At 42.6% G+C, this 57,671-nt stretch carries 53 protein-coding genes, 2 rRNA genes and 1 riboswitch (1 of these 56 running past the window's edge); of the genes, 27 read left to right on the forward strand and 28 right to left on the reverse strand.

What is annotated here, in order from left to right; translation table 11 throughout:
* Both BHC43_RS02600 and rrf read left to right on the forward strand, forming a co-directional pair.
* Nucleotides 1–361 (forward strand): 23S ribosomal RNA (locus tag BHC43_RS02600); the annotation flags it as partial.
* A 110-nt stretch (nt 362–471) separates the two neighbouring features.
* Nucleotides 472–584: ribosomal RNA gene (gene rrf, locus BHC43_RS02605) — 5S ribosomal RNA — on the forward strand.
* A 50-nt stretch (nt 585–634) separates the two neighbouring features.
* On the opposite strand, the gene BHC43_RS02610 is transcribed toward rrf, so the two are convergent.
* Complete coding sequence (locus BHC43_RS02610) at nt 635–916, reverse strand: hypothetical protein (protein ID WP_445081784.1); 282 nt, start codon at nt 914–916, stop codon at nt 635–637.
* Between the two features lie 6 nt (nt 917–922).
* Here BHC43_RS02610 and BHC43_RS10650 point away from each other — a divergent pair, with 6 nt between their 5' ends.
* Both BHC43_RS10650 and BHC43_RS02615 read left to right on the forward strand, forming a co-directional pair.
* Nucleotides 923–1,066, forward strand: a complete 144-nt coding sequence (locus BHC43_RS10650) for a hypothetical protein (protein WP_180297411.1) — start codon at nt 923–925, stop codon at nt 1,064–1,066.
* Between the two features lie 144 nt (nt 1,067–1,210).
* Nucleotides 1,211–2,410 carry an MFS transporter gene (locus BHC43_RS02615; RefSeq protein WP_100156441.1) on the forward strand — a complete coding sequence of 400 codons (1,200 nt, stop codon included), beginning with the start codon at nt 1,211–1,213 and terminating at the stop codon, nt 2,408–2,410.
* 54 nt (nt 2,411–2,464) lie between these two features.
* On the opposite strand, the gene BHC43_RS02620 is transcribed toward BHC43_RS02615, so the two are convergent.
* From BHC43_RS02620 to BHC43_RS10600, 4 genes are all read right to left on the reverse strand, one after another.
* Nucleotides 2,465–3,496: an AI-2E family transporter gene (locus BHC43_RS02620; protein WP_100140875.1), complete on the reverse strand. Its 1,032-nt coding sequence runs from the start codon at nt 3,494–3,496 to the stop codon at nt 2,465–2,467.
* Between the two features lie 171 nt (nt 3,497–3,667).
* Entirely contained in the window at nt 3,668–4,270 is a 603-nt protein-coding gene (locus BHC43_RS02625) for a DJ-1/PfpI family protein (protein WP_100156442.1), read from the reverse strand.
* A 349-nt stretch (nt 4,271–4,619) separates the two neighbouring features.
* On the reverse strand, nt 4,620–4,811 hold the full coding sequence (locus tag BHC43_RS02630) for a hypothetical protein (RefSeq protein ID WP_100156443.1): 192 nt from the start codon (nt 4,809–4,811) through the stop codon (nt 4,620–4,622).
* A gap of 16 nt (nt 4,812–4,827) precedes the next feature.
* Nucleotides 4,828–5,046 carry a hypothetical protein gene (locus BHC43_RS10600; protein WP_144078733.1) on the reverse strand — a complete coding sequence of 73 codons (219 nt, stop codon included), beginning with the start codon at nt 5,044–5,046 and terminating at the stop codon, nt 4,828–4,830.
* Between the two features lie 470 nt (nt 5,047–5,516).
* On the opposite strand from BHC43_RS10600, the gene BHC43_RS02640 reads away from it, so the two are divergent.
* A complete protein-coding gene (locus BHC43_RS02640; RefSeq protein ID WP_100156444.1) occupies nt 5,517–6,032 on the forward strand; it encodes a ClbS/DfsB family four-helix bundle protein in 516 nt (171 codons plus the stop codon).
* A 279-nt stretch (nt 6,033–6,311) separates the two neighbouring features.
* On the opposite strand, the gene BHC43_RS02645 is transcribed toward BHC43_RS02640, so the two are convergent.
* Nucleotides 6,312–7,049, reverse strand: a complete 738-nt coding sequence (locus BHC43_RS02645; RefSeq protein ID WP_100156445.1) for a carbonic anhydrase — start codon at nt 7,047–7,049, stop codon at nt 6,312–6,314.
* A gap of 138 nt (nt 7,050–7,187) precedes the next feature.
* Between BHC43_RS02645 and BHC43_RS02650 the strand changes: the two genes are divergently transcribed.
* Complete coding sequence (locus tag BHC43_RS02650; protein ID WP_100156446.1) at nt 7,188–8,333, forward strand: methionine aminotransferase; 1,146 nt, start codon at nt 7,188–7,190, stop codon at nt 8,331–8,333.
* 58 nt (nt 8,334–8,391) lie between these two features.
* On the opposite strand, the gene BHC43_RS02655 is transcribed toward BHC43_RS02650, so the two are convergent.
* From BHC43_RS02655 to BHC43_RS02665, 3 genes are read right to left on the reverse strand one after another with little or no spacing between them, the layout of a single operon-like run.
* On the reverse strand, nt 8,392–9,030 hold the full coding sequence (locus tag BHC43_RS02655) for a LysE family transporter (RefSeq protein WP_100156447.1): 639 nt from the start codon (nt 9,028–9,030) through the stop codon (nt 8,392–8,394).
* Nucleotides 9,031–9,053: 23 nt separating this feature from the next.
* Nucleotides 9,054–9,956 (reverse strand): tyrosine-type recombinase/integrase, encoded by a 903-nt coding sequence (locus BHC43_RS02660; RefSeq protein WP_100156448.1) that lies wholly within the window; start codon nt 9,954–9,956, stop codon nt 9,054–9,056.
* Complete coding sequence (locus BHC43_RS02665; protein WP_100156449.1) at nt 9,957–10,388, reverse strand: acyl-CoA thioesterase; 432 nt, start codon at nt 10,386–10,388, stop codon at nt 9,957–9,959. It lies immediately after the preceding gene.
* 176 nt (nt 10,389–10,564) lie between these two features.
* Here BHC43_RS02665 and BHC43_RS02670 point away from each other — a divergent pair, with 176 nt between their 5' ends.
* Nucleotides 10,565–11,020, forward strand: coding sequence for a universal stress protein (locus BHC43_RS02670; protein ID WP_100140865.1), 456 nt, complete (start codon nt 10,565–10,567; stop codon nt 11,018–11,020).
* 84 nt (nt 11,021–11,104) lie between these two features.
* Here BHC43_RS02670 and BHC43_RS02675 read toward each other — a convergent pair whose 3' ends face one another.
* Nucleotides 11,105–11,734 (reverse strand): TetR family transcriptional regulator, encoded by a 630-nt coding sequence (locus tag BHC43_RS02675; protein WP_100156450.1) that lies wholly within the window; start codon nt 11,732–11,734, stop codon nt 11,105–11,107.
* 310 nt (nt 11,735–12,044) lie between these two features.
* On the opposite strand from BHC43_RS02675, the gene BHC43_RS02680 reads away from it, so the two are divergent.
* The 17 genes from BHC43_RS02680 (at nt 12,045) to BHC43_RS02760 (ending at nt 34,018) form a co-directional block, all read left to right on the forward strand.
* Nucleotides 12,045–13,274 (forward strand): efflux RND transporter periplasmic adaptor subunit, encoded by a 1,230-nt coding sequence (locus tag BHC43_RS02680; RefSeq protein ID WP_100156451.1) that lies wholly within the window; start codon nt 12,045–12,047, stop codon nt 13,272–13,274.
* A 12-nt stretch (nt 13,275–13,286) separates the two neighbouring features.
* Entirely contained in the window at nt 13,287–16,499 is a 3,213-nt protein-coding gene (locus tag BHC43_RS02685; RefSeq protein WP_100140862.1) for an efflux RND transporter permease subunit, read from the forward strand.
* Entirely contained in the window at nt 16,496–17,998 is a 1,503-nt protein-coding gene (locus BHC43_RS02690; protein WP_100156452.1) for an efflux transporter outer membrane subunit, read from the forward strand. The genes BHC43_RS02685 and BHC43_RS02690 overlap by 4 nt, the downstream gene beginning before the upstream one ends.
* 258 nt (nt 17,999–18,256) lie before the next feature.
* A complete protein-coding gene (gene rpmB, locus BHC43_RS02695; protein WP_002216391.1) occupies nt 18,257–18,490 on the forward strand; it encodes a 50S ribosomal protein L28 in 234 nt (77 codons plus the stop codon).
* A gap of 26 nt (nt 18,491–18,516) precedes the next feature.
* Nucleotides 18,517–18,672, forward strand: coding sequence for a 50S ribosomal protein L33 (gene rpmG, locus BHC43_RS02700; protein ID WP_025329834.1), 156 nt, complete (start codon nt 18,517–18,519; stop codon nt 18,670–18,672).
* Nucleotides 18,673–18,776: 104 nt separating this feature from the next.
* Nucleotides 18,777–19,013, forward strand: a complete 237-nt coding sequence (locus tag BHC43_RS02705; protein WP_100156453.1) for a SlyX family protein — start codon at nt 18,777–18,779, stop codon at nt 19,011–19,013.
* A 554-nt stretch (nt 19,014–19,567) separates the two neighbouring features.
* Nucleotides 19,568–19,656: riboswitch (TPP riboswitch) on the forward strand.
* Between the two features lie 54 nt (nt 19,657–19,710).
* The gene (gene tenA, locus BHC43_RS02710) at nt 19,711–20,373 is read left to right on the forward strand and encodes a thiaminase II (protein WP_100156454.1); all 663 of its coding nucleotides are present in this window, start codon (nt 19,711–19,713) and stop codon (nt 20,371–20,373) included.
* A gap of 243 nt (nt 20,374–20,616) precedes the next feature.
* Complete coding sequence (gene drt3a / locus BHC43_RS02715; protein ID WP_100156455.1) at nt 20,617–21,885, forward strand: antiviral reverse transcriptase Drt3a; 1,269 nt, start codon at nt 20,617–20,619, stop codon at nt 21,883–21,885.
* Nucleotides 21,886–21,891: 6 nt separating this feature from the next.
* Nucleotides 21,892–23,889: an antiviral reverse transcriptase Drt3b gene (gene drt3b / locus BHC43_RS02720; protein WP_100156456.1), complete on the forward strand. Its 1,998-nt coding sequence runs from the start codon at nt 21,892–21,894 to the stop codon at nt 23,887–23,889.
* 1,401 nt (nt 23,890–25,290) lie between these two features.
* Complete coding sequence (locus BHC43_RS02725) at nt 25,291–27,519, forward strand: TonB-dependent hemoglobin/transferrin/lactoferrin family receptor (RefSeq protein ID WP_100156457.1); 2,229 nt, start codon at nt 25,291–25,293, stop codon at nt 27,517–27,519.
* A 38-nt stretch (nt 27,520–27,557) separates the two neighbouring features.
* Nucleotides 27,558–28,598: a ChuX/HutX family heme-like substrate-binding protein gene (locus tag BHC43_RS02730; RefSeq protein ID WP_100156458.1), complete on the forward strand. Its 1,041-nt coding sequence runs from the start codon at nt 27,558–27,560 to the stop codon at nt 28,596–28,598.
* A gap of 104 nt (nt 28,599–28,702) precedes the next feature.
* Complete coding sequence (locus tag BHC43_RS02735) at nt 28,703–29,491, forward strand: heme/hemin ABC transporter substrate-binding protein (RefSeq protein WP_100151400.1); 789 nt, start codon at nt 28,703–28,705, stop codon at nt 29,489–29,491.
* A gap of 137 nt (nt 29,492–29,628) precedes the next feature.
* Entirely contained in the window at nt 29,629–30,495 is an 867-nt protein-coding gene (locus tag BHC43_RS02740; RefSeq protein WP_373880589.1) for a FecCD family ABC transporter permease, read from the forward strand.
* Nucleotides 30,496–30,504: 9 nt separating this feature from the next.
* The gene (locus BHC43_RS02745; protein ID WP_100156459.1) at nt 30,505–31,275 is read left to right on the forward strand and encodes an ABC transporter ATP-binding protein; all 771 of its coding nucleotides are present in this window, start codon (nt 30,505–30,507) and stop codon (nt 31,273–31,275) included.
* 458 nt (nt 31,276–31,733) lie between these two features.
* A complete protein-coding gene (locus BHC43_RS02750) occupies nt 31,734–32,534 on the forward strand; it encodes an amino acid ABC transporter substrate-binding protein (protein WP_218966446.1) in 801 nt (266 codons plus the stop codon).
* A gap of 79 nt (nt 32,535–32,613) precedes the next feature.
* Nucleotides 32,614–33,258 carry an amino acid ABC transporter permease gene (locus BHC43_RS02755; RefSeq protein WP_100140851.1) on the forward strand — a complete coding sequence of 215 codons (645 nt, stop codon included), beginning with the start codon at nt 32,614–32,616 and terminating at the stop codon, nt 33,256–33,258.
* A 4-nt stretch (nt 33,259–33,262) separates the two neighbouring features.
* A complete protein-coding gene (locus BHC43_RS02760) occupies nt 33,263–34,018 on the forward strand; it encodes an amino acid ABC transporter ATP-binding protein (RefSeq protein ID WP_100140883.1) in 756 nt (251 codons plus the stop codon).
* A 107-nt stretch (nt 34,019–34,125) separates the two neighbouring features.
* On the opposite strand, the gene BHC43_RS02765 is transcribed toward BHC43_RS02760, so the two are convergent.
* The 3 genes from BHC43_RS02765 to ppc all read right to left on the reverse strand — a co-directional run bounded on the left by BHC43_RS02765 (nt 34,126) and on the right by ppc (nt 38,789).
* The gene (locus tag BHC43_RS02765; protein WP_100156460.1) at nt 34,126–35,040 is read right to left on the reverse strand and encodes a hypothetical protein; all 915 of its coding nucleotides are present in this window, start codon (nt 35,038–35,040) and stop codon (nt 34,126–34,128) included.
* A 228-nt stretch (nt 35,041–35,268) separates the two neighbouring features.
* Nucleotides 35,269–35,817 carry a nucleotide exchange factor GrpE gene (gene grpE / locus BHC43_RS02770; protein ID WP_100140849.1) on the reverse strand — a complete coding sequence of 183 codons (549 nt, stop codon included), beginning with the start codon at nt 35,815–35,817 and terminating at the stop codon, nt 35,269–35,271.
* A 269-nt stretch (nt 35,818–36,086) separates the two neighbouring features.
* Nucleotides 36,087–38,789, reverse strand: coding sequence for a phosphoenolpyruvate carboxylase (gene ppc, locus BHC43_RS02775; protein ID WP_100156461.1), 2,703 nt, complete (start codon nt 38,787–38,789; stop codon nt 36,087–36,089).
* A 346-nt stretch (nt 38,790–39,135) separates the two neighbouring features.
* Between ppc and cysT the strand changes: the two genes are divergently transcribed.
* Genes cysT through BHC43_RS02790 form a run of 3 tightly spaced genes read left to right on the forward strand, consistent with a single transcriptional unit; the run spans nt 39,136 to nt 41,958 of the window.
* A complete protein-coding gene (cysT, locus tag BHC43_RS02780) occupies nt 39,136–39,972 on the forward strand; it encodes a sulfate ABC transporter permease subunit CysT (protein ID WP_100156462.1) in 837 nt (278 codons plus the stop codon).
* Nucleotides 39,972–40,844, forward strand: coding sequence for a sulfate ABC transporter permease subunit CysW (gene cysW, locus BHC43_RS02785; protein WP_100156463.1), 873 nt, complete (start codon nt 39,972–39,974; stop codon nt 40,842–40,844). The genes cysT and cysW overlap by 1 nt, the downstream gene beginning before the upstream one ends.
* A 31-nt stretch (nt 40,845–40,875) precedes the next feature.
* Entirely contained in the window at nt 40,876–41,958 is a 1,083-nt protein-coding gene (locus BHC43_RS02790) for a sulfate/molybdate ABC transporter ATP-binding protein (protein WP_100156464.1), read from the forward strand.
* Nucleotides 41,959–42,429: 471 nt separating this feature from the next.
* Here the strand turns inward: BHC43_RS02790 and murA are convergent, their stop codons facing one another.
* The 15 genes from murA to BHC43_RS02865 form a co-directional block, all read right to left on the reverse strand.
* Complete coding sequence (murA, locus tag BHC43_RS02795; protein ID WP_100151393.1) at nt 42,430–43,686, reverse strand: UDP-N-acetylglucosamine 1-carboxyvinyltransferase; 1,257 nt, start codon at nt 43,684–43,686, stop codon at nt 42,430–42,432.
* Nucleotides 43,687–43,728: 42 nt separating this feature from the next.
* Nucleotides 43,729–43,977 carry a BolA family protein gene (locus BHC43_RS02800; protein ID WP_100140843.1) on the reverse strand — a complete coding sequence of 83 codons (249 nt, stop codon included), beginning with the start codon at nt 43,975–43,977 and terminating at the stop codon, nt 43,729–43,731.
* A 56-nt stretch (nt 43,978–44,033) separates the two neighbouring features.
* The gene (locus BHC43_RS02805; protein WP_100156484.1) at nt 44,034–44,789 is read right to left on the reverse strand and encodes an ABC transporter permease; all 756 of its coding nucleotides are present in this window, start codon (nt 44,787–44,789) and stop codon (nt 44,034–44,036) included.
* A gap of 2 nt (nt 44,790–44,791) precedes the next feature.
* Entirely contained in the window at nt 44,792–45,709 is a 918-nt protein-coding gene (locus BHC43_RS02810; RefSeq protein WP_100156465.1) for an ABC transporter ATP-binding protein, read from the reverse strand.
* Between the two features lie 49 nt (nt 45,710–45,758).
* On the reverse strand, nt 45,759–45,956 hold the full coding sequence (yacG, locus tag BHC43_RS02815) for a DNA gyrase inhibitor YacG (protein ID WP_100140841.1): 198 nt from the start codon (nt 45,954–45,956) through the stop codon (nt 45,759–45,761).
* A complete protein-coding gene (gene zapD / locus BHC43_RS02820) occupies nt 45,956–46,708 on the reverse strand; it encodes a cell division protein ZapD (protein WP_100140881.1) in 753 nt (250 codons plus the stop codon). The genes yacG and zapD overlap by 1 nt, the downstream gene beginning before the upstream one ends.
* Nucleotides 46,709–46,713: 5 nt before the next feature.
* Nucleotides 46,714–47,328, reverse strand: coding sequence for a dephospho-CoA kinase (gene coaE / locus BHC43_RS02825; protein WP_100156466.1), 615 nt, complete (start codon nt 47,326–47,328; stop codon nt 46,714–46,716).
* A complete protein-coding gene (locus BHC43_RS02830) occupies nt 47,325–48,176 on the reverse strand; it encodes a prepilin peptidase (protein ID WP_100156467.1) in 852 nt (283 codons plus the stop codon). Before BHC43_RS02830 ends, coaE begins: the two co-directional genes overlap by 4 nt.
* A gap of 6 nt (nt 48,177–48,182) precedes the next feature.
* On the reverse strand, nt 48,183–49,415 hold the full coding sequence (locus BHC43_RS02835) for a type II secretion system F family protein (RefSeq protein ID WP_100156468.1): 1,233 nt from the start codon (nt 49,413–49,415) through the stop codon (nt 48,183–48,185).
* A 46-nt stretch (nt 49,416–49,461) separates the two neighbouring features.
* The gene (gene pilB, locus BHC43_RS02840) at nt 49,462–51,141 is read right to left on the reverse strand and encodes a type IV-A pilus assembly ATPase PilB (RefSeq protein WP_100151388.1); all 1,680 of its coding nucleotides are present in this window, start codon (nt 51,139–51,141) and stop codon (nt 49,462–49,464) included.
* 199 nt (nt 51,142–51,340) lie between these two features.
* Nucleotides 51,341–53,038 (reverse strand): single-stranded-DNA-specific exonuclease RecJ, encoded by a 1,698-nt coding sequence (recJ, locus tag BHC43_RS02845; RefSeq protein WP_100156469.1) that lies wholly within the window; start codon nt 53,036–53,038, stop codon nt 51,341–51,343.
* Entirely contained in the window at nt 53,035–54,009 is a 975-nt protein-coding gene (locus BHC43_RS02850; protein ID WP_100156470.1) for a hypothetical protein, read from the reverse strand. Before BHC43_RS02850 ends, recJ begins: the two co-directional genes overlap by 4 nt.
* Nucleotides 54,010–54,057: 48 nt before the next feature.
* Nucleotides 54,058–55,824 carry a M61 family metallopeptidase gene (locus BHC43_RS02855; protein WP_100156471.1) on the reverse strand — a complete coding sequence of 589 codons (1,767 nt, stop codon included), beginning with the start codon at nt 55,822–55,824 and terminating at the stop codon, nt 54,058–54,060.
* A gap of 221 nt (nt 55,825–56,045) precedes the next feature.
* Nucleotides 56,046–57,074, reverse strand: a complete 1,029-nt coding sequence (gap, locus tag BHC43_RS02860; RefSeq protein WP_100151384.1) for a type I glyceraldehyde-3-phosphate dehydrogenase — start codon at nt 57,072–57,074, stop codon at nt 56,046–56,048.
* 138 nt (nt 57,075–57,212) lie between these two features.
* Nucleotides 57,213–57,671: the 3' portion of a hypothetical protein gene (locus BHC43_RS02865; RefSeq protein ID WP_100156472.1), read on the reverse strand. Its footprint extends 120 nt past the window's final position; 459 of the gene's 579 nt are visible here — the last part of the coding sequence; its start codon lies off the right edge, out of view; its stop codon occupies nt 57,213–57,215.

Raw genomic sequence — 57,671 nt, forward strand, 5'->3', positions numbered from 1 at the left:
GGTATGGCTGTTCGCCATTTAAAGTGGTACGTGAGCTGGGTTTAAAACGTCGTGAGACAGTTTGGTCCCTATCTGCAGTGGGCGTTGGAAGTTTGACGGGGGCTGCTCCTAGTACGAGAGGACCGGAGTGGACGAACCTCTGGTGTACCGGTTGTGACGCCAGTCGCATCGCCGGGTAGCTAAGTTCGGAAGAGATAAACGCTGAAAGCATCTAAGCGTGAAACTCGCCTGAAGATGAGACTTCCCTAGGGATTTAATCCCTCTGAAGAGACGTTCGAGACCAGGACGTTGATAGGTCGGGTGTGGAAGAGTGGTAACACTTGGAGCTAACCGATACTAATTGCTCGTGAGGCTTGACTCTATCATTTGAAGGACTTCGCACACAGAAGGTGTGCAAGGTAAATGATAAAGCTTACTGATGAGAATACAAGCATCACCAAGATTAAGGCTTTCTGATTTGACAGTTTAAAGTCTGGCGGCCATAGCGGGTTGGTCCCACGCCTTCCCATCCCGAACAGGACCGTGAAACGACCTAGCGCCGATGATAGTATGGATGCCCATGTGAAAGTAGGACACCGCCAGACACCCATTAAGAAGAACCCAGTAGACTATCTACTGGGTTCTTTGCTTTGTGCTAAATGGAAACGCAACTGGTTAAGACAAACCAGCGAACCCCTGCTGCCGTAGCGCTTCGTACAACACAATGGCCGCTGCGTTGGATAGATTCAATGAGCGGATATGGGAAGTCTGAGGGATACGCAGGCAGTGATCTGCTCTGGCCTGTGCGAACTCCTGCGGCAGGCCGGTCGTTTCCCGGCCAAAAGCGAACGGGTGTGTTATTACTGAATACAAAATTTGTTACGGTAAATGAGGGTAATTCTGTGCCGCTGATTAAAAAACAAATTTGCTCAGTCATGAAAATTTGGCTTGTTTATTGGATTGTTGTGAATCGGAACAGTTAAATTCTACTGATATGTTGCGGACGCTGGGTAAGCTGCTTGCTGAACGTGATGGTCTGGGCAGTATGGCTATGGTCGATGCGGTAGAATTGGTATTTTTTGCATGAAATCTGAATATGCTAATCGGTGGTTTGAGTTACTGTCTGGAGTGAATCGGACAGGAAACGAAGAAGATTAGTGATTATCTGCAAACTTCTGTTTGTAGATAAATTAGTTGTTATTATTTTAATAATCGTCGTGAATTGAATGTTATGAATCATCAGGATATGCAGTTATCTTCTAATCAGTTGTTTCTTTCAGTCATTTTGATGGTGGCCGGTGCGCATTTGTGTAATGACTTGATTCAGTCAATGCTCACGGCCACTTATCCTTTATTGGAAGAAAAGTACCGTTTAACTTTTGCACAGGTGGGCTGTATTAGTCTGGTTTATCAGTTTACGGCTTCGATTTTGCAGCCAATGATTGGTTTTTATACGGATAAACATCCGAAACCTTACTTGCTCCCTTTGGGAATGGTTTCGACGACATTTGGTTTGTGTCTGCTGGGTTTGGCAAATCAATTTTATTTGTTGCTGGTAGCAGCCGCTTTTCTAGGTGTTGGTTCGTCTACTTTCCATCCGGAAGCTTCGCGTGTGGCGCGTAATGCTTCGGCTGGCCGCTATGGTCTGGCTCAATCGGCGTTTCAGGTAGGGGGTAATCTGGGTTCGTCGCTAGGGCCGTTGCTAGTGAGTTTTGTGGTGTTGAAATATAACCGTCAAGCTAATATTTTGTGGTTTGTATGTATTGGTGTTTTGGCTATTGCTTTGCTCAGTCGGATAAGTGCATGGAGTGCTCATCATTTGGCGGCTAGCAAACACAAGAAGGCAGTAAATAGAGTTTTACCATATGACCGTAATAAAACAGTTTTAGCATTATTTATTCTGGCTGTGCTGATTTTTTCCAAGTATTTTTATATGGCCAGTATGAGTAATTATTATAGTTTTTATTTAATAGAAAAATTTGCTTTGCCAAAGCAAACGGCGGTGCTGTTTCTGTTTTTGTTTTTAGCCTGTGTGGCGATTGGTACGTTTGCCGGCGGACCGATTGGTGATCGTGTCGGACGCAAGTATGTTATCTGGTTTTCTATTCTTGGGGCTGCGCCATTTACGCTTGCTTTGCCGTATGCCAATCTTTGGGGTACGGCGGTGCTGAGTTGTTTGATTGGTCTGATTATTTCTTCAGCTTTTGCGGCTATTGTTGTGTATGCACAGGAGTTGATACCGGGACGGGTAGGTTTGATTGCTGGACTGTTTTTTGGTCTGATGTTCGGTATGAGTGGTATTGCGGCTGCGGTGTTGGGTTATGTGGCCGATAAAACCAGTTTGCAGCTTATTTTTAAGTTCTGCTCTTTTTTGCCGTTGCTGGGTATGCTGACGGTTTTGTTACCGGATGTGGAGCACTATAAACGCTGAAATGATTAAAGGCCATGGTTGATGGCCTTTATTGTTGTCTGCTGATGAGCTGAGTCAGATGATTTTTAGCTGCTTGAGAGACAGTTTTAGAAAGGCGTAAAAAATGGGGGCAAATACAAGCCCAATTACACCAAACAAAGTTTCAGAAAATACCATGGCAATCAATAATTCGCAGATGCCTGCATGTATTTTGCTGCCGACAATTTTGGCGTTGAGTACATATTCGACTTTGTGAATGATAATTAAATAGATGAGTACAATTACTGCTATCCAGAAGGAAACTGTGAAGCCAACCAGACACATAATGGTATTGACAATTAAATTACCGATGATGGGTATGAGGCCGAGTACGAAAGTGGCAAGTATTAGGCTTTTACTGAAGGGCAGGTGTATGCCGAAGATGGGTAGAACAATTAATAGGAAGATGGCTGTCATGATGGCATTGAATAATGCAATGACTACCTGAGAGAAAGCAACGTATTGGAAAACCAGCACCAGACGGTCGAGGCCATCTTTGAGTGCCTGCATGTAGATGGTGGGAGAGGTTGAGGTTTCGTTGATACTGCGCTTGTTCTGCTGATAGCCGGCGATTAAACCGATTATCATGCCAATTATAATGATAAGTAGGGAGTGAAAAAGTTGCTTAATGACTGATTGCAAGTAAAGTACATGCTCTTTAATGAAGTTAAGAGCATTGGCGCGTAATTCTACGAGGTCATCTGGAAGGTAATTACTTAATTCTTTTGGCAAGGCACTGGCGATGCTGTTAAAGAGATTCTGTATGTGAGTAAGAGTCTGCTGGGGGTCTTTGGCTACGCTGATTACCCAGCTGATAAGATAGCTGAAACCGCCTATGAGTAAGATCATGATGAGCAGTGACAGCAAAAGTACTGAAAAAATTTTGGCTTTGCTACCCCAGCGCTGCATTCTGGTGGCCAGATAATCTTCTAATTTCTGGGTAAGAGTATAGGTAAGGAGGCCGGAAATTACGCCAGACATCAGGTGTATTTGCATAAATATGATAAAAAATATTGAATACAATACGACGAAAAACAGGCCAATTTTTTGTTGTTCGTTTAACAGCATGGTTGATTTTTAATCCGATTCTGATAGGGCTTATGGGGTGACTTTGTGCTGAATATCATACCGTTTGCTGGTGTTATTCTGTGTAAACGGGATGAGCTAACTTTGCGCACAAATTCGCAGCATCTTTTATGAGCTTGATTGTGTAATGTTTTAGCTATTATTAGGCTGTTTCTAATTTAGTTGATTGTTCGAACAAAATGTATCTTGTTGGCTGTCCTGCTGCCAGTGGTATTCGATTCTGGTGGCAATTTTTTCAGCGGTATTTTTATCCGTTCTGTTTTGCACAAATGCTAATGCCATGTCCATTCCGGCACTGATACCTGAAGAGGTGTAGTATTTGCCATCTGTAATCCAGCGGGCTTTTTCTATCCATTTGGTTTTTGCTGATGAGGTTTTTACCCAGTCAAAGACGCGTTTGTTGGATGTTGCCTTGCGTCCATCTAGTAATTCGGTTTTGGCCAGCAGGGCGCTGCCGGTGCAAACGGTGAGCACATACTTGCTTTTTTGTGCTAGTGATTTTAGTTGCTGGATAAAATCAGTTTGCTGTATCAGGCTACGTGTGCCGGGCCCACCGGGTATAAAAAGGGTATCTATATTTTGGGGAATGGATGCAAAGTTTTCAGTTGAGATACTGATGTTATCCTGATTGCAGATAAGACCACCGTTTTGTGAATAATACTGTATGCGCCAGTCCGGTACTTTGCCAAATATTTCTACTGGCCCGAATACATCTAGTGTTTCAAAGTCTGGGTAAAGCAGGATGGTAATTTGCATCTGATTTTCCTTTGTCATCTGTGGTAGAGATATATTAAGTTGCTGGGCATAATAAGCAATTTGTTGTACTAACAGAATAGCAGAGTTCTCTGAGTTTTCAGAAAAATTTTTAATCAGATAAAAAGTAAAAAAATTTCTTAATCAGGATAAAAATATTTTTGCAAAAAAATAAGCATAGAATGGACAGCCAATATTTGCTGTTAAGCGCACATACTGGGAAGTAGTTAGAGCTAACGTTGCAAAATATAAAGCCTTCCAGCTTTCATTGCCCATATTGCTGGAGGCAAAATTGGAAGCGTTTTCGGGACGGGTATCATGCTGGTGGGTTTTGAGTAATTAAAGCACTTACTTAGGTTAATGAGTGGGCTATGGGATGTGTATTCATAGGTGAGATTGGCGCTTTTGTCGTTTTGATGCGGTACAACAGTTTGCGTTTCCATGCGCCATCTAGTCCAAATTTTTTGATTTCAGCCTCACTGGAGTAGGGCATTTCGTCGCGCATGGCGGCAAATGGTTCCCAGACGCTGTGATTGCTGTTCATTATTGACCAACTTATTTTATGGTCGCGATTCGGACGGATGTTGCTGACTTGGGTTGTTGATGCCAACTAAATCTTTGTTAGGTTTACTGGCGATGACGGTAATGGTGGGCAGGGCGTAGCTGTTAAGGTTGTTGTGTTCACTTTGATCCTCGGCCAGAACCGGCTGCATAATAAATAAGCTGGCGTAAACAGTACAGACTGTAGAGAGAAAACGGGTATGACAGGCGGGTTGCATGAGAGCCTGACTAGTAAAGGTTAAGATAAATTAAAATGATAATCATCTTTATTGGTATTTTAATTTAATTTGTTATGGGTGTATATTTATTTTAATTTTAAACTCAAATTATGGTTTTAATACTGGGTTTTGTGCTGAATATGAAGATTTTTGTTAATTGAAAAATATTTTGTAATGGAGTTGTAATATGGAAGATATTCGTTTAGAGATAGATCAGATTGATCACACTGTTATTAAGCTATTGGGCTCGCTTTGAATATGTTAATGCTGCTAGTGAGTTTAAAAAAGTGCTAGTGCTGTTCAAGCCATGGCCCGTTTTGACACTATGCTTGAGCAAAGGAAGCTTTGGGCCAATGAGTTATGACTAAATGGCGATATTATTAAAGAGTTATATGCAAATTTAGTTCGTTATTTTATTGATGAAGAATTAAAGCAATTTAAAAATAAAGAAAATAAGGATAGTTTGCCCTATGGCTTATACCAGTAAACAACAGTTATTGAATGAAATAAACAAAACCGCTAAATTGTTTATTGAAGAATTTGATACGTTAACAGAATCTCAAAAAGATGAGTTAATTCATGGTGTAGATCGTACTCCTGCGCAAATGATTGCTTATCAGTTAGGATGGCTGGATCTTGTTAAGTCCTGGGATGATGATGAACTTGCAGGAAAAATCCCAACATTACCTGCAGAAGGCTACAAATGGAATCAGTTAGGTACATTATATCAACACTTTTATAAGATTTATCAGGATTATTCATTACAAGAATTGATTACATTATTTAACGAGAAACTTGTTATCTGGAATAATTGGATTGAATCTTTGGATGATGATACGTTATTTATTAAAGACAAACGTAATTGGACTAAACCTTTCCCTGAATCTTGGACGGTAGCGCGCTTTATTCATATCAATTCTGTGGCACCGTTTAAATCATTTCGAACCAAAATCAGAAAGTGGAAAAATTTAAGTGAACTAGTTTAAACGTAACTTAAAATTAATATCAATGTAATCAATTAGGAATGATATGGCTTTTTCAGAAACAGAGCCACAACTATTGTTACAACTAAAATTTGTGGGTAGCGAAATTATTGACAGACTTGAACAAATGGAACTTGATTCTTTTGATAAATGACGCCATGCCACTTTAGATGAAATTCTAAGCAATGGATTCGTTATGTTTGTGCGCGTTTGATTGTGGCGTACTGAAAAAATTTACAGTCAGGCTATTTGTGGCCTGACTGCTTGCATAAGAGGATGGGCTTAGTTGTTTTCTATTATGCGGTTGTTTAGCGGTTGCACGGGGCGGTTGTTATTTTTAGGTAGGTATTGTGCGATTTCTGCAATTTCTGCTTTGGATAACGTAATCGGTTGGCGGAATAATATCCATGTTACGGGTTCGCTGCATGGTGGAGTGGTCAAAGAGCCGGTATAGCGGTAATAGCTATGATTGTGCGGGTAGAGGTGTTCGGGATTAAATATGATATCGGTGTTTTCGCTACCATTTTTAGCCAGTTTTTTGAATACAGACAATTTTTCAAAATAGGAGTTTTGCTGACCTTCTTGTACAAATACTGCTATAACTAAATTGCTGTGGTCTGCGGCCTGATGTACAAAATGCAGTTCAAGAGGATATCGTATGCCGTTGATGGTGTGTTCGGCTGGTTCGTGGGCATGGAATTGAACCAGTGTGTAAGTTTTATTGTTGTAGGTCAGGTTGCTGTTTGAGTCGAAATTAAACTGAAGGGAATGGCCGTTGTCGACTATCTGTTTGATATCGGCATGACGATAGTCGAATTTCAGAGGTGGAAGTTTATGGTTGGTTTTGCTATCAAAGATGTCTATCGGGGATTGGGTTTTACCTGTGGAGCAGGTTTGCGCGTCAGACATTTTTCCCCAGTTTTCCGGTGCATAGTCACCTTGATAACCCCAGTGAGTCTGAGCCATGGCAGAGCCAGCGAGTCCAAGGGTGAGACATAATCCTAAAATGCTTTTTTTCATGATTTAGTTTCCATTTGTTAATTATGCGAATAGTTTAGTCTTGTTTATTGGTGATGTGAACACTTGTGTTGGTTAATAAAAACTAATTGTTAAATTTGGTTGGATGGTTATATGATGATTTTTTCTTAGGTGGAAATTATGCTGAATCTGCAATCTAAGCTGCCCAATGTAGGAACAACGATTTTCAGTGTTATGTCGGCTTTGGCCGCAAAGTATGATGCGCTAAATTTGTCTCAGGGTTTTCCTGACTATACGGTAGATAAGCAATTAATCGAACTAATAGAGCATTATCTGTGTGCGGGAAATAATCAATATGCGCCTATGGCTGGTGTAATGGGTTTGCGACTGCGTATCCAGGAAAAGTTTCAGCGGGTGCATGGGCTGAGTGTGGATGCGGAACAGGAAATCACGGTTACGGCAGGCGGAACGCAGGCGATTTTTACCACTATTGCAGCGTTGATTCGTCCGGATGATGAAGTAATCATTTTTGAGCCAGCTTATGATTGCTATGCACCTGCGGTTTCATTGTTTGGGGGTAAAGTGGTTCCGGTACAGCTGACTGCACCAAATTTTTCAATAGACTGGGATTTCGTTCGATCGTTGGTTACGGCGCGTACACGGTTGATTATTGTGAATAATCCAAACAATCCGGCCTGTCGGGTATTCAATAAAGCTGATGTGACGGCTTTGGCTGAAATAGTGCATAGTAATGATATTTTTGTGTTAAGTGATGAAGTATATGAACATCTGGTGTTTGATGATGCTCGACCACAAACATTGCTGACACAGCCGCTGTTACGGGAGAGAACTTTTGTTGTGGGTTCGTTTGGCAAATTGTTGCATGCTACAGGCTGGAAAGTGGGCTACTGTGTGGCTGCGCCAGCCTTGATGGCTGAGTTTCGTAAGGTGCATCAGTTTAATGTATTTAGTGTGCATACTCCTACGCAATATGCAATTGCTGATTATCTGGCCGATGCGTCCCACTACGAGAATCTGGCACACTTTTTTCAGCAAAAGCGCGATTTTCTGCTGGCGGGTTTAAGCAATTCACGTTTTAAAGTCTATGTGCCGCAGGGTACGTATTTTATGCTTTTGGATTATAGTGCTATTAGTACTATATCTGAAACTGAGTTTGTGCGTGAGCTAGTGGCTAAATATAAAGTGGCGACAATACCTTTGGCTGCGTTTTATCATGATGGTTTTAGCCAGCAATGTATACGGGTATGTTTTGCTAAGCGGCAGGAAACGTTGGAGCAGGCAGTAGAGCTGCTGTGTGCGGTGTGAGAAGAATAGCTTGAGATGGGGAAAAGACAGATTTTTGAATCTGTCTTGTTGCTTAGTATTAGTGGTGGAGCCAGCTGCTAAAGACCTGTAAGTATAGCCAGCCGCCAAAGCCAATAAACGCAAAGCCGCCGATACGGTCGATAATTAGGCACCAGTTCAAGTAGTTGCGTTTGACCATGGGTAAAGAAAACAGCCACAACATCAGGCACAAGGTAAGAAGTACTTGTACCAGCAAAATAATCATAATTTCATATTTTAAAGTTGGCTTATGAACATCTGCCATGGCCATAGACATAACGCTGCCAAGATAAAGAACGATTTTGGGATTGGATAGGTTGGTAATCAGGCCTTTCCAAAAAAAATGTTTTTCTTGTAGGGGTTGAACAGTTACGTTATTTTTAGGAATAACGGTTTGTAACATTTGCCAGCCGCAATAAATGAGGTAGGAGCCGCCGGCCAGCATAAGAGTGTTTTGCAGCCATGGTAGCTGGTGCAGTATGGCACTATAGCCTTCAATGGTCAGAGTCAGCCAGAAAGCCACTCCGGTGGTGATGCCCAGCGCAACGCAGAATGCTGCCCGTCGTGAGTGGTTTAGAGCGGTTTTGCTGATTATCAGCATATCCGGCCCAGGTGACAGTTGGCCGAGCAGGTTAAGTAACACGATGCTGACAATCATGGATTGTGTTTGACTAAGCATAATACAGATTCAGATAAAAACGGCTATTTGTTACGGCGTTTGGCACGTGGATGTGTATTGTCGTAAATCTGTGCCAAATGGTTGAAATCGAGTTTGGTATATTGCTGGGTTGTGCTGATGGATTTGTGTCCGAGCAGCTCTTGTACCGCGCGGATATCGTGGGCGCTTTGTAATACATGGCTGGCAAAACTGTGCCGCAGCATATGCGGGGACAAATGGCGGTCGCTACCGTGAGTAATGGACCAGATATTCAGACGATTCTGAATTTGACGTGCGCTCAGGCGGGTGCCACGCCGGCTAGTAAATACTGCATTTTCGCCAGAAACCGCGTAGCGGTGCGGTAGATAATTCTGTAAAGCTTCGATACTTTTTTGTCCTAAAGGGACCTGACGTTGCTTATTGCCTTTACCTCGCACATGTACCCAATTTTCTTCCAGCATTAGATGGTGTAAGTCTAGTTGCACCAATTCGCTCAGACGTAATCCGCTGCCATACAATAATTCGAAAATAGCCTGATCCCGTAGGGACAGCGGGTCGCTGGCACAAGCATGGTCAAAAGCCTGATTGAGTTTTTCGGCCGGTACTGCTTTAGGCAAGCGGGCATCGGCTTTGGGTGCTTTGATGTTGCTGGTAGGGTTGGCGCTGATTTGTCCCTGTTGTTGCAGAAAATTAAAGTAAGTCCGCCATGTACTGAGTTTGCGTGCCAGTGAGGCAGGCTTATCTCCCAGACCACTGAGTTTTTTTAGAGCGCCTACCAGATGCAGACGAGTGATATTCAATGGGCTAAGATTTTCCGGTAAAAGCTGACTCAGCTGAATTAAATCACGTTCGTAGGCAGTGCTGGTTAAGGGAGATAATCCGCGCTGTTGTAAATGCTGGAAAAACTCATTCCATAATGTCCAGTAAGAGGTAGAAGCTTGCTTCATTCAATTACCTTGAGTGATGACGCTGCGGAAAATTTCAGGTGTGCGGCAAATGCGCTGGCGCTCGTAATTAAAGAAAGCCATGCCGGTTTTTACCATGGCAATGGCAGCACCATCACGGGTGCGATGCAATTTGTATATCAGGGTAAAACCTGTATTGCTTAAGTTGGTAATCCCTAAGTCAAAATTCAGTTCATCGCCATAAAATCCCTGTCCCTGAAATTGCAGAGCGGCATCCAGCATAATCAGGCCGGTACCGCCAATATCTATTTCGTTGAATCCGTAATTTGAAAGTAGACGCATACGCGCTTCATGACAAAGGCGTAGTATGGCATCGTTTGAAAGATGGTTGCCGTAATTAATATCGCCTATCTGTACTTTGATGCGCGTGTGAAACAACCATTTTTCTGGCGTTTCAATTTGAATGCGACTCATGGGTTATCCTTTATGAATGCAAGCTAGATGGTAGCAGGTTTTAAAAGAAACGTTGATGGACTGGCGTTTACTTCAGGCAAATTTGTGCTAAGCTTTGCCAGTAGTTTTCTGGTTATATTGATGTTTTTCAGTTTAATTCAAATCAGGTTATGGTTTGTTGAGCAGGGAGAATAACGATGTATCACAAAATTATGGTACCGGTAGATGAAAGTGCGGCTGCGAAACGAGCCTTACAGGAAGCCATCATGCTGGCCAGATTGTGCCAAAATGCTGTTTTACGAGTAGTCAATGTGGTGGATCTAGCACAGTTTAGCTGGGGAGGTGTTGGTGCTTTGCCATCTGAAGAAGTGCGTAAAGCAGTCAATGCCGCCGGTAAGAAAGGACTGGAGCAAGCAGAAAAAATGCTTCAGGAATCCGGTCTGCAATACGAGGTTGAGGTGATTGAGAGTGCAGGTGATAAGGTGGCTGATATGTTGATTCAGGAAGCCACGGAGCATAATGTTGATTTACTAGTGATGGGTACCCATGGATTCAGTGGCTTCATGCACATTCTAATGGGTTCGGTAGCAGAAGGGGTATTGCGGCAATCTGATATTCCGGTGATGCTGTTACGAGTACGGGAAGATGATTAAAACTGACAAGCTATTGTTTCCCATTCTGAAACGAGCTGGTGATAATAATTTTATGTTTTAATCATACTAGCAAAACACTATCCGCTATTGGCGCAGGTTTGGATTATGGTGCAGTGATTCGAGTGCAATATTGATAAAGTTTGGTGCAATGCTGGTGATATCGATATTGTGCGGGTCTGTTAGCCACAGGTTGGTCAATCCGATAAATAGTGCCTGAAAATACAAGGCTGCCTGCCGTATATTAATGTTTTCTGGCAGAATATGTTGTTGGCAACATACCTGAAACACGGCACATAAATTCTGCCACCATAGATTTTGGTATTTTTGCAACAACGCCACAATTGCACGGTTGTCTTCAGTATGCTCACAATTTAAATGCAGGATATAGCAGAATTTTCGATAACGCTCATCACTGGCCATACGTTGGAACATCTGATTCAGTGCCCGCATAAGGTTGTGTAGTGCATCCGGAGAGCTGGTGTCAATATCATGGCGCAGCTGCTCACTCAGTTTACTGAAAACCTGTTGGAATAACGCGTCAAACAAGTCTTCCTTATTTTTAAAATGCCAATAGAGTGCACCACGTGTGACACCGGCCGCGCTAGCGATTTCCTGTAAAGATGCACGGCTGACGCCGCGCCGGTAAAAAATATCCAAAGCAGCGGCCATGAGGTCATCTCTGGTTTGCAAAGCTTCCTCTTTGGTCTTGCGCATAATAAATTTCCGTTTATCTATACATTAAATTAGGCAAATCTGTATTTAATCCAGATTGACACATGTATTTTTGATTAAAATAACTAAGTTATAAATTTATTGCATCTGGTATACATACATTGTTGCATGTATAATGCGCAGCGTAAAGTTATTCCTGATTAAATCGTCTGTTGTCGCATTAGCAGGTTGTCGGATATTTTTATCTGACAGCCCGTAATGGCGTCACCAGCGCTATTTGTGTCATATTTATAGCGCAGCAGAGTAAAAATTCATTTAATTTTTAATTATATATGCACATATTGAGGTGAGTATGGGAACGAATCGAAGAGCAGATAAATGGCGCATCAGTGCAATAGTGCTGGCCAGTGCGCTGGCTTTAGCTGCATGTGGCAAAAAAGACAACGGACCAGCACCACAGGCGCCAATGGTCAGCGTGCTGACGGTACAACCACAGACGGTTACAGTAGACACTGAGTTGACCGGCCGTTTAAAGCCGATTCGCGAATCAGAAGTACGTGCTCGTGTGGCCGGTATTCTGCTGAAACGCTTATTTACAGAAGGCACTTATGTTAAAGAAGGGCAGCCATTGTTCCAGATTGACAATGCACCTTACCTAGCTTCATTACAGTCTGCCCGTGCAAGTTTGGCCACAGCACAAGCCAATGCAGTAAAAGCTGATGCAGACGTGGTTCGCTATCGTCCGCTGGTAGCCGCCAATGCCATCAGTAAACAGGAATTTGATCAGGCCATAGCTCAGCAGCGTCTGGCACATGCACAGATTGAAAGTGCACAGGCTGCGATAAAAACTGCGCAGATAAATGTAGGTTATGCTTATGTACGCGCACCAATTTCTGGCCGTATCGGCAAAGCTTTGGTGACTGAAGGCGCTTTGGTCGGGCAGGGCGATGTAACGCAGCTGGCGCTGATTCAGCAAACACATACTTTATATGTGGATCTGACCCAGACTGCAGCTCAGGCTATGAAAATCCGTCAGGATATTGCTTCTGGCAAAATGAAAACTATCAATGGTGCAGTGGAAGTAGCTATCAAACTGGATGATGGCAGTGAATATCCTCAAAAAGGGCGTCTGCTGTTTACTGATATGACAGTAGACGAAGGCACGGGCGAAGTGAAAGTGCGCGCGGAAATTCCAAATGATAATGATATGTTACTGCCTGGGCAATTTGTACGGGTAGAAATTCCGCAAGCTGAAATTCAGAACGCTATTGTATTGCCACAACAGGCGGTAACTCGTGGCGCCAATGGCGATACAGTTACAGTAGTTAATGCCGATGGTAGTTTAGCTGTTCGTCCGGTAACTGTTGTACAGCAGAAAGGCACAAACTGGGTAATCAGTGGTGGTCTCCGCGCAGGGGATAAAGTTGCGATGGATGGTTTGGCACTGGTGCAGTTAACCGGAGCCAAGAAAGTACAAACTCAGCCATGGAAAGCGACCGCAGCCAGTGCACCAAGTGCGCCATCAGCCACAACCGCTTCCGCACCTAAGGCTTCTGCGGCATCTGCCCCACAAGCCAAGTAAGGATTAAGTAATATGTCACGATTTTTTATTAACCGACCGATTTTTGCATGGGTGGTGGCTTTGTTCATCATCATTGCCGGTATAGTGTGTATTACCAAGCTACCTGTTGCACAGTATCCGACAGTAGCTCCTCCTTCTATTACTCTTACCATTTCCTATCCAGGTGCCGATGCCCAGACTATTGAAGATACGGTGTTGTCACGTATCGAACGTGAGATGAACGGTCTGGAAAATTTGGACTACATGGAAGCTAAATCTTTGTCCAATGGTACCGGTACCTTAACCTTAACCTTCTATCCAGGCACCGATGACGATATTGCGCAGATGAATGTGCAAAACGCTTTGTCGCGTGCTGAGCCGCGTCTACCGGCTATGGTAAAACAAACCGGTGTACAGATTGCCAAATCACGCAGTAACTTCCTGATGGTAACCATGTATACCAGCGATAATCCCAATCTGACACCGGCAGATATGGCGGACTATGTGGCACGTAATATTCAGCCAGAGCTGCAACGTATTGATGGTGTGGGTAACGTAATGGTGTTCGGTTCCGAACGTGCCATCCGTATTTGGCTGGATTCAGACAAACTGCGCAGTGTGAATCTGACACCGGCTGCAGTTAATGCTGCTGTGGCTGCACAGAATCAGCAGATTTCTGCCGGTAGCCTAGGTGCCTTACCCTCTCCAGACAATATTCAGACCACTGCAACTATTGTTGTTCCTGGTCAGCTAAAAACAGTTGAACAGTTTGAAAATATCATTGTTAAAGCCAATACTGATGGCTCACTGGTACGCCTGAAAGACGTTGCCCGCGTAGAGCTGGGTAAACAGGATTACTCAACTGGAGCCCGTTTGAATGGTAAAGACGTAGTCGGTGCTGGTATTCAGCTGACTACCAAAGGTAATGCACTGGCCACTGCCAATGCAGTTAAAGCCAAGCTAGCAGAATTACAGAAATATTTCCCGGCAGGCATGAGCTGGTCTGCACCGTACGATAGTTCTACTTTCGTCAGCATTTCTATTGAAAAAGTAGTTCATACACTGGTAGAAGCCATCGTACTGGTATTCTTGGTAATGCTGCTGTTCCTGCAAAACATTCGCTACACACTGATACCAACAATCGTGGTGCCGATTGCATTGCTGGGTGCATTCACCATTATGTATTTTGCCGGCCTGTCGATTAACGTACTTACCATGTTTGCGATGGTGTTGGTAATTGGTATCGTGGTTGATGATGCCATTGTGGTGGTAGAAAACGTCGAACGTATCATGGCAGACGAACATTTGCCGCCGAAGCCAGCTACCGAAAAAGCTATGGGACAGATTTCAGGAGCCGTGGTGGGTATTACTGTCGTACTCATTACCGTATTTATCCCGATGGCGTTCTTTTCTGGGTCTACCGGTAATATCTATCGGCAGTTCTCTGTGGTGATGTCTGTAGCCATCTTCTTCTCCGCATTTCTTGCTTTGTCGCTGACACCGGCTTTATGTGCCACACTGCTCAAACCGATTACCGAGCATGAAGAAGAGAAAAAAGGTTTCTTTGGTTGGTTTAACCGCAAATTTACCAGCGGTACCAAAAAATATGAATCCAAAGTGGCCTATGTACTGCATCGCAGTGTACGCATGTTTATCATCTATGTGATTATTGCCGGCTGTGCACTGTTTGTCATGCTGCGTCTGCCTACTTCATTCCTACCGGAAGAAGATCAGGGCTATTCCATTGCTCTGGTTCAATTGCCACCGGGCGCTACTCAGCACCGTACGCTGGATACCTTCAAAAAGATGGAGGACTTCACCCTCCGGCAGCCTGAAGTGAAAAACATGGTATCTGTACTTGGTTTCAGTATGACCGGCCAGGGACAGAACGTAGGTTTGAGCTTCCTCGTGTTGAAAGACTGGTCAGAACGCAGTGGGGCACAACACAGTGCCAATGCACTGGCCAACCGCATTACCGGAGCCATGATGGCATCCGTACGTGATGGTTACATCTTCGCACTGGTGCCACCATCCATTCCTGAGCTGGGTACCAGTACTGGCTTTAGCTTCCGTCTGCAGGATCGTGGCGGTAAAGGCCATGAAGCATTGTTGGCTGCGCGTAATCAGCTACTGGGAATGGCGCGTGAAAGCAAAGTATTGACTCAGGTACGGCCAGATGGCATGGAAGATGAACCGCAATTGCAAATTGATATCGACCGTGATGCAGCCAATGCACAAGGCGTATCATTTGGCGATATTGCCACTGTACTAAGCACGGCCCTGGGTTCCAACTACGTAAATGATTTCCCGAATAAAGGTCGTATGCAGCGGGTGATTGTGCAGGCTGATGTTGCTTCACGTATGACTCCAGAAGACCTGAACAAACTAACCGTTAACAATGCGCAAGGTCAGCTCGTACCATTGGCCGGCATTATCAAAACCCGCTGGATTACTGGTCCGGCTCAGACCATCCGTTATAACGGTTACACCGCGATGTCTATTACGGGTAATGCTGCACCTGGGTACAGTACCGGTGACGCTATGGCTGAAATGGAAAAAATTGCCAGCAAACTGCCTGATGGTTTTGGTTATGAGTGGACAGGATTGTCTAAAGAGGAAAAAGATGCAGGTAACCAGTCTACTATCCTCTATATGTTCTCACTACTAGCAGTGTTTTTGTGTCTGGCAGCATTGTATGAAAGTTGGACTATTCCATTATCAGTAATGTTAGTGGTACCACTGGGGCTGCTTGGCGTTGTATTGGGTACATGGCTACGCGGTATGGAAAATGACGTTTATTTTCAAGTGGGGCTAATTACCGTAATTGGTTTGAGTGCCAAAAACGCCATTCTGATTGTGGAATTTGCCAAAGACCTGCAAGAGCAGGGTAAAACACCGCTCGAAGCAGCACTAGCTGCCGCTCATCTGCGTTTCCGTCCAATTCTGATGACCTCTATTGCCTTCATCATGGGTGTAGTACCGTTGTATTTTGCCAATGGCGCTTCTTCTGCCAGTCAGCGTGCAATCGGTACCAGTGTATTGTGGGGCATGTTAGTTGGCACCTGTCTGGCCTTATTCTTTGTGCCTGTGTTCTATTCAACTGTACGTAGTCTGTTCAGCAGAAAAAAGAACGACCAAGATGGCAACACGCCTGACAATAGCAAAAATTTGCCAATTGCAGTAAACAGTGATGGCAGTGCCAGCATACAGTCCGGCAACCAGACAGACAAAGAGGATAAAGCATGAAACACTTAGTAAAACCTACCCTGTTGGCTGTATTAACTGCCGGGGTTATGTCTGCCTGTTCGATGGCGCCTCGCTATCACCAGCCAAAAGTTGAAATGGCAGAAACCTTCCCTGGTGCAGCAGCCAACAATCAGCGGGCTGGTGAAGTAGCGGCTGCCAATCTGGGTTGGCAGGATTACTTTGCTGATGAACGCCTGAAACAGATAATCAGTCTGGCTTTAGCCAATAACCGTGATTTACGCGTTGCTGCTTTGAATGTCGAAGCTGTGCGCGCACAATACGTGATCCAACGGGCAGATCGTTTGCCGGCTCTAAGTGCCACCGGTAATGGTGGCCGATCACGTGTAGCACAGGATTTAAGTGCTATGCGTGATGCAAGTGGTCGCCAAACCAGCTATATCGCTGAATCATACAACGTGGGTTTAGGCGTAACTGCTTTCGAGCTGGATCTGTTTGGGCGAGTGAAAAGCCTTTCTGATGCTGCACTGAATCAATACTTCCAGCAAAAGCAGGTACGCGACTCTACCCAGATAAGTCTAATTGCCAGTGTGGCTAAAGCTTACTTTGATGAACGCATCGCCCAAGCTCAAATGGACTTATCCAGCCGCGTATTAACCTCACGTGAAGAAAGCAAGCGTCTTACTGATTTGCAATTCAAATCCGGCGTGATTTCACAGGTAGACGTAGATGTAGCTGAAGCACAAATCGAAACCGCGCGTGCAGATTATGCAGCTGCTAAGCAGGCACGGGATCAGGCAAACAATGCCTTAACCTTGCTGGTTGGTAAACCTCTTCCAGATGACCTGCCTGCCGCGGCGCCATTAAGCCAGCAGTTTGTGAATGCTGAATTACCAGTTGGTTTGCCATCAACTATCCTGTACCAGCGGCCTGATGTGCGTGCGGCAGAGTTTGCTCTTAAATCAGCCAATGCCAACATAGGCGCAGCTCGAGCAGCCTTTTTTCCTCGTATTAGCCTGATTGGTAGTATTGGTTCCGGTAGTAACGATATCGGCCACCTATTCAACGGTCCGAACCGTACATGGAGCTTTACTCCGCAGATTACACTGCCCATTTTCACCTGGGGACAAAATAAAGGTAATCTGGATTTAGCCACTGCTCGTAAAAACATTGCCGTAGCCCAGTATGAGCAGACTGTACAAGCAGCTTTCCGCGATGTGGCTGATGCATTGGTGGCACGTGATTCGCTGAAAAAACAATATGAAGCGAAACGTCGTGGCGAACAAGCTCAGACCAACCGTTACAAACTAACCCAACTGCGTTATAAGCACGGTATTGCCAGCTCGCTTGAGCAGCTGGATGCTGAGCGTGACAGCTATGCAGCACAGCAGGCATTGCTCAGTACCCAGCAAACCCTACTGGAAAACCGTGCAGATATCTATAAAGCTCTGGGTGGTGGCCTGAACCAACAAACAGCAGAACCTGTTGCCAGTACCACCGTAACCACTACGACCACCACAAGCACAACCATCGTGCATTAATGGTGTCTTAGTCAGGATGGCTGCATTACCTCAGCCATCCTGTAGCTGTACAGGAAATATGCTGAAAATATAACCATTGGCTGCAACTTAAGCATTCAGCCAGCTGTTTTCGAGGCAAGGCTCAAGCTACCAGTCCTTGCTTCAAGCGCAACAATTTCACCTGTACATGCTATACAGAATGATTTAACCCTTGAATAGATTCTGCTTTTCATGGTATAAATCGCGTTTTACAAAATTATTAGAAGTTTGGAGTTAACCATGGCACGTGTATGTAAAGTGACCGGTAAGCGCCCGATGAGTGGCAACAACGTGTCACACGCCAACAACAAAACCAAACGCCGTTTCTTGCCTAACCTGCAATCACGTCGTTTCTGGGTTGAAAGTGAAAACCGTTGGGTGCGCCTGCGCGTTTCTAACGCCGCCTTGCGCACCATCGACAAGGTAGGTATTGATGTAGTATTGGCCGACCTGCGCGCTCGCGGTGAAGCTTAATCATATTGTGATTTAAGGATAGAGCAATGCGCGACAAAATCAAACTGGAATCCTCTGCTGGTACTGGCCATTTTTACACCACTACCAAAAACAAACGCACCATGTCTGGCAAATTTGAAATCAAAAAATTTGATCCAGTAGTGCGTAAACATGTACTGTACAAAGAAACCAAACTGAAATAATTGTTTCATACTGGTTTGAAAAACCTGAGCAGCCTAATTGCTCAGGTTTTTTTCATATTTATTGAACCCAAAGCCTGAACCCATTACCTACGAAAAGCCGTACCATGGACAATATCACCAACAACTTAATGCAATGGCAGCATCGCATCGAAGAACTGGAAATACAAAGTGCCCTACAAGAAGAAACCGTTCAAAGCTTAAGCGATACCATAGCACGACTGCAACAAACTATTGACTTACAACAGGCACAACTACGCCTGCTGTATCAACGTTTACCGGATAAAGCAGACAGCAATAATGAACCGTTTAATCCAGCCAATGAAATTCCGCCGCATTATTAAATTGATTACTAATTAATTTGGTTTGATAATTGTAATGAATAATATTGAATTAAATCATGTGGGTTTAAAAGCGATAAAATAACAATATTTGATGAAAATTAATTGTTGTAGGAATAAGGAGATGCATTGTGTGTGTAGGATTAAATCCTTCAATTAAAATACAGCTAAAACTGTTTCTAGAAAAGTTTAAGAAGCAATATTCTAAGAATATTCCAAAGAATGGAACACTCACCTCCCTAGCCTACAATGATAACTTTACCATATTTAATTTATTTTGTCTTTAATTGTTAGTTAATAAAGCAGTGTTTTATATAATTTTTTAAGCTCAGAGAAGCAGAGTGAATGATACAATCATCAGAAATAAAATATTAAACCACCAAAAATTAAATTTTTAAATTAATCAAAAGTTATATTTACATTGAGAAATTTAATTGATAATACTTTTTTACACTAATAAAAAATGAACTTAGTGAGAAAAAAGTTGCGAAACAAAATATAAATTTTATTTTATACTAAAATACGGTTAGACTAAATCTGCCTTAAACATTTAAAAATTAATTTATCCGGGGTGCCTTTGGCTGAGATTACACCCGTTGAACCTGATTCGGTTAATACCGACGAAGGGAGTTTAAAACAGGCTTTATAGTTGAAAAGGCTGTTTTGATACTCCTTAATATTGATTATTAAAGGAGGGTTTATGCCATCATTTCAATCGCTTATTAATTTCTGTCAGGATGACTGGAAACACTATACACAACATGAGTTTGTGCAGCAGTTAGGTAAAGGAATTTTAGGCAAATCATGTTTTCAGCACTATTTAAAACAGGATTATCTTTTTCTGATTCAGTTTGCTCGTGCTTGGGGACTTGCTGTTTATAAAAGCCACGATATTTTTGAAATAAGACAGGCTTTAGCCAGTCTAAAGGCTATCGTTGAGATTGAACTTGATCTGCATGTTGAGTATTGCAAGAAATGGGGAATCAGTGAAAAAGAACTAAATAGATTGCAGGAAGCGAAAGCCAACATAGCTTATACACGCTATATGCTTGATGCAGGCCAGCAGGGTAATTTATTGGATTTACATATTGCACTGGCACCTTGTATGATTGGCTATGGCAGAATTGCTTGTTGGATTGAGACCCAACCTTGGTATCAGTCTGAAAATAATCCTTATCAATGTTGGTTAGACATGTATACAAGTGATGAATTTCAAGTAGCTGTGCAAAAAGAAATAGAGTGGATTAATCAACATCTTTTTCATGTTGAGCCACAAAGATTTGAGCAGTTAGCGATAATTTTCAGAAATGCAACTCGCTTAGAGGCTGATTTCTGGCAGATGGGACTGGATAAAAACATCTGAAAATGGCAGTATTTGACTTATCGATAAATCTCTATAATAGTAAAATTAATAATATGTAATTGGGTCATCGGAAAAGTCTAATTCAAGTTATTTTGTTTATTTGACAGATTTAACGTTTAATATATTTATGCTTAATGTAAATATTTAATATTATTTTAATTTTTCTTTACATTAAGTTAAGAAAATTTATATGCTAAAATCTATTTAAAAATAGATATATATTATTAATTAAGCGAGAATTGTATGGAGCGTCAAGCTTTCACTGAAAAGTCTTTAAATCAAATTCTGAAACACTATCGTATTAAAAAAAATATACAATTAAATGAGTCTGATGCCAGCACTATAGTCCAATCAGCTTTGCAAATGATTGAGCGTTCAGAATTTGAAGAACTATCAATGTGCTCTTTTAATAAAAAAAATATTCAAGTATTTTGTTTACAGGATGAAAAATTTAAAATAATTGAACGAAAAATTGTTCTTAACCTTAGACAAGTATTTAATATACATACGGATAACAGAAATTCAATTGTGCAAAAATTAAAACTTATACTTTGTGAAACAGTTCCCTATAAAGTATATCGACTAGATGTTAAAAATTTTTTTGAATCTTTTCAGCAAAAGGATATAGAGAACACAATTTTTAATGATATTAATTTAAGTCCGCAAACAAAAAAAATTTTAAGAATTTTATTGGATATTCATAAATTGCAAGACGGTAAAGGATGTCCTCGAGGATTAGCTATTAGTTCAGTAATAACAGAGATATTAATGAAAAATTTTGACATTAATATTAAAAATCAACCGAATTGTTTTTTTTATGCCCGCTACGTTGATGATATTATAATTATTACAACAATATCCGAAGCAGAAAATGAAGAAAAAATTAATCAAGAATTCCTAAAAGAACTAGCAAAATTTCTACCATCTGGTTTGGAGTTTAATAAAAAAAAATTTCAAACAATAACACTTTCAAATGATTCGCAAGGTAATAAAGATGAATCAAAATCATTTGATTTTCTAGGATATAAATTTATAATAGATAATCTGGTTAACAAAAACAAACAATGTAGACCAATTTCAATTGATCTAGCCGATAACAAGTATAAAAAATATAAATTTAAACTATTTAGAACATTTTATGATTTCAAAAAAAATAAAGATTGGACTTTATTGGAAGAAAGAATAAAATTTTTGACATCTAATTTCGAAATTGAAAAATTAGGACGCAGAAAAAAATTTAGCGGAATCTATTATAATTATACGGAGATTACTGAAGATAAATTTTTAAACGGTAATCTGAAAAAATTGGATAACTTATTAAGGGCTTTGCTACTTGAAAAATTTGAAAATGATAGATTCACAAAGTTGATATATCCTATTTTAAATCAAAGTGAAAAGAGGGAAAACAAGAAAAAACTTCTTAAATACTCATTTGTTCAAGGATATAAAAATAAAATTATTATCATACCTAAATTACGTATTACTGCAATAAAAAAATGTTGGGAAAACTGAATTAAAATGTCAAAAAATAAAAACTTTATTAAAAAGACCGATTACGATAGAGTATTACTAACTGAAACACTGCCTTACGAAACCCCTATTATTTTTTCGAACGCGGGTTTATATATGCAAATAAAAAATAAAGACGATGGGTTTAAAAAGGAATTATTAAAAAAATTGATTTTGAATAAAAAAGTGACAAAAACCAAACCTTTTTTTTTCAAAATAAAAAAAAACGAGCTTGAATATAGGCGTTTAGCACTGTTACACCCTTATAGCCAAATTAAGATTAAAGAGTTTTATCAAAAATACGATAGTTTAATTGTTTATTTCTGTAACCAAAGTCCTGCTTCAATAAGAAGTCCTAAATCTGTGGCTGGGAGCTTTTATATAGATAATTCACAGAGAGATAGATTTGAAGAGCACGGGCAGAATATAACCTTAGCTAACCAAGATCTTAGTATTAAACATATGCTTTCTTATTTTGCTTATAACGGTTATATTCGATTATATAAGTTTTTTGTTTCAGAGGATTATCTTTTACTTGAAAAGAAATTTGCTGTGCAAATGACACTCGATGTATCAAAATGTTTTGATAGCATTTATACCCACTCCATTAGTTGGGCTACCAAGAATAAAGAATTTGCCAAAAATAATCTATCAAATTCATCTTTTGGTGATAAATTTGATACTGTATTACGTTCTGGTAATGATAATGAGACAAACGGAATAGTTATTGGTCCGGAAGTAAGCAGAATTTTTGCAGAAATCATTTTCCAGAAAGTTGATAAAACTGTCATTGACACTCTTAATAAAAAAGAATTTTACTTCGACCAAAATTATGCTATCCGGCGATATGTGGATGACGTGTTTATTTTTGCATGTACGGAAGATGAAGTTAAAAAAATATATAATGAATATGTAAATGTATTATGGAATTTCAATTTACATGCAAATACGGCCAAAACCATTATAAGCCATCGGCCTTTTGTGAGTAAAAAAACACGATTAATTTATCAAGCCAATGAGGTTGTTAATAGTTATTTTAATAAAATGGTTACAAAAACAAAGGGTGATAATTTAATTTTAGCCAAAATAAATTCTGTAGCCAAATTTAAAAGAGCTTTCATTGATTCTATAAAAAATCTTTGTGCTCAATATGAAATGAAATATGATGATATAGCTTCATATATTATTTCAGTACAGGCACGATGGGTGAAAGATCTTATCAAATTACAAAAAAATATGAAGGAACTAGACAATAATTCAGGATCTAGTAATAGTCAAAATACAGAACAAATTAATCAAGAAGAAATTGAAATTCGCTGTTATAAAATTTTCAATATTATTATTGAAATTGCGTTTTTTTTATACAGCGTAGCTCCTACAGTAAATTCCTCGTATAAATTAAGTTCAATTATTATTCGCATAAATAATTTTGTAGAAAAAAATATGCCTTCATTTAAAGAGGAAATAGCCAATCAGTTATTCAATCTTACTTGCCAGCTATTTACAGCAAAATCCAAAAAACAAGAACTGGCACAAAATGAAGCAGTTAATTTAGAGCTAATCAATATTATGATAGCCCTATCAGTGTTAGATGACCAATATAAGTTGCCAGAATATTTGATAAAAGAATTATTTTTTCAGACAGACAAAACAAATTATTTTTCTATAATTTCTTTATTATTTTATATCAAAAATGAAGATGAATATAGTGGTTTGAAAGATGAACTAGTTAAAATTATTGAAATAAAATTGGCTGATTTAAATGATTTAGAATCAAGCAGTGAAAAAATTCATTTACTGTTGGATACTATTAGCTGTCCCTATATTACGTCCCAAGTTCGAAAAAGATTAATCATGAAATTACTAAAGAAAATTAAATTTGATACAAAAAAAAATATAGACGAAATCCTAAAAGAAGTTAATAAATGTTATTGGTTTGTAAATTGGAACAAAGAAGTTAGCTTACTCAATTTTCTTGTGAAGAAAGAGATTCAGCAAGTATATTAACTCCAATTTATTGGAAATTATTCATAATAAAACGTAATAGCTTAATTTAATAGCAGTTTTCATCTATAATCAGAACGCTTAGTATATCGAAATACCTAAGCGCGCGGATTGTTAAACAGTATTTTCAGCGGACTTGCTGAATACTCAAACTCTGGGTGTGAATACGGCCAATGCATTGATTTAGACTTCTGATAGATGCTGCATCAGGCCGGCATATCTAAGCATTTCATTGTGGTTAACCAGTTGCTGGCGCTAGCAGCAATTGGCTTAGGGTTGTCGAAAGCTGGTTGATAGTATTGCGGGTGAATTCACAGTTATTGATTATGCTGCTGATTTTCTCAGAACTGAGCATATTGCCCTTTTTGATTGTTCAGACCGCTTTCATGAACAATAGTAAGATAGGCGGCGTTGTCCCTTAATTTGGTAATGCCAAAATCAAGTAGTGTTGCTGAGTTGCTGTTATTTTATTCATTCAATTTTTCTTTGTAAATTGGTTTCATACCCATGTGGGCATGAAAGAGGTAATTAAACCCTAAACATGATAAAAAAGGCTGGAATCATTTCCCATTGTATGGGGCTTGGATTCATCGCGATATTGTCCATAATACAAATAAAAAATACAGGCACACTACAACTAGTATATTTTGCATAGTTAAAAAAATTACTACACCTTGTAAATCGGAAAATGGTAAGGTGGTTTTGGATTGTCAAGAAATTGGATTGTTACCTAATGATGAAAAATCAATCTTTAGTATGTTCTTCAAATTTTATAATCTATCGAGATGTAATGCACTAATTGATTTGTGCGTGCACTGGAAACAGAGTAAACAGTTAAATTTGTGTGTGGATGTAAATAACCTGATTAATCAGAAATGCTGGAATTGAGCTGATATAGCTTATATGGTAGCAAATGAGAAGAGTCAGGCGCATAGTGTTTCAACTCAAAATGGTGGTAGAGTGACGCGTTTAACCTGTAATAACGTGGTTTTTACTAGACTATGGGTCACACATATAATTCTGGTCTGCGCCATGGTTTTTTTAGAATAGTTAATGAATAAAAATAAAAAATGCCGCCAATAAAATAGTAGTGTTTAGATGTTTTAACTAATTCGTTCAATGTAATAAAGATAAGCATAAATCAGCTAGGCATGTTTTGTATCAGTCTGCTCTGAATGAACCGAAAATTAAACGATTTATCTGCTTAAATAATGATAAATAAATAATATTGTAGTTGGCTTTTGGCTATTTGATAATGGTTTTGATCTGTGAGTTGATAGTAGCTTACTTAATATGACTGTAAATTAATAAGAATAATTCCCATTTCCACTTGTATAAAAGAATCATTATTGATTACAATGCGCCATCTTTGCATTAATTTTTGTCAAAAGGGGTTAACTTTATATGTGTCGCTCACCCAAGATAATTGCGCTAGCTGTAACCTGTATCGGCTTCCCTGCAGCTGTTTATGCGGAGGGCGAGGCTCATTTGCCCACGATTAATGTTGAGGCTAAACGGGCTACTCCCAGTGTGTTTAAGGATACGACCGTTAAGGCTGAAACCATTGAAAAACATGGAGCGGTAGATTTAAAAACAGCACTGAAAGACATACCCGGAGTGGAGGTACTAGATACGCAGGGTACGCGGCAAGGAAATGACAGCGTGAATATTCGAGGGCTAAGTGGCAACCGGATCAGTATGACGATTGACGGTATTGATTTGCCTGAAGCGAATGAAATGAAGCATACAGGACAATATGCTATTTTTGGGCGGGGTAATTTTATGGATGTTTCTGCACTCAGTAGTGTGGATATCAGTAAAAATGCCCGCGGATTTGGTTTAGGAGGTGCTGTAGCCATGCATACTCTGACACCGGGCGAAATTTTACAGGGTGAGGATAAGGGCGGCTATATTGATACTCAGTATAACAGCGTCGATAAATCTACGGCAGTGACAGGAGCCGGTGCGCTGAGAAGTGGCAACTGGCGCGGCATGGTGTTGGGCACTTATCGCAAAGGTGATGAGGTGGATAACCGTGGTAATGTCGGTGGCCGTGGCGCATTACGTACCAAATCTGACCCAGTCGATCACAATAGTCGCTATTTCTTGACTAAGCATGAATTTGATATCAATGATAAAAACACCTTGAGTTTTACGGCAGAGTACCTAAACCGCAATCAGTGGACTGATTCTTTATCACAAGCGAATAGCTCCTATACGGATGTACGGGGTGTAGATGATAATAAGAAAACTCGATTTTCACTCGGGCATGAATATCATAGTGACGACGGGCTGATTCATTCAGGTAAAACACAGATTTACTGGCAGCAGACTAAAACCGACTCCACTACGCATCGAGATTATGTTAAAGGCTGTACCAGCATGATTCCTAACCAGAATAATCGCTGTGTATTCGACTTTACCAATAAAGATAAAGTGTGGGGGCTGACAAGCGACTGGTCATCACATTTTGATGGTGCTCAGCTGACGCAGGACTGGCGCTATGGTTTGAATGTGGCTCATCATGAACTGACCAGCGACTGGCAAGGCTATTATGCTCGTTCAAAACCTAATGCAGATAATAAAACCATACGAGCCAGTATTTATGTAGACGGAGATCTGCAATGGGGTAACCTGATTGTTAGCCCAGGTTTATCTGCGTCTTACTATCATATGAAACCCGATTCAAAGGGATTTGTTACCGGTATCAACAATGAAATTGGTGAATTACGAAAAAAACATCAAAGTGCGCTGACACCGCGTCTGGGCATTGCTTACCGCTTTGATCCACTATTGGTACCCTATTTCCAGTATGCTCGTGGCTTTAATGCCCCTTCTTCACAGCAACTGGCTTCTTCATGGAACCCAGGCAGCTATAGCTCATGGGGCAATCCGAATCTAAAGGCCGAAACCGCTAATAATTTTGAGCTGGGGTTGCGCGGTAAAAATGATGTGTTTGAATATGGCATTGCGGGATTTGATAATCACTATAAAAACTTCATTGATTACGTGAATATCTCTGGACAGGTAAAAATCCCAGCTGATGCAGTATGGAGCCGCCCTGGCAGTACGCAGACGCTAGTATTGCAGGCGCAGAACTTTAGTAAAGCGCATATCTATGGTGGTGAGGCTTATGCACGTTGGAAATTTGCTCCAGACTGGAAGGTAAATGGATCATTGGCATATTCGCGTGGGTCTATCCGGCAGGAGGGTGTGGATCAACCACTTAATTCGGTAATGCCGGTTAAGCTGAAGCTGGGTCTGGCCTATGATAAGGAAATCTGGGGTGCTAATGTGGATTTCACTTATGTAGCTAAAAAAGGCAATAGCGATATTCAGGACGTACCTAAAGGAACAAGCTATTACAACCCATCCAGAAATTATGCATTGGTTGATCTGGGCGGCTTCTGGAAACCTACTAAGCACTTGAGTTTCCATGCCGGTATAAACAATGTATTTAATAAGAAATACTGGAACTGGGCAGATATCGCCTACATGATGCCAAATGTCAACAGCCAGTCTGGTACTTCCGGTCAGAGCGATGGTAATGCCAGCAAATTGACCAAAGATAATGCTGATTTCTATTCAGCTCCAGGACGGACGTTTAATGTTGGATTGCGCTACACATTTTAAGTCACTACTACCAATAAAAACTTTGTAAAGGAACGAACATGAGCTTATGGCAACAATATCAGGATAAGAAAGCAACCATCGAGGGAGGAATGTATTTCCCGCGTCAGGCTGCTGCTGATTTGGGTGTAAGTGAAGGTGCTTTAATGGCGGATGCGCCTGATTCGATTTATCTGGGTAACCAGATTCGTGAACTGGTACTGAAGCTGGAAACTTTAGGCGAAGTATTGAGCGTGGTGCGTAACGATGCTGCTGTACATGAAAAAATCGGCGTATATGAGCATGTTACGCTCACGGCGCGTAGCGGGCTGGCTTTGAATGTGGGTGGTCTGGATTTGCGTTTTTTCCTGCACAACTGGCATCATGCCCTAGCCACTACTGTGACTATCGGTGACAAAACCATGCGCTCTATTCAGTTTTATGATGAATATGGCATGAATATCGAAAAGGTATTTATGCGGGATGATACTAGATTGGCCGCATGGCAGGCTTTGATTGATGAATTTAAAACCAGCGGTAAGCCCGAATTTTTACCTGCACCAGAAGTGAATGTTACCGTACCTGAACCGTTATCTCCAGAACGGGAGCAGGCTTTTCAGGAGCGCTGGAATGAACTGAAAGATGTCCATCATTTTGGCGGTTTACTGGAAACATTCAAAATAGACCGGCAACAGTCTTATCGTCATGCGCCAGCCGGATGTACTAAATTGGTCGATCGCAGTGTTTGGGAACAGGTTCTGAATCATGTGCAGGCCAGTAAACAGGAAATTATGATTTTTGTTGGTAACCGTGGACTGGTACAAATTCAGACCGGTAAATTGCATAATGTGGTGCGTTCACATGGGTATCTGAATGTACTGGATGCTAAAGTACCGGAAGAGGGTTTTGATTTACATCTGCGTGATACAGATATTGTGGAAACATGGGTAGTGCGTCGCCCGATTAGTGAAGGTTATGTAACCTGCATTGAAGGTTTCGATAAAAATCGTCAGACAGTGGTACAGATTTTCGGCCGTCGCGAAGAGGGTAATGATGAAATGCAATCTTGGCATCAGCTTATGGATAGTCTGCTAGCTAACTAATAAATTGCTCGGGCAGGCAGGCATTAAATATTGAGTATGAATCAATCCATATACAGAAATAAGTTTACCTGCCCATGTACTGCTTGTAATCAGAAGGGTAAATCATGAAAAAATTACTGTTGGCAGCGGCAATGTGCGCTGCTTTTCCGTTTGCATTTGCTGCCCGTATCGTGACATTGACCCCAGACGTAGCCGATGTTGTGGTTGAATTGGGCGGAGCTAAGGAAATAGTTGGCAGAGAAATGGCCTCAACCAATCCGGCCTTAAAAAATGTACCTAGTATCGGTTTGTTTCATGGGCTGAGCGTGGAGCCAATTGCAGCCAAAAAACCTACACTCGTTCTGGGTTCATGGATGGCACAGCCCGCCAGTATTTATGCCAATTTAAATCGAGTGGGGGTTAAAGCAATCAATGTTGCGCCCAAAGATGATTTAAACGGCTATGCTGCTGGTATTCGGCAGATTGGTCAACTGATTGGAAAAAACAAAGAAGCTAACGCTTTGGCTGACCGCTGGTTGAGTCAGGTAAAGCAGATGCCAAAAACCGGTAAACGCTATCTGATAAGCTACGACGGACGCTTTGTATCCGGACGTAATACCGCAGCAGATGAGCTGATTAAAAGAGCTGGCGGAGTGAATGCAGCAGCGGCGATTGAAGGTATGAAGCCGATGTCGAGAGAGGCTTGGCTAGCAGCAAAACCGGATATTATTTTGATTGCAGACCGTAATCAGAAACTGGTTGGTGGAGTACAGGGATTGACCAAACGGCCGGAAATTGCAGCTTCTCCCGCAGCTAAAAAGCAGAAAATCTTTTTCCTGCCCTCTAATGACCTTTTTCGTTACGGTCTGAATACGCCGCAAGTGATTCCTAAACTTTATCAACTGGCACAATAATTATGATGCAAGTGCAGCAAACGGCCAGCACACCTGACTCAATGATTGTCAGGGATGTGTTCTGGCCTAAATTAGTTTGGTTTATCACTGCTGTGACATTCAGCCTGCTACTGAGCTGGTTTTGCCTCGGGCTAGGCATGGGCGGCTGGCAATGGCCACAGTCTCTGGATGAAACCACCCTTGGTATCCGACTGCCGCGGGTTCTGGTGGCGCTGATTGTAGGTGCCGCATTGTCTGCTTCAGGCGCAGCATTACAGGCCTTATTTGATAATCCGCTGGCAGATCCAAGTCTGATTGGTACTTCAGGCGGTGCCGCACTCGGAGTAATAGCCGTGTTGGCTTTTGGTTGGGGTGCAGTAACGGTACCTTTAGCGGCTTTTATCGGTGCACTTTTGGTCTGCTTGCTGATACTGACGGTACATCGTCTGCTTGGCGGCGGTACGCTGGGTTTGCTGGTAATGGGTTTTGTAATCAGTGCTTTTTGTGGCGCGCTGGTGAGCCTAATTTTGTTTATGTCGGATGATATGGTGCTACGTAGTGCTACTAACTGGCTGGCCGGCAGTTTAGCTGAATCAGGATTTACTTCACCTTGGTATGCGCTGGCAGTGATGGTGCTGGGTTTGGGCTTACTGGTGGTGGTCGGGCGTCGGCTGGATATTTTAATGCTGGGCGAAGAAACTGCTATTAGTATGGGTGTGGCGGTAGGCAGTACCCGTATGTGGACTGTGGTCGGCGCCGCATTATTAACAGGAGCCGCAGTTTCACTGGCTGGTATTATTGGTTTTCTGGGTATGATGGTACCGAATGTGGTGGCTCGCAGCCGAGGTGGCAGTAGGCGTCGGATTATGGTGTTGTCAGCCTGGTTGGGTGCCATATTTTTATTATTGGTAGACAGTGTCGCTCGATGGCTAAGTTATCCGGTGGATTTACCAGTAGGTATTGTGATTGCTTTACTGGGCGGACCGTTTTTCCTGTGGCTGTTTTTACAGCCGTTACGGCGTTAGGAACAAAATATGGAAAATTTGTTTACTGTGCGTAATGTGCAGGTGCAGCCACGCGGCCGCTGCATTTTATCAGTGCCACATCTGGATATACCGGCAAATCGACATATCAGCATTATTGGGCCAAATGGTGCAGGTAAATCTACACTGCTGCGCGCATTGTTAGGTTTGCATGGAGCAGGAGTAACTGTACACGGTGAATCCGTTAGCAGTTATTTAAAACGTGGCCAGATTGCATGGGTAGGTCAGCATGGACAATATAGTTTGCCGCTGACGGTCACAGAATATGTTCAGCTTGGTTGTTATCCACACAGTGGCTGGTTTAAAAAAGCTCAGGCACCGGTTGAAAAATTACATCATTTGCTAGAGGTATTCGATTTGCAGGCACTGGCGCAGCAACGGATTGGCAGCTTATCTGGCGGAGAACAGCAGCGTGCCAATGTGGTACGAGCGTTACTACAAAATGCACCGGTATTATTACTAGATGAACCGTGTAATCATCTGGATATTCGTCATCAGCACCGTCTGATGCATTATCTACGCGAGCATCATGCCGATTTTTCGGTGGTAATGGTATTGCATGATCTGACGATGGCTGCAAATCATTCAGACTATATTGTGCTGATGAATGAAGGCCAGATAGTGGTTTCAGGTACGCCTGAAAAGGTGATGCAGTCCGATATACTCAGTGAGGTGTATCAATGGCCGATCCGCCGCATCGAAGAAGAAGGGAAAATGTTTTTCCGTATGGCACATCATCCGGTGCAATCAGCTGCTGCCTGAGAACACAGAAAATTAAATCATGCTCTGAACTGCTTGATTACATAAAGGTTGCTTTTGGTTTGGAAAAATTTTTTAAATCATATGTTTGAGAAAAGGGATAGATATTGATATGGAAAAATCCATAGAAGGTTATGAACAGCTTCAGCTAGGATGAATACAATCAATATGATTTTGGAATGATTTTCTAAAAAAGCATATTAAATATAAATGCTGTTTGTCTAACTACTTGAATCTTTTGAGTGAAAAAATTTATCTGATTTGGATTAAAAGAGTTTTGAAATAGCTATAATTTGAAAAATTATATATATTATTCATTTGGTTAAATTTTAAGATTGGTGTATTAGCCTAAGGTTGTTTTGCCGTAGAGAATACATTTATCACGTACTGATGAAAGTGTAAAGAAATTCCGGTATAGTGTATGACACAAATATCTATTTATATTGAATCAGGAATATTATATGCACAACGCCATGCGTAAATTTTTACTGGGCTCTGTGGTTGCGGTGGCGCTTGCTGCCTGTGGCGGAGAATCCGCTTCCGGTACAGCTTCTGACTCAACTGAGCGCAATGGTAAAACAGTGGTTATGGGACTGGATGATAGCTTTCCGCCTATGGGTTTTCGTAACGAAAAAAATGAGCTGGTAGGTTTTGACATTGATATGGCACGTGAAGCAGCCAAACGTGCCGGTCTGACTGTCGAGCTGAAACCGATTGACTGGAGTGCCAAAGAATCTGAGCTCAATAGTAAGCGTGTAGATATGTTATGGAATGGGTTGACTATTACTCCACAGCGGCAGCAGCAGTTATTATTGTCTAAGCCATATATGGATAATCATCAGATTATTGTGGTTCGTCCTGATGGTGGTATTAATACCAAAGCTGATCTGGCCGGCAAAGTTGTCGGCGTACAGGATGGCAGCAGTGCGGTTGATGCTGTGGAAGCAGAACCGAATGTGGCCAAATCATTCAAAGAATTGAAAAAGTATGCGGATAATGTGACAGCATTAATGGATGTTTCAGCCAAAAGAGTAGATGCTTTGGTGGTGGATGAAGTGGTTGGCCGTTATTATGTATCCAAAAAGCCTAATGAATACAAAGTGCTGAGTGATAACTTTGGTACAGAGCAATACGCAGTGGCTTTCCGAAAAAATGATCAGGCATTGGAACAGAAAATTCAGAGTGCCTTGGATAGTATGAAAGTCGATGGTACATCTGCTAAAATTGCAACTAAATGGTTCGGTAAAGACATCGTCAAATAAATGTTGTCTTTGCCTTGGAATCAACGCTGCCTGAATACAGTTTGTTCAGGCAGCGTTATTGTTGTTTTAAGGAATACACATGAACTATGTGTTCAATATGTTGCCTGAATTATGGACTGGGGCAAAAATTACCCTGAGTCTGTTTGCTATTACCCTGTTGCTGTCTATTCCATTGGGGCTCGTATTGGCGCTATTGCGCTTATCCGGTGTCAAGGTGCTGGATTACCTTGTTAATTTTTACATCTGGGTGATGCGTGGCACGCCGTTGATGTTGCAAATCTTCTTTATTTATTTTGCTCTGCCGGCTGTCAATATTTTGCTGCCTGCCTACACCACTGCGATTGTTGCATTTGTGCTGAACTATGCAGCCTATTTTGCCGAGATTTTCCGTGCCGGTATTCAGGGTGTAGGTAAAGGGCAGTATGAGGCGGCAAAAACATTGGGTATGAGTTATGGCCAGACCATGCGCCGCATTGTGTTGCCGCAGATGTGGAAAAAAATCTTACCACCATTGAGTAATGAAACCATTACGTTGGTTAAGGATACTTCGCTGGTGTATGTGTTGGCATTACAGGATGTAATGCGGGTTACTTATCAGCTGGTACAGCGTGAATTTAATCTGATGCCGTTTTTTGTAGCGGCTGCATTCTATCTGATTATGACCCTGATTCTGACCTGGGGATTCCAGAAAGCGGAGAAGCGCTATGCACGCTACGATGACTGATTTGATGATAGACGCGCGAGGCATCTATAAAGCCTTTGGAAATGTAGAAGTACTTAAAGGTGTGGATATACAGGTGGCACGTTCAGAAGTGGTGGCTATCATCGGTTCTTCTGGTTCAGGTAAATCTACTCTGCTGAGGTGTCTGAATTATCTGGAAAAAATCGATGCTGGTAGCATTGCTATTGAAAATGATTTTCTGGTACAGAATAATATTCACAACCGTGCTCATTATGCGCCTGAACGTACAATAAAAAATATCTGTGCTCGTATGGGAATGGTGTTTCAGCAGTTTAATCTTTTTCCGCACATGACGGTGTTACAGAATGTGATTGAAGCACCGATTACGGTGAAAAAATTGAAACGTGACGAAATTGTGCCATTGGCACAAGAACTGTTGCGTAAAGTAGGTTTAGAAAACAAACAGGATTGTTATCCGTCACAGTTATCGGGTGGGCAAAAACAGCGTGTGGCCATTGCCCGTGCACTGGCGATGCAGCCACAAATTATGCTGTTTGATGAGCCAACCTCAGCGCTTGATCCTGAATTAACCGGTGAAGTTTTAAAAACCATGCAGCAGCTGGCTGAAGACAAAATGACTATGGTGGTGGTCACCCATGAAATGGGTTTTGCGCGTGAAGTAGCTAACCAAGTGCTGTTTATGGACAAAGGTGTAATTGTAGAGTCTGGTGAAGCCAGCAGTTTTTTCGCTAATCCCCAACATGCAAGGACACAGGCGTTTTTAAGCTCGATGTTGAAATAATTACGCGTTAAATCTGGTGTGTATGAGAGGTGTTAAATTTTTGCGAGTGTATCTAACATCTCTTTAGTTTAAATTATCTGCTTGATTATTTGTTTTCATGCATAAAATCAAAAAGCAGGTTTGATCCATAACTGATGATTTTTTTGATCTATTCGGACACTGTATTTTTGCAGAAAATCTACGCCGAGCAAGCCATCGGATTCGAATTCTGCCGGCATGCCATCCATGATGGCGGCACGAACAGGAATTTTTCGGATGGTTGGGTTGTCCGGGTAGATTTTAACTGTCATGGGATAACCACGTTTATTCAAACGCAGAGTTGTTTTTTCCGTATTGTCAGTGGTTATTTTTTTGCTATTACTGAGTTTTTCCGACCTTGATGTGCCTTTAAGAAAAGACATTGATGCTCCGGTATCAAGAATCAGGTTATATGTCTTTTTCTGGTCGGTAAATTTGATAACCATGCCTTCTTTCGGATGTATTTTATAAGGAAAAACTGTCCATTGGTGGCTTAATCGGTTTGGGTTGTTTCTATCATCAATAATTATTTTTCTGTGAGCTATATCCAGTGTCAGGATGTGATCTTGAAAAAGTGTTAACCCGACTACAGGGATGCTTTCATCTGGCACAGGCGGTTTTTTCTGTTCTGGATTGCTGGAATAATTCCAACCCCAAGGCTTTAATTCCATCGCTTCAATGTTTTGGAATTCGAGTCCGTTAATATTCAGATGTTTGATCAGAAATTGATCTGATTCTTTAATTTTTCCGCTTAAATCCAAGCTTTTGTTTGTAGTTGGTATTTGGATTGTTTCTGGAAGCTGTTTTAAAGTGTTGAGTGGTAAATGCAGTGCCGTCTGAGAGCCTGTATCAAGAATAAATTTTTCTGGTTTGCCGTTGATTTTTAATACAACTTCGGGAATATTAATATCTTTGATGAAAGTAAGCGGTAATTGAATTTCTTGAGCTAGAGCAGTTTTGGTGATGGCTAGAATGACCAGACTTGTAAAACATTTTAAACGCATGTTTTTCCTCTTTCTAAAATAATGAATATATTTAAGAGAATTTGTTTATATTATATTTATAGCTTATTGGGCAGAATCAAATTGTAGCAATAATGAATGAATCTATTTAATTTTTATTAGTGAGAAAAGAATAAAGGGAGATGATAAGAAAAAACTAGATAATATCAGATATTTTTTCAATAAAAACCGTCTGATTAATTTCTGTCAGACGGTTTTTATTCGGGTGATTTATTCTGAGTCGGCGGCTTTGGCTACTGTTACCATAGCTGGACGCAATACGCGGTCAGATAGGGTATATCCTTTTTTCATTACAGAAACTACAGTATTGGGTTCCTGTTCACTTTCAACGCTTTGCAAAGCCTGATGACGATGCGGGTCAAGTTTATCGCCAGCTTTGGGATCGATTTCTTTGACATTGGATTGATCAAAAGCTTTTTGCAGTTCGGTAAGGGTCATTTGTACACCCATTTTAAGAGCATCAAAGTTGCCGCTTTGATCTTGCAGAGCCATTTCCAGATAGTCTTTAACAGGCAGCATTGCAGTGGCAAATTTCTGACCGGCAAATTTATGGGCACTTTCCAATTCTTCCTGATGGCGCCGGCGCAGATTCTGCTCAGTGGCCAATGAACGCAGTTGTTCATCTTTAAGCTGGCCTTCTAGCTCGTTGATGCGTTCTTGCAAATCTTCAATGGTGGCCTCTGGCGCAATAATTGGTTCGGTGTTTTCGGTGTTCTCGTTTACCTGAGTTTCGTTTTCGGTGTTGTTTTCCGGTTGCATATTTTTTTCCTCTGCAAAAAGGTGAATTATTTAATTAAATTGGGTCGTGATACTGCTATTTCAAGCCAGTAGTACTAGTTTATGACGGATTTTGCTCTGAGTTGGCTATATTGCTGTTTTGTAATCTATATTGCCTTTTGTTTTTCCAGTTTTTTATTTAAATACCTTATTCAGCTCAGAAATGCAAACTAAGGAAATACCGATGATGAATATTTATAAAGCTGAACAGTAATTAAGACAAAGGTGTATTGTTTGCGCTGGTTTTTGCTTCAGCCTGTATTCCGTAATCCCTGAGCAATGCCGTTAATGGTTAGGTGGATGAGCTGGAGTAGCTCGCTGTTATCTGGTTGATGACGTAGTTGTTGCAACAGATGTATCTGAAGCCAATTTAGGGCGTTTAGGTAGGGAATACGCAAGGCAAGTGAGCGTGCGAGTGTTCGGTTGTCACTTAAGTAACGCTGGCGTTGCAGAATGCTGAGTAATGCTTGTTTACTACGCTCAAATTCATCGGCCAGCATGCTGTAAATAGTGTGGGCAGCTTCTTGATTGCTAGCCAGATTAACATAAGCCTGGGCAATGGTGAGGTCGGCTTTGGCCATTACCTGATCCATGTTGGAAAGCATGGTTTGGAAAAAAAGGCTGTATTGTGCTTGCTGTTGCAATCGTTGCAGATTGGCGCTGTCCTGATTAATTAGTTCGGTGACAGCGCTGCCGAATCCATACCATGCTGGTAGCATGAGGCGATTCTGTGTCCATGAGAATACCCATGGAATGGCACGTAAATCCTGAATTCTTGCCAGTGTTTTACGGCTGGCAGGACGGCTGCCGATATTGAGGCTGGCAATTTCTTGTATTGGGCTTGTTTGTAAAAAATATTCTATGAAACCGGGGCAGGTAATTAGTTTGCGATAGTGTCTGAATGCACTGGCCGATAAGGTATCCATGATTTGGTTATCCGGTTCGCTATTTTGAGGGGGCAGTAGGGTAGCTTCAAGTGTGGCCGCAACCAGCGCTTCCAGATTGCGTTCGGCATTGGTGGGGTCGGCATATTTGGCGGTAATCACTTCTCCTTGCTCGGTAATGCGTATTTGTCCGGCTACGCTGCCTGCAGGCTGAGCCATGATGGCGTCGAAAGAAGGGCCGCCGCCACGACCTACGCTGCCACCGCGACCATGAAAAAGACGTAGGCGGATATGATGGTGAGCAAACAGTTTGACTAGTTGGGACTCCGCCAGATACAGGGACCACTGACTGGTCACGTAACCGCCATCTTTGTTGCTGTCGGAATATCCGAGCATGATTTCCTGCAAATTGTTGCGGCTGTGTAGAAATGCGCGATACCAGGGCAGGCTAAACAGTTTGTCCATAATATCTACGCTTTTCTGCAAGGCATCAATGGTTTCAAATAAGGGAACGATGTTGATGCGGCTGCTGGGTTTTTCATTGTTGATGCTCAGCAGACCAGTTTCTTTCAGCAGTAAGGCAACTACGAGTATGTCGCTGACACTTTCCGCATTCGAAATGATGCATTGATTAATGGCCGTTTCACCATAATCATTTTTGATGCGGGCAGCCGTTTGAAAAATAGTCAGTTCGCGCATGGCATTGTTGCTGTACTGAATGTAAGGACTGTACAGCGGACGTTGAGTGCTCAGTTCGCGTATTAATACTCGTTGTTTGGCTGCTTCGCTCAGTATTTTAAAATCTTCCAAATCAGCATGAGCAAATAATTCAGTCACTACCTCTGTGTGTTTGGCCGCATGCTGACGCAAGTCTACAGACATCAAATGAAAGCCAAATAAAGAAACTGAACGAATCAGATCGGCCAGTTTACCCTCACTGAGCAGGGCACTGCCATTTTCCTGTAAGGATCTGGCTAGATGATTGAGCTCTTGCAGAAATTCCTCTGACTGTCGATAGAATGGTAAGCGGTAATGCTGATTGTACGGTTGTAAACCGAGTTGTTGCTCGGTAGCACTAAGGCGAGTCTGTATGTAAGCGATGGCGCGACGATACGGCTCTTCCTTGTGGGCGGTTGCGGTATCTGGTGACAGTTCTGCCATGTGTAGTACGCTGCTATTTACCTGAACACGGCGGGAAGATAGTGGCAATAGCTGATGCAGTTCATCCAGACACTGGTGGTAATGTTGAAATAAAGCTTTGGCCTGAAAGGAAAATGCTTCCTGTAATGTATCTGCATTGACATATGGATTGCCATCGCGATCACCTCCTACCCAACCACCAATGGTGATTACATTAGGAAGGCTGACATCCGGATAGATACTGGTAAGCTGGCATTGTAGTTTACGGTAAAGTGCGGGTACAGCTTTAAAAAAGCTTAATGGAAAATAGTTGATACTGTTGTAAATTTCATCGCTAACGCTGATCTGAAAATGACGGGTTTCGTCGGTTTGCCAAAGAGCCAGCATGATGGCTTCAGCCTGCTGTTGCAGTTCTTTGCTGTGTGGATGTTGTGGATGGTTGCGTTCATTGAGAATGCTGCGGATATGGCGGTGAAAGCACAAAATACATTGTCGCTGTACTTCGGTAGGGTGGGCGGTCAAAATAGCACTGATACTGGTCTGTTGTAAGGTTGTTTCCAATTCTGTGGTAGATATTTTTTGCTGTTGAATCTGCCGGATGACATGATTAAAGCTGGTACGTCCAAAATGCTCACTGTTTTGTTCATATGTTTGACGCCGCCGTTCATGATGTACATCTTCTGCAATATTCAATACCTGTGCGAACAGACTACATGCGCGGATGAGATCTTGCTGTTGCCGCAAGTCAAGCGATGGCATAGCTTGCTGGATGGTTATCTGCGGTTCTTTGCCGTTGATAAGCTGGCTTAATACTGTTTGTACGGCTACGGTGGTTTCGTGAGCCAGCATATTCAATAATGCTTGGATCAGAAAGCTGATGTCAGCCGACAAGGGTGCATCTTTTTGTTCATCCAGAAGAGAGGCTGGCATTGTGTTCTCGCTATTGTAGATTGATATGTTTATGTTGAATAACTGTCTGCATGATATTACGTGGTGCAGGTGTCAGCAATACTGCTTTTCTGATAATGGGTTATAACTGTGACTTATTAAGTTACAAAAATATATTCTTTCTCAATTGTCTCTACGGCCTTTTATATTGTTGGCTGCCTATTGCAGAGCAGAATGCGGTAGTCTTTGTTGTTTTGTTCTGTTTGTCATTTTTAGCCACGTTATTGTAGGTATTTAGCCTAAATAGGACTGATTTCAATTTACCGGTATATTTTTCTTTAGTGTTGCCGGTAATGTTTATAGCAGTCGGGCATATGGGAGAAAAATTATGCTGTTAATGAAACAGCCATCTGTATTGCCCGGATTCTCTCTTAGTCTGGGTGTAAGTGTACTATCGCTGTCATTACTGGTGTTATTGCCTTTTGCCATGCTGGTGTGGACTGTGACTGATTTGGGCTGGTCTGGCTTTATACGAGTGATTTCTGAGCCACGCACACTTGCAGCTGTGTGGCTCACTCTGAAAATGTCATTACTGGCTATGCTAGCCAGTGTGCTGCTAGGAACTTTAGTTGCTTGGGTACTGGTACGCTATCAGTTCTGGGGCAAGGATATGGTTAATGCATTGGTCGATTTGCCTTTTGCTTTACCAACAGCAGTAACGGGGGTGGCGCTGGCTACTTTATATGCTCCTACAGGCTGGATAGGCAGAATATTTACCAATATGGGCTTACAGGTAGCTTTTACCCCCACAGGTATTTGGCTGGCTTTATTGCTGGTTAGCTTGCCGTTTGTGGTACGAGCAGTACAGCCTGTGCTGGCTGAATTATCGGGCGAATATGAAGAGGCCGCAGCAATTCTAGGCGCATCCAGATTCACTATAGTGTTTCGGGTATTATTGCCGGAAGTATTGTCAGCACTGGTGATGGGGGCAGGAATGGCATTTGCAAGGGCAACGGGGGAATATGGTTCTGTCATTTTTATTGCAGGTAATGTACCTTTTAAATCAGAAATTCTGCCGCTCATTATTGTTAGTAAATTTGAGCTTTTTGATTTACCGGCTGCAGCGGCTGTGGCGCTATTTATGTTGGTAATATCTTTTGTTATTTTATTAACACTAAATTTATGGCAATGGCGTTTAAGCAGTCGTACACAGGGGCGCTACTGATGAGTATCGTGAAGACCAATGCATTGCTCACTGAGCCAAAATGGTTGCGTTATTTACTTATTGGCATAACTTTATTGTGTCTGAGTGTATTGCTGCTTCTACCCTTATTATCCGTATTTAGTTATGCGCTGGCAAAGGGCTGGAAACTATATATGGCTGCTTTGCTGGATGATGAAGCTCTGGCTGCTATGCGTTTGTCACTGTTAATTACCCTGATTGTGGTACCGATTAATGTGGTATTGGGTGTGGCTATGGCATGGGTGTTAACCCATTTTACATTTCGGGGTAAGCAGTTGTGGACAACATTACTGGATCTACCATTCGCTGTTTCTCCAGTTGTGGCTGGTCTGATGTTTGTATTGTTGTTTGGCAGCAATAGCTGGCTTGGAAGCTGGATGGAAGCGCATGGTGTGCAAGTTATCTTTGCTATTCCCGGCATGATATTGGCTACTTTGTTCGTTACTTTTCCGTTTGTGGCGCGGGAATTAATTCCATTAATGCAGGCTCAGGGTAGTAGTGAAGAGCAGGCGGCACTGATACTCGGTGCCAGTGGTTGGCAGATGTTTTGGCGTGTCACCTTACCGAATCTGAAATGGGCGCTGGTATACGGCATTATCCTGACAAATGCTCGTGCAATGGGAGAGTTTGGCGCAGTAAGTATGGTTTCCGGACATATTCGTGGCGAAACCAATACTATGCCGCTACTGGTAGAGATGATGTACAACGAATACAACATGGTAGGTGCGTTTGCTGTATCCAGCCTTTTGGCCTTACTGGCCTTATGTACACTACTGTTGCAAAAGTATCTCGACTGGCGCCAGACACGTATGTATAGGGATGCACAACGTGCACGTATAGCAGTAACCAATTAAACAGTCAGGTACATAGCATTGAGTAGCGATTATGAGTATCCGTATCCAGCATTTGAATAAATCTTATGGCGAATATCCTGCCTTACAGGATATCAATCTACAGGTGCCTAATGGTTCATTAACCGCTTTACTGGGACCTTCAGGTTGTGGCAAAACCACGTTGCTGCGTATCATTGCGGGGTTGGAATATGCAGATTCCGGTGAACTTTTTTTTGGGGATGAGGAGGTCAGCAATCTGCATGTACGGGAACGGCGGGTAGGCTTTATGTTTCAGCATTATGCGCTGTTTCGACATATGACCGTGTTTGAAAATGTCGCTTTTGGTCTTAAAGTAATGCCACGACGTGTCCGTCCCGATAAAGATGAAATAGCAGCACGAGTGGAAGAATTACTGAAGCTGGTGCAGTTGGAATGGCTGGCTAAAGTATACCCGCAGCAATTATCCGGCGGCCAACGTCAACGTATTGCACTGGCACGTGCTCTGGCTACCAAACCAAAATTGCTGTTGCTAGATGAACCTTTTGGTGCACTGGATGCTAAGGTACGTAAGGAATTGCGCCAGTGGCTGGTAGAAATACATCATCAATTGGGTATTACCAGTGTGCTGGTCACTCATGATCAGGAAGAGGCGCTGGAAATGGCTGATCAGATTGTGGTGATGAATCAGGGCAAAATCGAGCAAAGCGGTGCAGCAGCTTCTTTGTATGATCATCCTGAAAATGTTTTTGTGACGGAGTTTTTGGGTGAAGTAAATGTATTTGAAGATGCTTGTATTGAACAGGGGCAATTGTGTCTAGGGCACTATCGTGAACCTGTCACCACTGGTGAGCGGACACGCCAAAATGTAACTGTCTATGTGCGTCCGCAAGAAATACAAATATTAACGGAAAACCAAAGTAATGTCATAGATTCAGCTATAGTGGAAGAAATACATATTATTGGTGCACAAATAAGATTATGGCTGTGCCGTTATAATAATAAACAGCGAGTTCAAGTGTGGCTCTCTCCGGCTGAATTCCGCACATTGAATTTGCAACCAGAACAGGTAGTCTGGTTTAAACCGCTACGCTTAACCATGTTTAGACTGCCAGAAATGGTGGATTTCATGATTTAAAGCTTGCACGACATTCAAATCAATCATGATATAACCAGAAGTATCCTGCACAGATAGCTGGATAAAACTTATAACCGTTAATTCAAAGTTCAGTGATAAAAATATGATTTTCCTACATTTTTAATTTTATTGTGTTAACTAAAAATCGTTTTCATTTTACATATTTTATCTAAGACAGGTATTGAGTGTATCACTGTTGGAAATTTTATGATAATAGGATATTATCTGTATCAGTATGATTTATTTCTTATTTAGCATTGATTAGAAGTCTCAAACTGAATATTTTATAATTCTCTTAACATGCTATGAATACAGATAATTAGATCCCGTAATATCTGAAGAAAAGCTTACTCTATAAATTTTTATAGAGTATTAATATTAATGTGGTGTAATTGAGCTATTTAACGATTCAAATAAAAACAAAAAGGGTGTGCGAAAATTTCCGTACACCCTTTTAATATTCGAGAATTTTTAATCGCTGACGCGCTCAATAATGGCGCCTACTCCACCCAGTTTTTGTTCGATATTTTCATAACCGCGATCCAGATGGTAAATACGCTCTACAATGGTCTCACCACTGGCCACCAGTCCGGCTAATACCAGACTGGCTGATGCGCGCAGGTCGGTAGCCATAACGGTGGTGCCGGATAGCTGCTCAACACCTTCTACAATGGCTGTGTTGCCTTCAGCGGATATTCTGGCACCCATGCGATTGAGTTCGGGTACGTGCATGAATCGGTTTTCAAAAATGGTTTCCACCACTTTGCTGTTACCGTTGGCTATGGTATTCATAACCATAAACTGTGCCTGCATATCGGTGGGAAATGCGGGATAAGGAAGGGTACGGATATCAACGGCGCGGGGGGGCTGTTGCATATCGATACTGATCCAATCATCACCGGCTTCTATAATGGCTCCAGCTTCACTCAGTTTTTCCAGAATCGCTTGCATGGTTTTAGGGGCAGCGTTTCGTAGTACGACTTTACCGCCGGTCATGGCTACGGCACATAAAAATGTTCCGGCTTCAATGCGGTCAGGCACAACGCGGTGTGTGCAACCATGTAGTTTTTCCACTCCGGTAATGGTCAGAGTAGGTGTACCGATGCCTTGAATGTTGGCGCCCATTTTTACGAGACAATCGGCAAGGTCGGTGACTTCAGGCTCCATAGCTGCATTTTCTAGAATGGTAGTACCCTCTGCAAGGGTGGCTGCCATCAGCAGGTTTTCAGTACCAGTGACGGTAACCATATCCATGACGATATGAGCACCTTTTAATCTTTGGGCACGAGCTTTGACGTATCCGTGTTCAATAGTAATTTCGGCACCCATGGCTTCGAGCCCTTTTAAATGCTGATCTACTGGTCTTGAACCAATGGCGCATCCGCCCGGCAAGCTGACTTGAGCTTCACCAAAGTGTGCCAGTGTTGGTCCTAGCACCAATATGGAGGCACGCATGGTTTTGACCAATTCGTAGGGTGCACAGGTATTATTTATACCGCTACAGTTGATTTCAAATTCCTCTATATTGTCGGTCAGTACACGTGCGCCCATGCCTTGTAATAGCTTTTGGGTAGTTTTAACATCGCGCAACATTGGTACGTTGGTCAAATGCAGTGTTTCGCTTGTCAGTAAAGACGCGCACAGCAGGGGAAGTGCTGCATTTTTGGCGCCGGAGATAAAGATTTCGCCGTTTAATGCGCCATTAGCGCGGATTTTTAATTTTTCCATATTAATTCTCTAGATTTGGCAGAAATAGGTTTTCTATATTGTTTATTGCTGTTTTTCTGCCCATTCAGACGGTGTTGCAGCTGTGGTGATGGAAAGTGCATGTAATTCATTACTGGCAATTTGTTGTGCGAGACCATCTTTTATCATGCGATGACGAGCCAGACGGTTTTTTCCGGTAAAGGCACTAGACACAATCCGAGCAAAGAAATGGTGTCCATCTCCTTCTACTTCGAGATATTCGCACGGTAACAGATTGGCAATCATGGCTTTTACCTCTTCAGGTGTTAACATGACGGGCTCCAGAAAAGCTAGTGATAAATGGCGGCTATTATAGCGTTTTAGTTTGTCTAATTGCGTAATTTCCAGCCAGATTTTAGGATGGCACAGACAAGAATACACATAATAATGGCAAAGCTGCTTACTACGGTAAGTGCTAGCCATGGTGAGGAGTCACTCTGACCAAAAAAACCATATCTGAAGCCATCAATCATGTAAAAAACCGGATTGAAATGGCTGAGGGTTCGCCAGAATGAAGGTAGGCTATTAATGGAATAAAATACACCTGAAAGAAATGTTAAAGGCATAATTAGGAAGTTTTGGAAAGCAGCTAATTGGTCAAATTTTTCTGCGACTATGCCTGCTAACAGACCAAACATGCCCATGATGGCGCAGCCCAGTAAAGCGAAGATGATTATCCAACCAAGATGGTGTGGAATGGGTAAACCGAAAAAGGCAGTGACAGCAATCACTCCGATGCCAACCATTAATCCGCGCAAAATTGAGGCGCCAACATAAGCGCAGAAGAATGCCGCTGTACCCAGAGGTGGTAATAGGATAAATATAAGATTACCGGTAATACGTGACTGAATTAGGCTTGAGGAGGAGTTGGCAAAGGCATTCTGTAGCATGGACATCATAGCCAAACCCGGTATCAGAAAGGCCGTATAGCTAACTCCAGGCAGGATATCTGGGCGTCCTTTCATGACTTGTGCAAATATCAGCTGATAGAGTAAAGCGGTCAAAATAGGTGCAGATAGGGTTTGAAACCCTACTTTCCAGAAGCGCAAGACTTCTTTTTTTAATAATGTGTAGCAACCAGTGATATTCATTTTTCATCTTTCATGTGGTCGCTGGTGAGGCGCAGGAAAACATTTTCAAGATCATTCTCTAGTATTTGTAGGTTTCTGACATTTATATTTTGGTTTTGCAGGCTTTGTAGCATAGTGGCCAATTGGCTGTAGTCTGCTAGTTTCAGAAGGTAGTTGTAGCCATCTTCCTTGATGATTTGCTGACGCAGGTTTTCTGGTAATTTTTGATCAAGTGTTAAGGCCAGTTGTTTATCGGTTTCTGCGTGCAGCAGATTCTCGGTACTATCTAATGCCACAATTTCACCATGTTTCAGCATGGCGATCCGATTACACAATGATTGTGCTTCTTCAAGATAATGTGTGGTTAGAATGATGGTATGGCCGGCTTTGTTTAGTCTGGTAATGAATTGCCACAGGTTTTGGCGTAATTCTACGTCGACGCCAGCGGTGGGCTCATCCAATACAATAACGGGTGGGCGGTGTACCAGAGCCAGTGCCACCATAACACGGCGTTTCATGCCACCGGAAAGGTTACGAGTATTGGTGTTGGCTTTATCTGCCAAGCCAAGATTGGTAATGATTTCATCGATCCATTCGTCATTTTTATGTAAGCCGAAATAACCGGATTGAAACAGCAATGCTTCGCGCACGCTGAAAAATGGATCAAAAACCAGCTCCTGAGGTACAACACCAAGAAGTTTACGGGTGGTATTGGGTTCACGTTGTACATCGTGGCCGCAAATGCTGATGTGACCGGAAGTCAGACGGCTGAGTCCTGCCATTGCAGAGATAAGGGTGGTTTTGCCGGCACCATTAGGGCCAAGGAGGCCAAAAAACTCACCTGATTGAACGCTGAAACTGACGCCTTTCAGGGCGGTAAAACCGTTGGAGTAGGTTTTGACTGCCTGATGAATGCTAAGAGCGGGGGATGTCATAGGTTGAATGAATATCTGTAAGTGTTTGGGATAATGTAATCAATATAGGTTAATGCTTTGATGGTTTGAGTTCTTCGCTCAGAGGTTGATCTTCATCTGCCGGCAAGTTATAGCTTTCACTGGCCCATGCTCCCAAATCAATCATTTTACAGCGTTCGCAACAGAACGGCCGGAAACGGTTTGCTGTAATCCAGGCGACGTTTTGACCACAAGTAGGACAAGTAACGGTGATGATTTTTTCAGTCATTATTTGATTACTGCATCGAAGCTACACATTACGAGCGTGAACGGAATGTCGGTGGTAAGTACTAATCCGCGTGCCTGTTGTTGTGATGCTTGTAAAAAGCGAATATGGGTGAAATATTTATTAGCAGAAACTTCTGGCAAGGCTGTTTCATGTTGGGCAACATTAATACCAAGCAAGTGGATATTCTGACCCAAACTGTTGTGCTGATAGCTGCCTGCATTTGCTACACACTCTACAGACAGACTATTGTGACGCAGGATTTCCAGTAGTAAGCTGATGGCTTCATAAGTTGGGAGCAGGCTTTGAATCCATTGTCGTAGCTGGCTTTCGCGTTCTTCTGGATTTTTCTGCTGCCAGTAATAATATGAGGGTAAATCATATGGGCTGGTACCGCCAGGTACAAATATTCTTTGTTTGATGGCCATCAGCCATTCATTTTCACGCAGATGTTGTCCAAATTTCTGTTGAACATTCTGTAAATTAGATATTGCTGTCTGAATGGTTTCAAGTGCATCCTTACCATCTTCACCACGTTGTCGTGCCAGACCTTTTTGACGTTCCAGCTCCTGTAGAATATCCAATTTGAGCTCAGCACGCGCGGCAGCTTCCATGATTTCAAACAGTGAAAACAATGCACAGTGATGTGCCCAGACTTCCTTGCGTACTACGACTTCATGAAAGTGCCTGAACAAGTAGGCGATACGTAAAAAATTCCGCACGCGCTCGGACAAGGGATGCTCGAAATGGATTATATCTGTCATAACGTGGATGGTGGTAAAGCCTGATAGAAGTGATGGAGCTTCAGGACTTCCTGCTCAAGTTGTGGCCAGTTGCCATCATTAGTAATTGTGTCATCAGCAATAACTTTTCTGCTCTTGCTGTCAGCCTGTTGCGCCATAATAGCACGTATTGTGGATTCGTCTAGACCACTACGAAGCTGAACTCTTTGTATACAAAGATTAACAGGAGCTTCGATGATAAGTATACGCTGCACCAGTTTTTGAAATTCGGGTTTTTCCGCCAGTAGTGGTATTTCAATAATGCCATATTGTTTGTCTGGAGAAATTTGCTGTTTGGCCTGTTGCAACCCTTGCCAGATGAGCGGATGAAGTATGTTTTCCAGTCGTTGGCGATGGGTTGAATCAGCAAATACCCAGTTACGCAGTTGGTTCCGATCCAGACTGCCGTCTGCCAGAAATAGCTGGCTGCCACATTGTTTTTTGATTTCAGGTAATGCTAAACCATGTGGTGCAGTAAGCTGATGGGCTATTTCATCGGCATTTATTACTGGTATACCTAAGCTAGCAAAACAACTGGCTACAGTGGTTTTGCCGCTACCAATTCCACCGCTTAGTCCAACCCAGATTGTCATGCATTGAATCCAGAAAGTTGCAACCACCAGTGAATGAGCTGGCTAATTTGGCTGTTGGCCATCCAAACAATCCAGCCGGAGATTGCTAGAGCCGGGCCAAAAGCCATTGGCTGACTGCGGGCAACTTTGAGTATCAAAGAGGCAATGATGCCAACAATAGCAGCTATAAATACAATTAATGGCAATGCAGCAGCACCCATCCATGCGCCTAGAGCAGCCAGCAGTTTAAAATCACCATAACCCATGCCATCTTTTCCGGTTATGAGCTTGAATAGCCAAAACAGTGACCACAAGCTCATATAGCCTGCTACTGCTCCCCATATAGCTGCAGATAAGGATACAAATTCACTATACCAATTAAACAGTAATCCCAGCCACAGTAATGGCAAAGTAATCTGATCTGGCAAGAGCTGAGTATCAGCATCGATAAATGTTAATGTTATCAACGCAGCTGTCAAAACCAGACCACCGGCGGCGACTGGTGTTACATCATAGCGCCATACTACTGCGGCAAACGCTAGTCCGGTAAGCAGTTCGACACAGAAATAGCGAGGGCTAATCGGTTTTGCACAAGCAGCACAACGACCATGTAAGAGAAGATAACTTATCAATGGTATATTTTGCCACCAGCGAATTTTATGCTGGCAATGGGGGCAGGCTGACGGGGGTACGCAAAGATTGAAACGGGCAAAATTTTCTGCCGGTAATTGCAATGCTATTCGTGCTTCAGCCTGCCAGCTGCGTTCCATCATGATCGGCAGACGATAGATGACTACGTTTAGAAAGCTGCCTACAGCTAAACCTGTTATTAATGCGATGATGGAGAAAAACAGTGTATCTGATAACATCTGATCTTAACCTACTGCATTACCGATGTTGAAGAGTGGTAAATACATAGCAACCAGAATAACACCGACGATCAAACCCAGTACTACCATGATAATGGGTTCCATCAAAGAGGATAGCTGTGAAACAGCAGTATCTACATCTTCTTCATAAAATTCGGCTGATTTATTTAACATATCATCAAGTGATCCGGACTCTTCGCCAATAGAGGCCATTTGCATCACCATATTGGGAAATAATTCAGTAGCCTGCATGGCAGAGGTGAGGGAGATACCCTGATTAACCTTGGCTCGAATTTCCTGTGTCGCTTCTTCATATTTGATATTGCCCGCTGCTCCGGCAACTGAGTCAAGTACTTCTACTAAGGGGACGCCGGCAGCAAACAAGGTTGCTGTTGTGCGCGCCCAGCGGGCAATTGTGGCTTTACGTACGATTTGGCCAAAAATGGGCATTTTCAATAACATATAATCAAAACGTTTTTTCAAATCATCTGAGTTCTGATACCATTTTATTAGTCCAATTACACCTGCTATGAGTGCAATGATAATAAATACTCCAAAGTGGACAAAGAAATTAGAAATATTCATCATGAATTGTGTAAGCCCTGGCAGAGGAACGCCCATACCTTCGTAAACTTTACCGAATGATGGTAAAACGAACATCATCATGACGATTACCAATGCAATTGCGACAACTACCACTACTACCGGATAGGTCAAAGCACTTTTAACCTTTTTCTTGATTCCCTGAGTTTTTTCTTTGTATACGGCCAGTTTATCTAATATGGCTTCCAATACACCGCCTGTTTCGCCTGCACGTACCAGATTGCAATAAAATCGATCAAAATACTTTGGATATTTGGCAAAAGAATCAGCTAATGATGTACCCTGCTCAACATCAGAACGGATTTGCATCAGCATTTGGGTCATAGCAGGGTTTGAGTGGCCTTTGGCTGCGATATCAAAAGCCTGCATCATCGGTAAACCGGATTTCATCATGGTTGATAATTGTCGAGTAAAGACAGTTATATCCGCCGGACTGATTTTTTTCTGACGCTGTTTTTTGACTTTGTTTATCTGAATTACACGAATCTGTCGTCGGTTAAGTTTGGCACGGGCTTCTGCCTCATCTTTTGCCACTACTTCGCCGCGTACAATCTGCTCAGTTTTGATGTTTTTTCCTTCAAAGCTGTAGCTGATGCCGGTAGATTTAGCTTTGGATACTGCTACTGGTTTGTTCATGGTTTTTCTCACAGTATTGTATTAATTAGATAAATGGGCGATGGATTTAATCGTTGGTGGTGGCTAGAATTTCGTCAAGCGAAGTGATGCCTTCCATAACTTTAAGCAGACCAGCATGACGCAAATCGACCAGTCCTTCTTTATGCGCCTGCTGACTGATATCGACTTCATTACCATTGTTCATGATGATTCTCTGCATTTCATCACTGATAGGCATTACTTCATAAACACCAGCGCGCCCCTTGTAACCTTTGCCTTTACAGCGCTCACAGCCTACCGGCCGATAAAATGTCCATTCTTTAGCTAGATCTTCATCAGAGAAACCGGCTTTTTTGAGTGCGAATTCTGGTGGCCGTTCGGCTGGTGCTTTGCAGGTGCATAAACGTCGAACCAGACGCTGTGCCATAATCAGATTCACTGAACTTGCGATGTTGAATGGAGCAACCCCCATATTCAGCATACGTGATAAGGTGGCAGGCGCATTATTGGTGTGCAGGGTAGAAAATACCATATGACCGGTTTGTGCTGCTTTGATGGCAATATCGGCCGTTTCTAAATCCCGGATTTCCCCCACCATGATGATGTCTGGATCCTGACGTAGGAAAGATTTTAGAGCTGCGGCAAATGTCAGTCCCTGTTTATCATTTACATTTACCTGATTGATACCGGGTAAATTAATTTCCGCAGGATCTTCTGCAGTAGAAATGTTCACACTGTCGGTATTCAGAATATTCAGGCAGGTGTAAAGGGATACAGTTTTACCGGAACCGGTTGGGCCAGTAACCAGTACCATACCATAAGGCCGGTGAATGGCTTCCAGCAGTAATTCTTTCTGAAATGGTTCGAAGCCGAGCTGTTCGATATTTAGGGTAGCGGCATCCGAATTCAGAATACGCATCACAATTTTTTCACCAAACAGGGTCGGAAGGGTACTGACACGGAAGTCAATCGGTTTGGCGCCTTTGCGGAATTGAATCTGAATTCGGCCATCCTGAGGTATACGTTTTTCTGAAATGTCCAGTTTAGCCATCACTTTAATACGGGAGGCAATCTGGTTTCTAATATTCAGTGGCATACGCACTACTTCTCGTAGCTGCCCGTCAATACGAAAACGTACTCTTGCCATTTCTTCGTAAAATTCAAAGTGAATATCTGAGGCGCCGCTGTTGAGTGCATCATTCAATACTTTGAAGACAAATCTGGCCACAGGCCCGTTTTCACCGTCCTCATCATCGGCAGACATGGCATTATTGCCTGTTGCTTCAGCATCACCAACTGTATCCATTCCTTCTAGTAGGCTGGTGGATTCCTGTCCGAGATTTTCAAGTATCTGACGCAACTGATCATCGCGTACAATAACCAAATTCAGGATGCAGCCGGCATCTGTGGCAATTTTCTGATAATGCTGAATGGAAGTGGGGTCAGATACAGCCAGAAACAGACGATTTCCACGTTTGAAAATGGGCACGCAGATATATTGCTGCATGATTTTCAGATTGATTAAGTCCTGCGGTACAAGGCTTTGGTTATATAGTTCCAGATTGAGGTAAGGAATACTGAATACCTTGGATAGGAAGCTGGCCAGTTTATCAGCATCGATGACACCAGACTGCAACAGCATCGGTATAACTGGACGTTTCTGCTCAAGCTCCTGACGCAGTTTTTCAGCTTTTTCTGCATCGATAATCTGGTGCTTATATAAAACTCGAATCAATCCTACACTCATACCAGTTAATTCCTGTCTTTATCTCTTTTTAAGTTTACACTTAGTTAATTGTGCATTTATCTGGCTGCTCTTCCTTTTAGCCTATCTGTTTGTGGCGTAATGGCCAATTACAGATACAGGAGCGCAAAAAAAGCCATGTTAATGTTTGATTGTGCTAATTATAAGTGAATTTATGTATTTAAACAGCCTCAATATCTCTTCAGGTACAATTTTCCCAGTAATCTGCATATAGCTGTAATTCAAGTTGCTGGCGCCATTCATTGGCAATAAGCCGATAAACCACGCGAATACGTTCAGGCAAAGTGACGTTGCACCGAAAAAACATGGCTTCACATTCGCAGTTGCTCTTGCGTAACACTGCCTTTACGTGACCAGTGCCAACGATTTGCTGGCTGACAACGTTGAATTCGTCGCAGAAAGAGGGAGGGGGAAAGCTTTGCCCCCACACCAACGCTGCCAGTTGCTGGGCTGTGGCTAAATTCAGATGTTGGGGTTCTAATGAACCATCGGTCTGGTATGTTTGATTCAGATCGGCTGGCTGGATAAGTTGCCGGCATACTGTTTCAAATTCACGCCGGAAAGCGGGTAATTGTGTTTCGACAATGCTTAATCCAGCAGCCATGGCATGTCCGCCGAATTTCTGAATGATTTCCGGTTGTCTTTTGCTGACCATATCTAAAGCATCACGCAAATGTAGACCAGAAATGGAACGACCAGATCCGCGCAGTATGCCGTTTTCAGCTTGTGCAAACACAATGCTCGGTCGATGAAAGGTTTCGCGCAAACGGCCGGCAACAATGCCGGTGACGCCCTGATGCCAGCTGTTGTGATAGGCGACAATACTGAAACTACTTTCGGTATTAATGTCTGCTAGCTGCAAATTGGCCTCATCTTGCATGCTGCGTTGTATTTGCCGGCGCTCTTGGTTTAAATCGTTCAGTTGTTCCGCTAAGTTTGCTGCGTTGTGTATATCATCTGATAAAAGGCAGGCTATGCCTAAACTCATATCATCCAGCCGGCCGGCAGCATTTAGCCGTGGACCAATGGCAAAGCCCAGATCGAATGCCTGAGCCTGATGTATTTTACGTTTAGCTACCTGAAATAGGGCGCGTATACCGGGTTGCATTTTATCGGCACGCATGCGCTTGAGCCCCTGTGCGACCAGAATACGGTTGTTCTGATCAAGGGGGACGACATCGGCAACGGTACCTAATGCAACTAGATCAAGCCATTGTGCCAGATTTGGTTCGGGGACTTGACTGAACTGGTTGTGCTGACGCAAATGGTGACGCAAGGCCATCAGTACGTAAAACATCACGCCGACACCGGCCAGTGCTTTGCTGGGGAATTCATCACCGGGCTGGTTAGGATTAACAATAATGCATTCAGGCAGCTGCTCGGCGGGTAAATGATGGTCGGTAATCAATACATCCATACCCAGTTGGTGTGCACGCTGTACACCATCTACACTGGCTATGCCATTGTCCACTGTTAGCAGCAAATCGGCGCCAGCCTGAGCAGCAAGCACAGCAATTTCTGCTGTCAGTCCGTATCCATGCTCAAAACGATTTGGTACAAAAAAGTCAGTTATGGCGCCCATGGCTTGTAAGCCTCGCATAGCCAGAGCACAGGCAGTAGCGCCATCGGCATCATAATCAGCCACAATCAGAATTTTTTCTTGTTGTGCGATTGCTTGCGCCAAGCGTTCACTGGCAGCATGAATATTCTTTAGACTATGAAATGGTAGCAGGGCAGAAAGGCTGGATTCCGTTTCAAGTTTATTTTTAATGGCGCGTGTGGCATACAATCTTGCCAGTAATGGTTCAACGCCCTGTGCTAGTAGGGTTTGTTCGGCATGGGTATCTACCGGGCGGGTAACAATGCAGGCGGGCTTCATAGACTTAATCCGTTAAATGGTTTGGCTTTATGCCGGAAAAAGTTTAGCCAGGGTTTACGGATTTGAAGCAGGCCGTTTTCGCAATGAATATTTAGCTGCCGGAGTTGCTTGTTTTGCAGTGCGTTTAACAAGGGTTGCCACCAGTCCTGCTCCCATTGTTGCAGTATCTGGGTATAAAGGTATACATCGCCCTGATTGACGGCGGTGCATAATGCATCATTAAACAACACAATTTTATCTTTATCTTTGCCAAACATGGTATCTGCTAATGCAGCATAATTAGCGGGTAGCTCATGTGTATTAACTGCCCAAGAGCTATTGGTATACAACGGAATTTTACTGTCTGCTGTGCCTGCGCTGTCTGGCTCAAACCATAAGCTGTTGATGGTAGGTAGGCCGCGGGCACTGCGTTGCTGATTGATCGGGTGCTGATACAGCAGCATTTGCAGTTCGGTCTGTCGTTGTAAAATTAAGAGTGCATCGGTACCAGTTGGTTTTATTTCTGAGTTAATGCTGCCACCGAGATCCAGTATCGATGGCACGCTAAATGCCATTCTTTGTGAGGAGGTCAACAGCCACAAATTGGCTTTTACTGGATGAAACTGCCAATTTTCTGCCTGTAACCATTTATTCAATACACTACAGAAAGCGCTTGCTTCTTCTATGGATAAAGAAAGAGATTTTCCATCAATATATTGCAGTTGATGCATTCCGGCTATCTGACTGATGGGTGTGGCAATCAGGCTGTTACCACTCGAATCAAGGTTATACTGCCCACATACCTGTTGTACCCACGAACCTTGCCACAGGTGCTGCCGGAAAAGCTGGCTTCTACTAGAGGTTTGTGCGGAAAATTGACCCCAATGGCGTAACTTATCCAATGCCGGTAATGGTACTACCGGCACGATAATATCCTGATGCGGCCACAGTAAACCGGGCAGGACAAGAGTCAGATGTAAATCAGCTGGCATGAAATCTAGGATATTTATAAAAATAGAATTATTGTTTCAGTCTGGCGGTTATTTTAGGGGTTGTGGCTGCAACCATTGTTGTAACAGCTGAGTATTCTCAATACTGAGTAGGGCTGTATCGGTTATTGCCGGTTGGGCCAATAAGCTGGATTGTCGCAGCAGGCCATCTCGGATAAAGTGAATCCGTACCGTTTCGCCAATATGGATACGTGCCCATTGCGTGCTAAAGTCCGTAATGATTTCATCATTGAGTGCGATGAGCTGATCACCGGCACTCAGGCCAGCATTTTCTGCACTACCCTGATTGAATACTTGTTGCAGGGTGATTCCGAGTGTTGCAGGTTTAAACCTTGCACCTAAATCGGCACAAGTCTGCTCGCTTGCTGTAGGCTCCTCTATGTAAGCGCCCCCATGCTGGAGTGGCAGAGCAGCCCAATGCAGTGATACACCAGTCTGATGTAATTTTTCAGCCATAGGTAAATCAGATGTGGTCATGATGTACTGCTGATAAACTTGTGTTAAATCAATACCGGTGGTCTCGCGCGCGATTTTGAGCCACTCATTTTCAGCCAGACCTAATCCTCGCTGCCGCCAGTCTTGATATAGTGCGCGCATCACGTCGTCTAGATTTTTCTGATGTTTGGTGTGCTGGCGAATATGATGATCCAAGCACATGGCAGCCAAAGCCCCTTTCTGGTAATAGCTGACAATGGCATTGGCGCTGTTCTCATTCTGTTTGTAGTATTTGGTCCACGCGGTAAGGCTGGATTCAGCCAGAGTTTGCTTAAGTCGTCCCGCTCCCTGCTGCACTCGTGTAATAGTTTTGGCTAGTAAATGCAGATATTGAGCTGGTGTAATGACGCCGCTGCGCACCAGAAACAAATCATCATAGTAGGAAGTGATGCCCTCGAAAGCCCATAAGAGATGGGTATAGGCTTCGGTGTTCAATTCATTATTGGCAAATGCAGCTGGAATGATGGATTTTACATTCCATGCATGGAAATATTCGTGGCTGAATAATCCCAATAAAGTAATGTAAGCTTCGCTGTTTTTGCCATTTGTCTGCGGCAGATCATGCCGGTCGGCCATCAGTGCAGATGATGATCTATGTTCCAACCCGCCGTAAATGCCATTGCCGACGTGCAATAGAAAGCTGTAACGCTCAAAAGGTGGCGGTGCGTCAAACATAGCTATTTCACAGGCGCATATTCTAGCAACATCTTGGACGAGACGTTGCTGGTCAAACTGAGAAAAATGTCCGCTAATGACAATCTCATGTTCGATGCCTGCCGCAGTGAAGGGCAGACGCAACAGATAGCCCATTTCCACCGGATAGTCTATCAATGCACGATAGTTGCCAGTCTGATAAACCCGTGGCAATGAAGCCGCGGGCATAGTGGTAGCAATATCCCAGTTTTCCGGCAGACCGCTGATAATTAACTGGCAGGCTTCCTGCTGGCGTTGATTGTGGCGTAAAAACAGGCATGCACCATCGAAGAAGCCACGCTCGGTATTTAAAAATGATCCACGTACAGAACTGTCAAAAGCATAAACCAGATAGCTGATTTCCCATTTACCCGCCAGTCCTTTACAAGACCATGTATTTTTGTTTATCTGCTCTGCTGTTGCGGGGGAGTTGTTGCAACTGGCCGTTAAAGTAACGATATGGCGGGCAAAGTCACGAATCATATAGCTACCGGGCAGCCAGTTGGGTAGGCTTAAGGTGAAATTCTGATTATCGAGCTGAGTGAAACTGAGACGAACATGCCACAAATGCTGGGTCAGTGAGTGTGGTTGCAAATGATAGTTAAGCATAATCTGTGCCTCAAGGAAGCAAAATAGAGAATCAGCGATTTGTTTGCTTGGAATTTAAAATTAATAAAAGTGTCAGGTTAAGCGACCAGATCTTAATATGACGTGGATAGTGGTACGCTAAGTTTTGTGATTTTGTTTATGCGTTAGGCTATACATAAATGTATTCAGGCTGCCTGAAAACTACATGGTTTCAGACAGCCTGCCATTATGCTGAGCGTAGCTCAGGCGAACGGTGTCACTTCCATGTTGAACATGGCGCGGGCGGTATTCAGCATCTGGCAGCTAAAGCCCCATTCATTATCGTACCATGCCAGTACTTTTACCATATTGCCGTTGGTAACTTTGGTGAGGGTACTGTCAAATACAGATGCCTGAGGTAAGTGATTGAAATCACTTGAAACCAATGGTAGGCTATTATAGCCCAGAATATGCTGCATACTGCCTTCACTGGCCGCTTTAACGATGGCATTCACTTCTTCAATGCTGGTGTCGCGAGCTGCCTCAAAAGTTAGATCTACCAGTGAAACATTAATAGTTGGTACACGCACAGAGAAGCCGTCGAATTTGCCCTGTAGTTCCGGCAGTACCAGTCCTAAAGCTTTGGCGGCACCGGTTTTGGTTGGAATCAGGTTTTCCACTGCACTACGGGCACGACGTAAATCTTTATGCCGTACATCGGTCAGAACCTGATCGTTAGTAAATGCATGAATGGTTGTCATCAAACCTTTTACCATGCCCAGTCCGTCATTAATAGCTTTGGCTACCGGAGCCAGACAGTTGGTTGTGCAGGAACCATTGGATACTACAGTCATTTCTGGTGTGAGTACCTGATGATTCACGCCGTATACTACAGTGGCATCTACATCAGAACCACCGGGAGCGGATATCAAAACTTTCTTAGCGCCACTCTGTATATGGACGCTAGCTTTTTCTTTGCTGGTAAATGCACCAGTACATTCCAGTACCAGATCAATACCTAATTCACCCCAAGGCAGTTCTGCCGGATTGCGAGTAGCGAAAAAGCGGATACGGTCGCCGTTGATAATTAAAGCATCATCATCAAATGAAACATCTGCGGTGAAACGGCCATGAACGGTATCGAATTTTGTCAGATGGGCACTGGTTTCCAATGTGCCACTGGCATTTATCGCGACAATTTCAAACTGGTTGCGCAGGTTATAGTCATAGATGGCACGCAATATCTGGCGGCCGATACGGCCATAACCATTAATGGCAACTTTTAACGTCATGCTTATTCCTTTTCAAATCAACAAAACTGATTAGGTAAATTTCAAGTTTGGAATGCAAAATTGGTTAATTCAATTATCTGATTCGCATTAAAAACACCATGTATTATTATAGCGGAACCAGCTTAATTCCTCATCTGTTCAGCGTAAGCCGTTTTCGGCAGCAGGCAGTGTGACCATTTGCTGGAAAGACTGTGCCATAGTGTTTAAATCTAACCAACCCATGCCGCTGAAAATTAATAGAATTACACTGCCGACTAGACAAGTGATGAAACAATAGACAATATAAGCCAAGGCTACTTTAAATACATTTTGCTGGCTAATGCGGACAAAACCACCTACTTGAACCACTATGGTCCAGATCATCCACGCCATTCCGGGCATGGCTAATGCGTGTGGAAAGTACAGTATAGCTACCATGGGCAGAGTTAGCGCTTCAGTGACCAGTATGTAACCATACCATTGTCCGGGCTGCCGGTTGTAGTAGCTAAGAATGGATTGCATGGAAAAACTCAGAACCGCCCAGCGCAATACAGTTAATACCATAATAAAAGCACTGATACCCAGTTGATGTCCGAGAAAGGGTGACATGTTCGCAAT

This window comes from Snodgrassella alvi (assembly GCF_002777855.1).
GTDB classification, from domain to species: Bacteria; Pseudomonadota; Gammaproteobacteria; order Burkholderiales; family Neisseriaceae; genus Snodgrassella; species Snodgrassella alvi_E.

Bases quoted from the DNA above. Each gene is read 5' to 3' on its own strand.
- BHC43_RS02610 (WP_445081784.1), bottom strand. From the start codon at position 916: ATGACTGAGCAAATTTGTTTTTTAATCAGCGGCACAGAATTACCCTCA.
- BHC43_RS02615 (WP_100156441.1), top strand. From the start codon at position 1,211: ATGAATCATCAGGATATGCAGTTATCTTCTAATCAGTTGTTTCTTTCA.
- BHC43_RS02620 (WP_100140875.1), bottom strand. From the start codon at position 3,496: ATGCTGTTAAACGAACAACAAAAAATTGGCCTGTTTTTCGTCGTATTG.
- BHC43_RS02625 (WP_100156442.1), bottom strand. From the start codon at position 4,270: ATGCAAATTACCATCCTGCTTTACCCAGACTTTGAAACACTAGATGTA.
- BHC43_RS02630 (WP_100156443.1), bottom strand. From the start codon at position 4,811: ATGAACAGCAATCACAGCGTCTGGGAACCATTTGCCGCCATGCGCGAC.
- BHC43_RS10600 (WP_144078733.1), bottom strand. From the start codon at position 5,046: ATGCAACCCGCCTGTCATACCCGTTTTCTCTCTACAGTCTGTACTGTT.
- BHC43_RS02640 (WP_100156444.1), top strand. From the start codon at position 5,517: ATGGCTTATACCAGTAAACAACAGTTATTGAATGAAATAAACAAAACC.
- BHC43_RS02645 (WP_100156445.1), bottom strand. From the start codon at position 7,049: ATGAAAAAAAGCATTTTAGGATTATGTCTCACCCTTGGACTCGCTGGC.
- BHC43_RS02650 (WP_100156446.1), top strand. From the start codon at position 7,188: ATGCTGAATCTGCAATCTAAGCTGCCCAATGTAGGAACAACGATTTTC.
- BHC43_RS02655 (WP_100156447.1), bottom strand. From the start codon at position 9,030: ATGCTTAGTCAAACACAATCCATGATTGTCAGCATCGTGTTACTTAAC.
- BHC43_RS02660 (WP_100156448.1), bottom strand. From the start codon at position 9,956: ATGAAGCAAGCTTCTACCTCTTACTGGACATTATGGAATGAGTTTTTC.
- BHC43_RS02665 (WP_100156449.1), bottom strand. From the start codon at position 10,388: ATGAGTCGCATTCAAATTGAAACGCCAGAAAAATGGTTGTTTCACACG.
- BHC43_RS02670 (WP_100140865.1), top strand. From the start codon at position 10,565: ATGTATCACAAAATTATGGTACCGGTAGATGAAAGTGCGGCTGCGAAA.
- BHC43_RS02675 (WP_100156450.1), bottom strand. From the start codon at position 11,734: ATGCGCAAGACCAAAGAGGAAGCTTTGCAAACCAGAGATGACCTCATG.
- BHC43_RS02680 (WP_100156451.1), top strand. From the start codon at position 12,045: ATGGGAACGAATCGAAGAGCAGATAAATGGCGCATCAGTGCAATAGTG.
- BHC43_RS02685 (WP_100140862.1), top strand. From the start codon at position 13,287: ATGTCACGATTTTTTATTAACCGACCGATTTTTGCATGGGTGGTGGCT.
- BHC43_RS02690 (WP_100156452.1), top strand. From the start codon at position 16,496: ATGAAACACTTAGTAAAACCTACCCTGTTGGCTGTATTAACTGCCGGG.
- rpmB (WP_002216391.1), top strand. From the start codon at position 18,257: ATGGCACGTGTATGTAAAGTGACCGGTAAGCGCCCGATGAGTGGCAAC.
- rpmG (WP_025329834.1), top strand. From the start codon at position 18,517: ATGCGCGACAAAATCAAACTGGAATCCTCTGCTGGTACTGGCCATTTT.
- BHC43_RS02705 (WP_100156453.1), top strand. From the start codon at position 18,777: ATGGACAATATCACCAACAACTTAATGCAATGGCAGCATCGCATCGAA.
- tenA (WP_100156454.1), top strand. From the start codon at position 19,711: ATGCCATCATTTCAATCGCTTATTAATTTCTGTCAGGATGACTGGAAA.
- drt3a (WP_100156455.1), top strand. From the start codon at position 20,617: ATGGAGCGTCAAGCTTTCACTGAAAAGTCTTTAAATCAAATTCTGAAA.
- drt3b (WP_100156456.1), top strand. From the start codon at position 21,892: ATGTCAAAAAATAAAAACTTTATTAAAAAGACCGATTACGATAGAGTA.
- BHC43_RS02725 (WP_100156457.1), top strand. From the start codon at position 25,291: ATGTGTCGCTCACCCAAGATAATTGCGCTAGCTGTAACCTGTATCGGC.
- BHC43_RS02730 (WP_100156458.1), top strand. From the start codon at position 27,558: ATGAGCTTATGGCAACAATATCAGGATAAGAAAGCAACCATCGAGGGA.
- BHC43_RS02735 (WP_100151400.1), top strand. From the start codon at position 28,703: ATGAAAAAATTACTGTTGGCAGCGGCAATGTGCGCTGCTTTTCCGTTT.
- BHC43_RS02740 (WP_373880589.1), top strand. From the start codon at position 29,629: ATGGGCGGCTGGCAATGGCCACAGTCTCTGGATGAAACCACCCTTGGT.
- BHC43_RS02745 (WP_100156459.1), top strand. From the start codon at position 30,505: ATGGAAAATTTGTTTACTGTGCGTAATGTGCAGGTGCAGCCACGCGGC.
- BHC43_RS02750 (WP_218966446.1), top strand. From the start codon at position 31,734: ATGCACAACGCCATGCGTAAATTTTTACTGGGCTCTGTGGTTGCGGTG.
- BHC43_RS02755 (WP_100140851.1), top strand. From the start codon at position 32,614: ATGAACTATGTGTTCAATATGTTGCCTGAATTATGGACTGGGGCAAAA.
- BHC43_RS02760 (WP_100140883.1), top strand. From the start codon at position 33,263: ATGATAGACGCGCGAGGCATCTATAAAGCCTTTGGAAATGTAGAAGTA.
- BHC43_RS02765 (WP_100156460.1), bottom strand. From the start codon at position 35,040: ATGCGTTTAAAATGTTTTACAAGTCTGGTCATTCTAGCCATCACCAAA.
- grpE (WP_100140849.1), bottom strand. From the start codon at position 35,817: ATGCAACCGGAAAACAACACCGAAAACGAAACTCAGGTAAACGAGAAC.
- ppc (WP_100156461.1), bottom strand. From the start codon at position 38,789: ATGCCAGCCTCTCTTCTGGATGAACAAAAAGATGCACCCTTGTCGGCT.
- cysT (WP_100156462.1), top strand. From the start codon at position 39,136: ATGCTGTTAATGAAACAGCCATCTGTATTGCCCGGATTCTCTCTTAGT.
- cysW (WP_100156463.1), top strand. From the start codon at position 39,972: ATGAGTATCGTGAAGACCAATGCATTGCTCACTGAGCCAAAATGGTTG.
- BHC43_RS02790 (WP_100156464.1), top strand. From the start codon at position 40,876: ATGAGTATCCGTATCCAGCATTTGAATAAATCTTATGGCGAATATCCT.
- murA (WP_100151393.1), bottom strand. From the start codon at position 43,686: ATGGAAAAATTAAAAATCCGCGCTAATGGCGCATTAAACGGCGAAATC.
- BHC43_RS02800 (WP_100140843.1), bottom strand. From the start codon at position 43,977: ATGTTAACACCTGAAGAGGTAAAAGCCATGATTGCCAATCTGTTACCG.
- BHC43_RS02810 (WP_100156465.1), bottom strand. From the start codon at position 45,709: ATGACATCCCCCGCTCTTAGCATTCATCAGGCAGTCAAAACCTACTCC.
- yacG (WP_100140841.1), bottom strand. From the start codon at position 45,956: ATGACTGAAAAAATCATCACCGTTACTTGTCCTACTTGTGGTCAAAAC.
- coaE (WP_100156466.1), bottom strand. From the start codon at position 47,328: ATGACAATCTGGGTTGGACTAAGCGGTGGAATTGGTAGCGGCAAAACC.
- BHC43_RS02830 (WP_100156467.1), bottom strand. From the start codon at position 48,176: ATGTTATCAGATACACTGTTTTTCTCCATCATCGCATTAATAACAGGT.
- BHC43_RS02835 (WP_100156468.1), bottom strand. From the start codon at position 49,415: ATGAACAAACCAGTAGCAGTATCCAAAGCTAAATCTACCGGCATCAGC.
- pilB (WP_100151388.1), bottom strand. From the start codon at position 51,141: ATGAGTGTAGGATTGATTCGAGTTTTATATAAGCACCAGATTATCGAT.
- recJ (WP_100156469.1), bottom strand. From the start codon at position 53,038: ATGAAGCCCGCCTGCATTGTTACCCGCCCGGTAGATACCCATGCCGAA.
- BHC43_RS02850 (WP_100156470.1), bottom strand. From the start codon at position 54,009: ATGCCAGCTGATTTACATCTGACTCTTGTCCTGCCCGGTTTACTGTGG.
- BHC43_RS02855 (WP_100156471.1), bottom strand. From the start codon at position 55,824: ATGCTTAACTATCATTTGCAACCACACTCACTGACCCAGCATTTGTGG.
- gap (WP_100151384.1), bottom strand. From the start codon at position 57,074: ATGACGTTAAAAGTTGCCATTAATGGTTATGGCCGTATCGGCCGCCAG.